This window comes from Stenomitos rutilans (genome assembly GCF_059505485.1).
On the sequence record NZ_JCACKR010000012.1, the window covers coordinates 57672 to 115342 of the forward strand.

Genomic DNA, 57671 nt, shown 5'->3' on the forward strand with positions numbered 1-57671 from the left:
CGAAACCTGCTAAGTTCGATAGGCTATTCTCTCTCTGGTCATATATCGCAGGTGGCAGTTCGCAAGTGACAGCTCTGGGGTCATCTTATTCTCAGCTCATGGCTCCGATCAACTCTGACGCAACCAATTCCAACTTAGAAGATATTGAGGTGCAGTTGCTTTTAGAGGGCGTATACCGTTATTACGGCTTCGACTTCCGAGATTACGCACCATCCTCATTAAGGCGGCGTATTCGCAAGATCTTGTCAGCAGAAGCACTACCTACTATCTCAACGCTACAAGACCGCCTTTTGCACGATTCAGCTTGTTTGGAGCGGTTTCTTCTGGGGCTGACGGTCAACGTCACGTCAATGTTTCGTGATCCGAGCTTTTTTGTAGCTTTTAGAGAAAAAGTCGTGCCGCTGTTGCGTACCTACCCATTTATTCGCATCTGGCATGCGGGTTGCTCAACTGGGCAAGAGGTCTATTCAATGGCGATCTTGTTGCAAGAAGAAGGGTTGTATCATCGGTGTCGCCTCTATGCGACCGACACGAATGAGCTGGTGCTGCAAAAGGCAAAGCAAGGCATTTACCCGATCGAGCTAATGCAGGAATATACCCAACTTTATTTGAAGGCGGGTGGGCTACGATCGTTTTCTGAATACTATACGGCGGGCTATGGGAACGCGATTTTTCGCTCCTCTCTGAAGGAGAATATCGTTTTTTCGCAGCACAATCTTGCGACGGATAGCTCCTTCAATGAGTTCAACGTGATCCTTTGCCGTAATGTGTTGATCTACTTCAACCGCACGTTACAGCAACGGGTGCATCAACTGTTTTACGATAGTCTCTGCTCGTTTGGCGTCTTAGGATTGGGGCGGCGAGAATCGCTCAAGCTGTCGCCGTATGAGCCGCACTACGAAGAAATCGTGAAGGGCGAGCGGCTTTACCGGAGGCTAAACTGATGCCGTTTGAACTGGTCGTCATTGGTACGTCTTTGGGTGGCTTTTCGGCACTAAAAGCATTACTGGGAGCACTGAAGTCGCCGTTTCCACTGGCGATCGCCATTGTGCAACATCGGCATAAAGAGTCTGGCACCCTCATGAGTGGCTATATGCAGCAGTACACAACGCTACCCATCCATGAAGCGGAAGATAAAGACGAATTGCTGCCAGGGCATGTGTATCTTGCCCCAGCGGACTACCATTTGCTCGTAGAACGCGGGCACCTCACGCTGTCAGTGGATGACCCTGTGTGTTTTGCTCGGCCCTCGATCGACGTACTGTTTGAGTCAGCCGCAGATACCTACGGTAAACGGGTGATCGGCATTATTTTAACAGGGGCCAATCGGGATGGTACGAACGGACTGGCACGTATTAAAGCGAAGGGTGGCGTGGCGATCGTGCAAGATCCGGTAACGGCTGAAATCGGGATGATGCCTCAGCTTGCGATCGCCAAAACAGCGGTCGATGCCATTTTACCGCTGCCAGAGATTGCACCGTATCTTGTTCATTTGTTGTCCTGTGTCCGGAGTTAATGCTATGACGCTGCCGTCTAAAGTCAACATCCTAATGGTGGATGACCACGCAGAAAACCTGTTGGCACTGGAAGCCACTCTCGGTCACTTAGGTGAAAACCTGGTGAGGGCAAACTCTGGTCAAGAAGCGCTGCGCTGCCTACTCAATCAGGATTTTGCGGTCATCTTGCTGGATGTGCAGATGCCAGACATGGATGGCTTTGAAACGGCAACGCTGATCCGCAACCGAGAGCGATCGCGCCAGACTCCTATCATTTTTCTCACAGCGTTTAGTACCAGTGAGCAGTTGATGTTCAAAGGCTATTCGCTTGGGGCGGTTGATTATTTGCTGAAGCCGATCGATACCAGCATTTTGACCTCTAAAGTCACGGTCTTTGTTGATTTATTTAAGAAAACCGAAGCAGTGAAGGCCCAGGCCACCCAGCTTGCTGCCATCAATGCAGAACTGGGCGAGAGTGAAGAGCGGTTTCGTTCGCTCAGCGCCTATGCGCCTGTGGGCATTTTTATGAACGATACAACGGGTGCCTGCACCTATACCAATCCCTGCTTTCAGACGATCGGAGACTTTAGCCTGACAGAAGGACTCGGCAGTGGTTGGATACAGCGCATTCACCCGGATGATCGCGATCGCGTCTTGCACGAGTGGCAGGCTTATACCAGCGGGCAAGCGTCTACCTTTGCCACCGAATACCGCTTTCAACATCGAGACGGTACCGTTCGCTGGGTGTATGCCCGTTCCTCACCCTTATTTTCTGACCTGTGCGAATTGACTGGCTACGTGGGCACCATTGAAGACCTCACAGAGCGCAGGCAAGCAGAGGAAGTGCGTGCTCAGGTTTTTCGAGAACAGGCAGCCCGACGCGAAGCCGAAGCGGCTAACCAGATGAAAGATGAGTTTTTGGCGGTGCTATCCCATGAGTTGCGAACCCCTTTGAACTCGATGCTGGGCTGGTCTCGGCTGCTACGCACGCGCCAACTCGACGAAGAGACGATCGCCCGTGCCCTCGAAACGATCGAACGCAACGCCTTGGCACAGGCTCAACTCATTGATGACATTCTGGATGTGTCTCAAATTGTGCGCGGTAAACTGCGGCTAAAATGCTACGCCTTGAATCTGTCCTCGGTGGTTGAAGCGGCGATCGAGTCTGTGCGTCCCATGCTAGAGGTCAAAGGTATTCAGCTAGAGTCGGAGCTTGATCCAATGGTGGGGCAGGTTTGGGGCGATTCCATCCGATTACAGCAGGTGGTGTGGAATCTGCTCTCCAATGCCATCAAATTTACGCCTGAGGCTGGCACGGTGACTGTGCAGCTATCAGCGACGCAGCTAGAAGCCCCAACCCCCGAAAACGGACAACCCCCTCAGAACCGCTACGCCCAAATTCAAATTAGCGATACGGGCAGCGGCATTAGTCCAGAGTTTTTGCCTCATGTATTCGATCGCTTTCGGCAGGCAGACAGCACGACTAGCCGCCCCCAGAATGGCTTAGGACTGGGGCTGGCGATCGTCCGCCATTTGGTCGAACAGCATAAAGGTACTGTCCATGCAGAAAGTGCAGGCGTTGATCAGGGTGCCACGTTTACAGTGAACCTGCCGCTTCTAGAGGCACAGACTGAATCAAATGGCGCAACACATCACATGCAAACGAACGAGCCTGACAATCTCTTTCATAGGGGTCGGCCGAATGCACAGCCAGAGCCTGACACCGATTCAGTGCAGCCTGCTTCCACCCAAACGGCTCGCGTCATCTTTTGACAGACTCATTTTCTGATAAACAACACTTCTAACAGACTCATTTTCTGACAGATAGAAGTTCTAACAGACAAAACATTCGCTAGGCGGCTAAAGCATTACTCTACGGCTTCACGCGTTAAATCCATAAACACGATAGCCACTGTCGGCAAGCAGGGCGTAATCTACGGTGGTTGGAGCATAGACGCGATACAGCCAGCCATAGGACATAATCGACTGCACCCGATCGGCAGGATGCGAGTAGTCATAGGTACCTGTGACCGGGTTAGCTCCATCCTGAGATTGCAGTGCGACGTAGTTTCCACCATTGGCAGCTTTGGCATACTCACCCTTAAACACCGCTGTCTGAGGGGTGGCGCGATCGACCAGGTTATAGCCAATCCAGTTCAGCCCCACCAAACCGAGAACATGCCCAATTTCATGGGTTACGACCTGATATAGCAGCCAACCGTTGGGGTCGTTGCTGTCAGAAAAACTGTCCGCATTGAGGGCAACTTGTCCAACGCGTGGCATTAATTCTGGAGACGAAATCCAGCCCCCAAACTGGTAGTCAGGGCCGCCGTTGCCTGCTTCTAGGCCAGCGTTACCTTGATACGGGTTGAGGAAAATGAGGAGGTCATCTACGTAGCGTTTGCTCGTGAAGCTGTAGGGACGGGTGGAGTTTGCGTCTAACTTGCCGAGCGTGTTGTCGAGTTGAAAACCTGTCCATTCATTGGCAATCTGTGTTGCCCAATCATCAGCGGCTTTTTGCGCGATCGCCCGATGTTGGGTTGTCCAAAAGCCAAGCGGATCATTACGGAAATCGAGATCGATATTGAACCGAGTCGGGTCTGGTGCGTAGGTGTTGGTCACTTTACCCAGGTCGTAAACGCCGCTACCCGTCAAGCCACCGCTCAGCGTGTAGCGAACGGTATCGCCCAGCAAGCGATCGGTACTTACATTATCCTTCTCCGCAATAAACGAAACTGTACGCGCCGTTTGCCAGTTTTGAGGGGTAAACGTGAGCGTGTTTTGTGTGCCGTTGGCGACCGTGCCATCGGCATCGACGACCACAACATTGCTGGTCGAGAAGGTGAGGGTTACGTTGGCGGTCGGTGCTTGCGTGAGCCGCACAGTTAACGTTCCAGAATCGCCTTCCAGCCCACTAAAAGAGAAGTTACTGAGCTTAATCGCACTCGCTGTCGTGTACGTGTCCTGTAGCTCAATGCGCCAGTTAGCATCACTGACGCCTGGCAACTCCAGCCGTTTACCTGTGTCTTTCAATCCATCCATCAACCAGACAGCGTTCTGCCCAGTGACCAGGTTGCGCCAAATTAAGTCGGGTTTGCCATCACGGTTGCTGTCCACTGCACCCTGAATTTGCCAGTTGGCATCAGTCGCGGCAGGTAAAAAGGTTGTACTGGCGATCGTGGTGCCGCTGAGTGACCAGATAAAGGTTTCGCCTGAAAGGTCGTTTTGCCAAAGAATGTCCGGCTTGCCGTCCTGGTCAAAGTCTGTTGCGGCTCTAATTTTCAGGTTGCTGCCAGCGACAGTGGGTAGGGAGAAGTAGGTGCTGAGGGTTGTGCCATTCAACGCCCAAACGAGATTTTCCCCAGTGGCGTAGTTGCGCCAAAGCAGGTCAGGTTTGTCGTCGCCTGTAAAATCCACCGTGCCTTGAATCTGCCAATTAAAGTCGTTAACTGTTTGCAAAGAGAGGCTCGATCGCAGCACGGTGCCGTCCATGACCCAGAGTGCATTCTGTCCGGTTGCATAGTTGCGCCATACGATATCTGTCTTACCATCCCCTGTGAAGTCGTTGAGGCCCTCAACCCGCCAATTGAGATCGCTAACGGTCATCAGGGCAATGCTCGACAGGCGTGTCGCCCCATCCATCAGCCAGATGGTGTTTTGCCCAGTGGCATAATTGCGCCAGATCAAATCCGCCCGACCATCTTGATTAAAATCTGCGCTGGTCTTCAGGGGTCGCGCAGGTGCCGTTGACGGCACAGAAAGCGTTATAACAGCCGTAGATGATTGCGATTCAGAGGTGGCCGCTATACTCTCACTAGCCACATTCTCACTGGCTAGACTAGAACGAGCCGTACTTGAGCTTGTCAGTGCGCTTGCCAGTGAGCTTCCCAGAGCGTTACCAGTCGCCGAAAGCAACGATCGACTCGTGCCTAATTTCGTGAGGGCTAGGTGTATGCGGTCTGAGGACTGACCAGTGTAAGAGGTAATGTCAGAGGCGTACAAGTCGCGATCGGTGAACATTGGACGGCCCAGAAAACTTAGTTGTCTTAGTTTATACCGTTTTTATTTGTTAGCCTGCAAGAACCCTGAAGTTAAGCATTCATTTCCTGCTTAAGTTAAAGGTTTGGTAAAGGTGCCCAATCTTGTGGAAAAAGACTGCTATGCCTAACGATGGGTAACACCCGGATCTGCTCTCCTCATCAAAACATCTGTATGAATGTACTTAAACTCGCTTTCGGAGGATGTGTTGATTAAGACAGTGTAATGAGCCGAGTGAGAATGCTCATCACCTCGCCAGGGTTGGGGCCAGGTAAAAGGGGACTCCACTCGCCTACTTCGGCAAACCGCAGGCGATGTAGGGTTTGAATGGTACCAACCACGCCATGACGTGAACCAATCAGCAACAGGCGTAGAGACTCCCGCTCAGGTGTTCCTTCCCTGGCTGTTGCACCCCTGGCAACGTCAGATGCTTCGCTAGCAGAAAGCAAGAAATTCTTAGGCATAGAGACCTCAAAGATGACATAAAGACAAAGACCCTGGCTCGGTAGCAACGGCTGTAGGGAGAGCGATCGAATTGACCACGATCAGTTGGCACCTGATTGTCAAGGCTCGATCGTTAAGTCTGGTTATTGGATGTACGCCAATGCCATCTCAATTGCCGATTACTGCTAGATCTGTGTCTATGTAAGCAATTTACACGGCCGCAGGTAAAAAGTCAATCCATTGGTCAACGATCGAGGCTTTGCTCGAAGGCGACTGCTTGGAAGGTAAATTCGCACGTCCCAAAAGCGACGACACATTTAAAATTGCGCCACCACCCTGCTGTTTCAAACTGGATGCAAAGGCTCGGCACGTCGATAACACGCCAAAGTAATTCACTTCCACCTCTGAACGGGCCTTTTCCAGATCAGCCGGTGCAATTAAGCCTTGACTCAGCAATGAAACCCAAGTCCGCCTTTGGCACCCGTAACTAACGTGACTGAATCGCTAATTTGCTCTACCACCCTACGGTCTTAGCAACAGGTCGTTCCGCAATGAGCGCATTAGGATGTTGACAACGCACTTGCATATCGAGCTGTATGAACTTACTCGATCGATGGCAGAGGGCGAGTTGATCGCCCCTGGCCTTTCATTCTGGCTAATCTCCTAAATAAATATTCAATCCACGCGCTGTCTTCACCAGCGTACCTTCAGGGTTCACAGCGGCATAGTGCAAAATCGCTTCACGGATGGAGACACTCCTGACGTGCCGATTCTGCCAGGTCACCACGCGATCGTACTTCCCTTCAGCAATGAGATCGACGGCAGCCACACCAAACGTTGCACCAATGAGGCGATCGAGTGGTGATGGGGTGCCGCCACGCTGAATATGCCCTAGAACGGTTACGCGTGTTTCGGCATCAATGCGGCTACAAATTTGCTTCGAGAGATATTGACCAATCCCGCCAAGCCGACACTGCTCCACATCAGAATCCAGTGTCACCGACTCACCCGCTTCCGTGCGAACGGCTTCTGCCACAATCACCAGGCAGTAGTTTTTGCCCGCTTCCTGTCGTTTTTTAATCGCCTGACAAATGCCATCAATAGTGTAGGGAATTTCGGGAATCAAGATGATATCGGCTCCACCCGCAATGCCTGCACTGATGGCAATATGCCCCGCATCCCGCCCCATCACCTCTAAAATCATGACGCGACTGTGGCTGGCAGCGGTAAAGTGCAGACGATCGAGCGCTTCTGTGGCAATGCTAACGGCGGTATCAAAGCCGATGGAAAGCTCGGTAACGCCCACATCGTTGTCAATGGTTTTGGGAATACCTACCAAATTCAGGTTGCCCTGCTGTGCCAGCCGCTGTAAGATCGCCAGACTGCCATCACCGCCAATGCCAATGAGAGCATCTAAGCCGAGTAGATGATAGCCTTCAATGATTTCATGAGAACGATCGAGCAAGCTACCATCTGGCATGGGAAACGCAAACGGGTTGCCCTTGTTGGTGGTGCCCAGCATCGTGCCGCCCGCCGTCAGAAACGGGTCTACCTTATCAGGGCTGAGACTACTTGCCAGGGGTGGACGCACCATTAATCCCTGCGTTGCCTGACGAATGCCAAACACGTCCCAACCGTAGGTATTGACCGCGTGATGCACAACCGCACGAATAACGGCATTGAGACCCGCACAGTCGCCGCCACTCGTTAAAATGCCAATTCTTTTTGGAGTTCCCATAGGGTTTTAGCCAGATTTAGAAGCCATCTGAAACATGCGTGAATGGTTCACACTCCCTTCATCGCAGAAAGACAACACCGCTCAAAAGCAATGAGCAAGCAGCAAAGGAATAGAACGATCGCACGCCAAGATTCACACATATTTACCGCTGCTTGAGCGTTGGCATCGAGCCACTATGTTGGTGCACCGTAGAGTAATGCGCTCATGGTGCCAACAACCTCTCAAGCAACGTCCATCTGCAAACGTTGGAATGATTAAAGAAGTCGTCTTTGACTCTACCTCTTTGTGGGAACGAAAAAACTTAAGAAGGTTTAAGGTCTCACTACTACCGGAGAGTGAAATCGTATATCACTAACGTTAGGGCGATCGCATCACAGAAGGGGATCGATCGCGCTACTGGAAATCACGCTTGTTAGGATGACCACAGAGCCATTCGGTTATTGAGCTTATGACAGCTAGAGAGCAACTTACTTCAGGAGGTTGAGCAGGGTTCAGATTTACCTCTAGAGGAAGTGCTAGACTTCTTGCTTTTCGTAAAGAAGAGGCAGGAACAGAAAAAGCTCATTGATTCTGGTACGGAAACTCAGCTACCGAAGCCTAGCGTTCTCGATCGCATGGGAGGAATGCCAAGACATTTGCTTTCTGTCGGTAACTTATCCGCTCGAGACATTCGTAGAAACGTGATTACGTCAAGACTACGGCAAAGTCAACAAAAAACATGACCTACCATCACACAGTTCTAGTAGATAAGCGTTTGAACGAGTTTTTTACCATTAAGTAACAGGGTAGCGATCGCACAGCAGAAGAAAAGTGTCGCGCTAGAGCATTAGTATGGGTTTCGCAGACTTCACTATCCTACGAAGAGAGGCTATAGCACTAACGGCTCAAATCAGCGGCGGTAGATAACCTCAAACTCAACACCAATGACTTTCGTCCGTTGCATTCGAATTGTTAGCCTGCTGTTAAGAGAGATCCGTGAATGTGGTTTACCCTACTGATGCAGAATCGGCTAGATCTTTTCGCTCCAGCACCGCACGAACCTCAGGTTCATGGGCACGACTCCAAGTGACTAACGAGTTAATGACTGGAGCAAGCGTCTGACCGAACTCCGAGAGCCGATATTCCACTTTGGGTGGCATGACTGCATACATGGTACGAATGATCAAACCATCTCGTTCTAACTCGCGTAACTGTTGGGCAAGCATTTTATGGGTGATGCTGGGCATTTCTCGCTGAAATTCACTGTAACGCAAAACCTGATAGAGGTGCAGTTTCCAAAGAATACGCGGCTTCCACTTTCCTGACATTAGCGCGATCGCAGCATCAACCGGACACATCGTATATCGTTCCTTTGAGGTCATTCCATACTTTCCTTTTTGAGAGTATCTACCGAAAAAGTGCATTATTGACGTAATGATAGCAGATGCCTACAGTAAGAATGTGAGTCCGGACTTCACATCGAGCCACGAACTAAATTTGGAGTAACGGAATGAGCAAGTTTTTTGTCTATACCGAAGTGCAGCTTTCTGTGCCTTTTGATCAAGCTCCTTGGCGCAGGCTCAACCCCATCTTGAAAAGCCAAAAAGGTCTTCAGAACAAAACTTGGTTAAGCGGGGTGCAAAACGACTCGGTTGGTGGCTTCTATGTGTTCGATTCACTTGAGAACGCTCAAGCCTTTGCCTACGACTACTTCCCAACGGAAGCCAAGGAAATTGGGGCAGCATTCACTACCCGAATTTTCGACGGTAACGTGACTGAAGAAGCCAGTCGTTTCTTGAACTCGCCACACTACAAATAACGATCGTGACTCCCAGATTTCTGAACTGGTGAGTCTTCAAAACCAAATAGATTCATCGCCTTCTCTTGCTAAAGACGATGAATCTATAGTTACAAAGTTGAACGCTTCTTACAGATAAGCTTTTATCTATGCACTTACACGTAGATTTGCAGACTAACGGTTAAGTGCAGCGGCGGGTAACTTGAGCATCTCCATTGACCAATCTTTATTCCGCCGCTGCAACGATTTGTTAGCCCGCATCGTTGGGATTGGAATAGGTCACAGTGGCTCGCGATGGCATTGCGCCACCACCACGCAGCGCGAGCGTTGCGGAGGGTATGGGTGCGGAATAGGATGCGCTGATCTGTGCGGTATACAACAAACCCTGTGACCGGTTACATACACGCTACTCCACGATCCACGCATCGCTGGTTTGCAGCGGGCACCACGCCTTGGGAACGCGATCGCCTCATGCGTATTATTGAGGTTTTATCAAGGTCGTTTGAAGGACTTCAAATGACCTCGGACCGATGCTGATACTGCTGCGGAGCGGGTAGTCTAGGGCGACGATTAGAAAGAGGAATAGACCGATCGATAGAGCTACAATGCCTGTCACCGCAAAGTGGGTTCCCCGGCTCTCCAGTGAAAGAAACCAACTTGCCCCAATGAGAAGGGCCGCACCGAAAAGCAGGACGTAGTAGAGGATATCAAGCAACCCGTTATTGATCTCGTACAGCCGATCCCGGCGAAGCTTGATGTACTCATCCAGATTTTGCATGGAAAAGTACAGGCTATTGGTTTGGGCAGCCCCGTCGGGCTTGAAGGTTACAAGCTTATCCTGAACGGCGTTAACTTTAGCCGTGACCTCTCGGTACGGGACATCTCCTGTCCGCTGCTGGATCGGCCAGACTTCGTTAATCAGGTACAAGTTGTAGTCGCTCAACTGCGCGTGCAGGTCGCTACGCAGCGGGTCGGGCAAGCCAGCGATGTCACGGTAGAGCACACCAAGGGCGGTGGCTTCGTTGGAAACTTTTTCCTGGACATCGGAATAGTGCTGGAATGCCGCTACCACCACGAGGCCAACCAGCAAGCCGTAGAACAAGCCTATAACATTCACGATAAAGGTCACGTGCTCGTTGTGGTCTGCGTTCTGGCCCAATCTCCGCCGCACGACGGGTCGGACGAAGAACACGCCTGCCCAGCCAAAGGCAACGAAGCCAACGATGAACAAGACGGCCATCAGCCAAGTAGGCAAGCTGTACATCCACAAAAACATATTAGTCCTCCATAACTGCGTTTTGCGAGCCGGAGAGCCAAGATGACCCCGTCTCTGATGTAATCTATGTAACTTCTCAAAAATGTAGTCTATGCAACTTCGTCTTCCCTAATACCCGGTAATTTTTGCTGGTAGCGTATCACACAGGTATCAACCATACTCTCTATCTAAAGTGGTAGCTCAACCTCCGCCTGAAGATGCAGTCAATGACATGGATTAGCTTTATTAGAAGGTGGAAAAGTAAAAATAGTGGCGGCACAAAAACAAAAATAAGAGATGTTAATTGAATAAACAAATCCTATCCTGATTACCTCATTAGTGATTTCAATCAATCGTTTTTAACCTTTTTTAATCTCTTGTAACGCTTGATAGAGGGCGTTTAGCCGATTGAGAAATGAACCAGTTATTAAATTAGGCTTGTTTTAAGCTCACTCTAAAGATATTTGAAACGCGTGATCTTTTAGAGATTTACTCTACCTAAAGGAGTACTTGCAGTCTGATGGTAATGACTATGCAACTAAGTCTACGAATTGACAACCTGTGAAAAGTTTTTTATGTTGACGAGTGAACGATGGCTAAAATCATCTGGGAGAAATCAAATGAGACTGACGTGGTGACCTGGTGTGATTTCTTCTAAGTGTACTGAAACAAAATGCGGTTTTCTAAGTGTACTGAAGCTAAATTTTACTGAGTGTGCTGAGGCTGAAGCGTAAGCTGTACAGGAATTTAGTTTTGACAGTTTTTCAGAGATCAAATTAGATTCCTACAATTGCAATCGTTTCTACATAATTGTGAAGGCAAACTTTGAAGAACTGTCGAACCGTCTAGAGAAATCCAGAGAAATATTGATCAAATTGCTCAAGAGATTGCAAAGTTGTATATTTCAACCAAATTATCAGGAGTCAGATTTATGGACAGACGCAACCTGTTAAAGCTATTAACGATTGGTGGTGTGGGCACAGCAGTAGGGGTTGGGGGTCGTTCCTTGACTGCCGCGATCGCCAGCGAGAATCATGCAGAGTGGGGCTATGTGGGTGCAGAAGATCCCACCCACTGGGGAGATCTCTCAGCAGACTATCAGGCTTGCAAAGCTGGGCAGCAGCAATCTCCGGTTAATTTGCAGAAGATGGTTAAGGCTGAACTATCACCCATCCAGGTTGCCTATCACGATATCCCTTTGCGGGTTCTCAACAATGGACATACGATTCAAATCAATGCGGGACCTGGAAACCAGATCACGTTAAATGGCACTGTGTATGAGCTGATCCAGTTTCATTTCCATCATCCCAGTGAACACAGCTTGATGAGCAAGGCTTACCCAATGGAATTGCACCTGGTTCACAAGGACTCAAAAGGTGAACTGGCTGTGCTGGGTGTTTTCTTGCAAGCCGGAAAAGAAAATGACGTGTTAAAGCCTATTTGGGCGGCAATGCCATCAAAGAAACAACCAGAGAAAGTCGTTTCGGGTGCTAAAGTCCCGATCTCCAGCCTTCTCCCTGCTGGGCGAGAGGCCTATGAGTACTTCGGCTCTCTCACAACCCCGCCCTGTTCTGAAATAGTAAACTGGGTGGTATTCCATGATCCGATCGAAGTCTCACAGGCTCAAATTGATCAGTTCACACGAATTTTTCCTCTCAATGCTCGCCCCGTTCAACCTCTCAATCATCGATTTTTACTGGATGTACAGTCCTCCTAATCTGTCAGTGCCGTTTGTGAACCCATCAAGGCTTGGTGTTAAATTACTTGAGAAAACTGGGGTTTCGGCTCCGGTCTTTTGACAACTTCCTGGACGCTTTCGCCACCCCAGACAACACTCAAACCACTGCCTCCACCGACCATTTTCTGGGCGATCGTGGTGGCACCGACAATCTGCAAAGACCCGATACCGAGCAAGCTAACGGTCGTGTTCAGCGGCGGCTTGTAATCCATGACTCCTAACGATAACTTTTATTCCGCCGCTGCAACGATTTGTTAGCTGGCTACTACAGGCAAGGTGCTAGGGTGAAGAGGTGCTAAGCCGTAGATTGGGAATTTCAAGGAAGTCTTTGATGTTGTGAGTGATTAGCGGTAAATCGTGGCGTAGAGCTGTTGCTGCAATCCAAGCGTCCTGAGGGGAAATCGGTCGCCCCAAATTTTGGCGATCGCTGCGAACCTGTGCCCACTGACGACAAAGGGGCTGATCGACCGAGATAATCAGATAATTCGACAGGTATTGCTCTAGCTGTGCGAGGCGACGATCGCCCCACTGGCGCGAGATTGTCCACTGGAACAACTCAGCGACGGTCATAAATGACAGTGCCAATTCCTGAGCGTTCAAGAGTGGTAGATAAGGGTCGGCATAGTCGCTGCCTTTGAAGATGAAGGAGGCAATGTCCGTATCAATCAGGAGAAGACTCATGAGCGTTTGGCTAGCTCACCGCTTGACGCTGTTGTCGCAAGAAGAACAAGAAATCATCAATCGAGTCTTCTGTGGGCCAAAAGTCAGCGGCGAGATCTTTGAGGCTATGAACGGTCGTGGGGGTTTGGGTAGCGCGTAGCTGCTGGAGTGAGATGCCTTGCCAAAACTGGGCACTGAGGGCACTGAGGTCGGGTTGAGAATTTGAGGCTGAATCGCTGCTTTGGGTGAGAATTTGCAGCAGTTGTTGGCGCTCTGTGGGTGAAAGCGTTTGGATGGCAGCGATCGCGGCTACAAGCTGTGGGGTCATGGTATACCTCCAATCGATCTAATTCTATGCTATTCAAATTCAGAAGCGATCGCTCACCTGGGGAGAGATTGCTTCCCCACTCAAATCTAATCATGATCGCCCCTCAGTTTGTGACCCTGCGATCGTCTCTTTGCTTGTGACAGTGTGATCGCTCCCCAAAACAAGAATGCGATCGCTCCTCATTCGTCATCCTGCAATCACCCTTGCTGATTTCCCAAACTGCGATCTCCTCTTTGCTTTTGGTAATGCATCGCTTCGGTAGGTTGGTGTTGAGTGTAGGGAAACCCAACAAACAGTGGGTGTTAGGTTGAACCCCGAAACTCAACCTACAAGATCAGCGATCGCTACAATCCTGTCCTTAAGTCAGCAGTAGATGTGTTTTACCCCTCCACTACTGGCTCAGGAGGAGGGCCGGGTGTTGGTCTTCCTGAGCGAAGCGTGCGAGATGGGCCATCATCATCATCGTCATCATCATCATGTGATGGGGGACCTGGAGTTGGCCTTCTAGTCGACACTCCACCTCTACGAGTCCTAGTGGCGGGTGGGATGACTCCCGTTTGCCTGAGTTCCGCTACATCATCGGTTATCGAACTGCGTAGGGGGAGACTCAAGTTAATCTCAAAAGGAGCACCAGCTTCCATAAAATTGTCAGATATAGACGCATATTCCGTTTCCCAACTTCCACCTGGTGGAAGGGTTGAAAAACGAGCAAGGGCTATAAGGAATTCTGGGTATTCCGGTGAGTTTTGGTTTTGACTACACCAAGTTGCAAAGTCCTGGAAAGCGGGATTAGCGGGATCAAGATAAGCGCTGCGAGCAGGAACGGAGGAACCTCCGTGCCGCGCTGAATACGTATTTTCATAGTGTGACAAAATAGTCAGTTCAGACAACATCGCGCTTCTTGCAGCAGCAAGGCGACTTGAAGCTATTGCATGAGTGACAGTCATTTCAGTAATGCCTCTGATAGAAAGTAAAAGCAAGTAATTTTTACAAGCAAAGCAGGAAAAATTTAGGGCTACACGGTAATTAGGTCAATTGCTCTTAGAGCGCCCATATTACTTAAAGGAACATCAAAAAAATTAAGTCTCATTGAGAATGGCAACGTAAAATCAGCACTTCCAAGCTTCTTTTATTTACAGTTAAGCAATTAGTCGAGTTTCCCTATTCGTCCTCATCAAAAACGTGAAGGGCAGGCTCGGTCATCTCAATGACAATCTCGTCGGTCTGATCTGATTTGCCAGTCGAAGGATCTACTTTTAGACTGATTACTTTGCTAACTTCCACCTGTCTAGGTGTGTTCGCTCTATTGTAAAAAGTTTTTACCAGTGCATAAACACCACCGCAAAATTTGAAGTCTACGTCAATGATTATTTTCACAAGGCATTCTTCAATACCATCGGGTACTTTCCATGAACCCTGCTCAATGACAGAGAAGTTTGAAATAGCAGCAGGAGGAGGCAATGGTATGTTTGCTTTCTGGAAGTGACCCGCTGTATTTGCATCCTTATATCCTGTCAAGCTCCATTCGTGTATGAGTTTATTATTTGCTGAACGATCATACAGTGTAAAATCCTTATATGAAAAAGAAGTCGTGTTCGTCCACTCTCCACTAGCACTTCCGGTGACCGTTGGTCCACCACTCATCATACCGCCACTAGCCCCCAAGTTAAGACTCGCTGCACTGGTGGAAGTACCATCTCTATTAAGAGTCTTTGGTTCTCCGTACATAAGCTGAAAGAGATTAGCCCCGTCAGATTTGTTCTCTTGAACCCATATGGTTACTTTAACTGCTTGGATCCACCAACCCTTTTTGTCAACAGCAGTGTATGCCATATTCCCAGGGACAATTTGGCTATCCATCTTTTTTTCTTGAAATAATGCTATACCTACATACCTACTAGGGGTGCTAGAGCTAGTACCAGGAGTGCTAGGGCTAGCACTAGGCGCGCTAGTGCTAGCACCATCATCATCTGCTTGCTCCAACCAAGCATAAAGTCCAAGATCAATTGCAGGGTTTTGACCATCAGGTAGAGATTTTAAGCCATTATGTGTTTTTTCTAGATTAATGAGAGTTGCTAACATAAAAAGTATGAACCTTCATATAATACTTACTGGGGAATAAAGAAAAATACTTGAAATGATTTTTGGGGTCTGAAGCCGTTCACCGTCCAGTAATCTACAATCGCGCGACAAAAAATCGCGCGACAAAACAATTAGACACTTTCAACACCTAAAACAGAGTATTCAGCCTATTACTACAGCTATGAAATAGAATGCATTTTGCAATACCAATCAGCAATCGATGAATGTTTGAAATGTCCAAGCTGCTGCTAAAGCCTGTAGGCAAAGGTTTCTTACTTGGAAGTAGATTACATCAAATGCATTTGCACAATCTTGCACAGCCCTGCTGTTCTTTTGCACAAAATTGCTATGGTTGAGAAAATTTTTTGGGGTCATGCCTGTTAAACGTTTGAAGTGCCGATTGAGATGGCTTTGATGGGTAAAACCGCAAGCGATCGCCACCTCCAAAATTCCCATCTTGCCGTCCTTTAACAACAGCTTTGCCCGCTCGACTCGTTGGCGGATCAGGTATTGATGAGGCGTGAAGCCAGTCGATTGTTTGAAAGACCGACAAAAGTGATAGGGGCTGAGTTGGGCGATCGCGGCTAATTCCTCCAAGCCCAGATCCCGATCTATAGCGATCCTATTTGGATTGTGAGAAAGGATTCCACTGGAATCCTTTCTCACAAAGCCTCTCAATCTCACAAATGATTTAGGACTGCTATAGATGCTCATGGATATAGTCAATTACGGATTTCAGTTGTGTAGGAGACAAGCCCCCCGAAAGATGAATCGACTTGTGCTGGTGAGATGAGTAATTCCTCACTAGATGGACTGCCAGGGCATTGGTCAACGTTTCGGCATACAGTCGCCCACCCGGTCTGCGAGACTCCAGATCGGCTTTAAGAGCCAGTCCAATCTGAAGAATCAGTGGATCGTCAAGTAGATTCCCAGGTAGTAGTTCAACTTGATCGACCGCCAACAATTCTGCGGCGCTGTGGGTCAGCAAATCTGGCTTCAAATTTAGCACGATAGCTTCAAAGGGCTGCTGCCAGCGCGACCAGCAGGAATGATGCATGGGAATGAGAGTTATGGCACCGTCGAAATGGGTTAATTTTTGCCACCGCCTATTTGCAATCCCCTCCACTTTCGACTCTACCTTGATGCCTTGCCCGCAATAAATCGCAATGACATAGTGATCGAGACAGAATTCTGGATTTTCCCCTGCTGGCATACAGTAGCACTCTAAAGTGGCACTGCTCCACTCTGCTTCGTAGCTCGTCTGGGTTGGTGACGCGGTTATGGTATCAGAAAACTTTGGAGGCGGATCTGGATGGTCACTCGGTTGGTTCTGTGCAAAGTTTGACTGCGAATTTGTCTGCGAGCATGACATTGCGCACTCCTTAGATTAGCGTTAATCCTTTATTCGGACAATATCACGACTAATTTCTAGAATGCGATCGCCCCTTGAGCGTTCTCAGAACCGCCCCTCGCTCCTCGCTTCTGTTCTCACCGATAACCTTTTGAGCGATCGCGCCACCGCAGGCAGAGCCGCAAGGACTGCCTTAACAGATCGATGTCCGGGCGCGTTCGAACTGACAGACAACCTCGAAAAACAAGTGCAAGGGCTTTCTGCGGAGCCAGCTAACAACTTATTACATAGACTTTTTTCTCGATAATGTCCCGAATCGAGCATTACGCGCATCTACATTCTCGTGATATCTGGGTTAAGAGGGATATCATAAGAATTTTTTCGTATAATATCGCCCTTACAGAGCATGATCGAGAACGATGTCATCCGTGAGTTAAGTGAATCAGGGTGCAATCGTACCGTTACGGTGGACTCCTGGGTGGGAACGCTGGACTATGGATCGCATCCATCTTAGCCCCGATCGGCAACCTTCCGATTCACCCATTCATCAATTCATCAGGAGCATCGTATGCCCTACCAAAACATTAGCGCCACTCTTTCAGACAAAGAGATTGAGCAGGTTAAAGCAGCCTTTGCCACGATTCAGCAAGCGCTACCGTTTCTCGTGAACTTGACCGCAGAAGAACGTCGCCGACTGCTCAAAATGGGGGATAAAAGTCTTGCCTTTGTGAGCAATAGCCTGACGATCGCGCAGGCGAACCCCGATGTGCTGCCAGCCAGCTTTGACCTTGCAGAATTTGGGCGCGATTATCGGTTGATGACTGTCCTTACCGAGTTTTTGTTTAGCTTGCGGCAGTTGACCGAGCAGGTAGATGATACGTTGATGGCGGTGAGCAGTGAAGCGATGACCAGCAGCCTGGGTGTGTATGACTATATCAAGATGGCAGCGAAGACCCGACCGGGGCTAAAAAGCTCGGCAGAGCAGTTGGGTGAGCGGTTTAAAGCGATTAAGGGCAGACCGTCAAAGGTCGCGACGAGTAACCTGGTGGCGGCGCGAGTGGAAGCGGGGTGAGGGGGCGTGGGGTATGGGGTGTATGGTGTGGGGTGTGGGGTGTAATAGGTGGCGGTGAAGGTGTCGATCGTCATTCACGCGCTTCTGAGACTCTTTAATGCGTCTTGGATGGTCAAAAATGAGTCTGAGAATGCTGGTGAATGAGTTCTGGAGGCTCGTTAATGAGGTTGCGGCTACTCATTCATGCATATTGGAGGCTCGTTAATGAGTGTTGGAGGCTGGTGAATGAGTCTTTGCTGGTCTTGAATGAGGTCTGTAAGATTCATTTACGAGGTTCCGAGCCTCATTGATGCAGATCAGATAGGTCATTAATGAGTCTTCGATCGTCTTAAATGAGGCTTTCTTCTCATCCCAACGCTCAAGATGCTGTGGATCACTCGATCGGATACACTTTATCCAACTGTAAGAAGGTGTGCAGCAGGACGTTTGCGCCTTGAGTGCAGTGTTCGGGAGACGTATACTCATCAATCGAGTGACTAATCCCACCCACACTGGGCACAAAGACCATGCCCATATCGGTGAAGCGTCCAATTTCCTGGGCATCGTGTCCGGCACGGCTGGGAAGGCAGGTGTAGGGCAAATCCAGTTGCTCAGAGACGTGTTTGATGACCTCTTTCACATGAAGAGCCGCGAGGGTCGGCAAAATGTGAAGGGTTTCGCGGAGATTGAAGTCGGTGTTGGTGGCAGCGGCGATCGCGGCAAACTCGTCCTTCATGCGGCTGACCAGCAACTCCAGGTGGCTCTGTGAGAGATCGCGCAAGTCAATGCGAAAATCGACGTTGCCAGGAACCGTGTTGGTCGCGTTGGGCGACACGTTGAGATAGCCGACCGTAGCGACCTGATCACCCGGAATCTCGGTGCCGATTTTGTTCACGGCCAGCACCATTTGCGCGGCAGCAACCAAGGCATCTTTTCGCATGTGCATGGGGGTTGTGCCTGCGTGGTTCATGCGCCCCATGACGTTCACCGCAAAGCGATACTGTCCGACGATGCCATCGACTACCCCGATCGGTCGTTCCAGATGTTCCAGTACGCCGCCCTGCTCGACATGGAGTTCGACAAAAGCGGCAACCTGGGAGCGATCGCGCTTCGCCGTGGCAATCTTTGACCAGTCGCCGCCTACTTTTTCTAAACACATTTGAATGGGCGAACCATCGAGACGAGCATAGTACTCTGCGGGTTCTTTTACTTCGCCCGCCATCGCTTTACAGCCCAGCACTGAGCGCTCTTCATCAGTAAACACAATGACTTCAAGTGGATGATCGAGCTGAATGTTGGCTTCGTGGAGCGATCGCACGACCTCAATGCCTGCCAGCACGCCCAAACAGCCATCGTAGCGACCTGCGATAGGCACCGTGTCAATATGCGAACCTGTTGCTAGTGCTGCCGCATCATCAAATCGTCCGGCATACCGACCAATGATGTTACCCGCCGCATCAATGCGAACGGTCATACCAGCAGCAACCATCCAGCCTTTTACCTGCTGACGCGCGAGTAAATCATCGGTCGTAAAGGCAACCCTACTGACCCCACCGTCTGGCAGTTTGCCAATTTCTGCTAATTGAAAGAGCGAGCGGTTGAGGCGATCGCCGTTGACTGTAAGTGTAGAAAGAACAGGCATAAGCATCCCCTCGATCGTGATTTGCGATAGTACTGGCCTCTAACGAAGACCTGGCTTGTAACAAAGACCTGCTAACCCTAAACTTAGAACAATCAAACGGCACGTGGTAGTTCAGGCTGTACAAAACTAGGGGCACAATGACCGAAACAACTGGTGTGAGAGTCTTTATTTGTGGTTCGGCGCTGCGGGGCCAACCTGACCACGGCAATTTGCAATCCGCAACGTTTATTCGGGAAGCGAAAACCCGCCCACAGTATCGTTTACACTCGGCAGCAGATGGCTGGCATCCTGCGATTTATGAAGTAGCAGACGGCGGGATTTCGATTCCAGGTGAAGTATATAAATTGACGATCGCCCAGTATGAACACCTCCTGGCAACTGAACCACCTGATATGTATCCTGCCGATGTGGTGCTGGAAGATGGCGAAGTGCTGACCGCGATTCTCTACCCTCGCGAACTGATCGAGAAATATGGCTGGGAAGACATTTCGCATCTGGGTGGTTGGGCGGCATACAAAGCCAGCCTTGCGAAGTGAGGGAGTAGGGAGTGACTGATGATCTGGGTATCAACGATCGTGCTCTAATGCAACGCTGTCTGGAGGTGGCGCGGCAGGCGTTGGGACGCACGGCACCCAATCCACTCGTGGGTTCGGTGATTGTGCAGGAGGGTACGATCGTGGGTGAAGGCTTTCATCCCGCCGCAGGTCAGCCCCACGCCGAAGTGTTTGCCTTGCGGCAGGCGGGCGATCGTGCCCGTGGTGCCACCCTCTACGTCAACCTGGAACCCTGCAATCACTACGGACGGACGCCACCCTGCTCGGAGGCGATCGTGGCGGCAGGAGTCAGTCGAGTTGTCGTGGGCATGGTCGATCCTGATCCGAGAGTGTCGGGTGGCGGCATTGCAAGGTTGAGAGAGGCAGGCATTGAGGTGATAGTAGGGATTGAAGAAGCCGACTGTCGTACCCTGAACGAAGCCTTCATTCATCGCATTCTGTATCACCGTCCGTTTGGCATTTTGAAATACGCCATGACGCTGGATGGCAAGATTGCCACAACTACAGGACATAGCGCCTGGGTGACGAGTTCGGCTGCGCGTGCTGAGGTTCACAAATTACGAGTCGCTTGTGATGCCATTATCGTTGGCGGAAATACCGTGCGGCGTGATAATCCCTTACTGACCAGTCGCCAGGAAACGACACCGCTACGAGTCGTGATGAGCCGATCGCTCGACCTACCGTCTGATGCCCAAATCTGGGATACAAAAGTTGCTCCCACGATCGTCTTCACTCAAACCAATGCTTCACAAGAGAAGCAAAATGTATTGATGCAGCGAGGCGTTGACGTGATCAGAATCAGCCCTTTGACCCCTTCTGCTGTGATGAAGAACCTGTACGATCGCGGTTGCCTCAGCGTGTTGTGGGAATGTGGTGGCACACTGGCAGCACGGGCGATCGTAGATGGTGCGGTACAAAAAGTGCTGGCTTTCATCGCACCCAAAATCATTGGAGGCACAAATGCGCCTTCTCCGATCGGTGATTTAGGCGCGACAGAAATGACGGAGGCTGTGATTTTAACGCAGAAACAATGGCGACAGATTGGGCCAGATCTGCTGTTGGAGGGCTATCTACCTATTGAGCCATTGCCCATTGAAGACATCCACGCGAGCTGAGGCAAACACGTTTCTGGGTGCGCCTTGGAGACTGAACCAGCAATCAAACAAGCTCACGATTTCGTCTGCTTGATGCGAGTTTGAATCTGGTCAAAGATGGCACCATCCTCAAAGAATTTCTGCTGCACCTGCTCCCAACCACCAAAGTCCTGCACCGTGCTGAGAGTGGGGACAGTCGGATATTTTGTCATCACTTCTTTTTCTTTCGCGATCGCCTCATCAACCGGGCGGAAGCCAACTTTCGCAAATTCTGCCTGAGCATCGGGGGTGTACAAGAATTTGACAAACGCCTCTGCAACGTCGCGGTTGCCGTGCTTGGCAACATTTTTCTCCACGATCGCAACAGGATTCTCGATCGAAATATTCACATCAGGCACAACGTACTCCACCTTCTCACCCCGTTGCTTCGCCAAGATGATTTCATTCTCGTAATTCAGCAGCACATCACCCAACCCGCGCTTGTAAAAGGTTTCTGTTGCCACACGAGCATCTCCTGGCAGTTCTGGCACATTTTTGTACACCTGAGTGACAAAATCCAGTGCTTTTGTTTCGTCCCCTCCCGCTTTCACCACCGAGTTCCACAGCGCCAGAAAGTTCCAGCGCGCCACTCCAGACGTTTTAGGGTTAGCGGTCACCAGCGTCACTCCAGGTTTAGTCAAATCGGCAAAGCTGTTAATGCCTTTAGGATTGCCAGGATGAGTCGCCAACGCCACTACCGATCGCGAGACGATGCCATTGTGCGGTGCTTGCTGCTGCCAATCAGAAGAAACCAGTCCAGCCGTCACCAGTTTGTTGACATCCAACCCTAACGCTAGATGCACCACATCAGCGTCCAACCCGCCCTCTAGCACTTTTTGGGTTTGGGAACCAGAGCCACCGTAAGACGCTTGCTCAAAGGAAACCGTCTGGTTGTGGTCTTTTTGCCATTGCGCTACAAACTTGGGAATGATGGCATCGTGAGCGGCTTTTGTGACGGCAAACGATACCAGTGTCAACTGCACATCGTTGCTCTGCTGAGCCACCGTTTGGCTAGAAGGACTGCTGGTCGTCGTCGTGCTATTGCTAGAGCAAGCCGCGATCGCACTGACTAAACTTACTCCGACCAAAAACGACCCTAGCCAACGGCGTTTTGCACGCGTACTGCCGAACCAACGCTCGAAACCTCGTTGCCACCGCTGTAATCGTTGCCAAATAGCCATGCTCAGACCTCAAACACTGTTTTCCGATTGACTTACAGTATTAAAGAATAGTCGGAATTGATCAAACTTGCAGAAATGGCAAAAAAACGTTGCTTTTGCCTGGATGGGCGAATGTTTAGAACAGATTCGCCTTTCCATCGCCTGTAAAGGGAAAGCTGCTGTGAACGTTCCAGCGCTGCCCGTCGTGCTGCAACAGCGTGAGCTGAGTCGCCAGCCACTCTCGCTCTAGCGGACGAAGTTGAAACTCTGCCCAAGCGAGCTTGAAATTTTCTTTAGTCAAATCCCGAAAGCCAACGGTCATGTGTGGTGTGAACGATCGTGATTTTCCGACCTCATCCACAATGCCTGAAGACGCTTCTAAATGGCTCACTAACGCAGCTTGTAGCATCAGCAACGGCGGCGACTTGATCACATTGATATAAATGACGCGTGGCGCAAACGCCCCGAAGCCCGACAGCGCAATGGGCATCGGGGCTACCTGCACGCCAAACTCACGCAACGTTGCACTGAGGTGTGGTATCGCCTCAATGCTCCACTCAAAGGGTGGCTGTAAGGTGATGTGTGGTGGCGATTTCAGCGCCGCACGACTGTTGTAGCGATCGACAAACACCTGCTTGAGCGCACTCACCTCGTCCTGAATCGCCTGCGACGGTAACAAAGCAATAAAAAACCGAGCAGTTGTTGCACTCAAAAGGCTACCCTGTATACCCTACGACTGTTTGATTGAGCGATCTTTGCCGGAGTACTAAACGATGAACAATTGATTGATTTGTAGTCAATGCAACCACTTCCAACCATTGACTACTCGCCGTCTGGCGTCCAGCACTTCAGCCCGATCGTACCTTTGTAAGTGCAAAGCCGCCTGTTCAAAACTAGGATTCAAACCCATCGTCTCTTCAAAGGAACATCCTCCATGCCCTGGTTCGCCAAAATTGAAGAAGGAGTCGTCGATAAAGCCATCTTCGACCGCTACGTTCCTGCCCACAAAGCATTCGTCCGTCATCTCATCGAAAAGGGTCATCAGGCGAAATCTGGTTACTGGGGCTGCTACGGTGGCGGTATGCTCCTCTTTCAAGCCGCCTCTATGGACGAAGCCAAAGCGATCGTGGCACAAGATCCCCTCGTCCAAAACGGCTGCGTGCATTACAAGCTCTATGAATGGTGCGTGGCGGTGGAGTGAGGGAGAGGTAAAAGGCAGAAGGTAGAAGGAAAAGGCAGAAGGCTAAAGGATGTACCTTGCTTCCCAAAGGGTAGGATGCAGGCTAAAAGTTTTAAGTTTTGAATTGCTCCCCTGTTTCCCTTGCTCCCCTTACTTCCCTTGCCCCCTCTGCTTCCCCACTCCCTACTCCCCACTCCTGCCCTCTACTCACTGTCATCGGATGGTGCTATCCTATTAAGTGATCCGGACTCATGCGATCGCAACGCCTCAATCTTGTCAGGACCGGAAGGTAGCAGCAATACGGGATGCTTGTGATAGGCGTGAACTCCGGGTCGCTTTTGTTTGAGCGCTCATCCCTTCATCGTTTCGCTCATTCACCCATTTTTTATTCTGGTGTACGGTTTTCCACCTGCAAGATTGATGACACGTTCTTGTCATTGTTCTTATGCTGGAAGCGTTGGGAACAGAGACAGCACTGACTCGCGATTCCCACCGTGAAAAGTTGAGATATTCAGGAGCGTGTAGCGCTATGGGTTTGGGAGATATAGTTCAGAAAGCGGTTTACCTCGGTATTGGGGTTGCGTCTTACGCAGGGGAAAAGGCAACGGAAAAGCTAGGCGAGTTGCGATCGCAGGTGCAACAGCTTGCAGACGAAATGGTTGAGCGCGGCGAGATGACTAGCGAAGAAGCGCGTCGCTTTGTGGATGACATGGTGAACAAAGCGCAACAACCATCTGTGCAGTCTCCAAACTCAACCCAACCAACTGAGCCTCGTCGCATTGAAATCATCACCGATGACGAGGAGCCTGTTCAGCAAGTACCGACGGATGTTGATCAGATGCGGCAACAGGTCATGAATTTGCAGGAAGAACTGAAGCGCTTGAAGCGAGACAACCCTTAGTGAGACAAACCTTCGCGATCGAAACCCTTGCAAATGATGTGAGCTATACTGAGGCAACTCTCACAGAGATTGCGGCGCTTTGGTGCTGCCTTCAAGGAGGCTTCCATCGGTAGCCTGCTGCATCTGTGACTCTGAAACCTCTAAGCGCAGGGTTAACTGAAAGCCTATGGAAAGCTGGTCGAAGGATTTTTCCGAGCTACTAGACATCATGGCTGATGAAGTAGAGCAGTTCTTTGCTGATATTGCCAAAGACGTTGGCGAAATGGTTGAGTCATTTTTTGAAGCGTCAGAAGAAATTGCAGAACAGATGCAAACCGTTTTTGCAGTTGAGCTAGAACAGCGTCTTGGCGAACTGATTGACCCCATCCTTGAAGCCTATCTGGGCATTGAGATCGCGGTTGAAGAAACAGCTCAGCCCATGATTCATACCGTCGAACCCTTTTTAAACGATCGTCCTGCCTGTGTCGGCTGCCGTCACTACCACGGTCAAACTTACGGCGGCGTGATGCTGGTCTGCGGGATGCATCCCTACGGCTGGGAAAGCGACAAATGCCCAGATTGGCAATCAACCTGGCAGGAGTAGTCGTGAAGTTTTTAGTTGTTAGTTTTCACGGTCTACTGACCACGGACTATTAACCAGTAAGGGGAAAAAGTGCCCCACGGGGCCTTGTCCCTGCCCGATCGCCAGCGAATGACTCAAGGCTTGAGTGACGTAAGCTTTGGCGCGACGAGTTGCGGCCAGAGAATCATGGCCGAGCGCGAGATTAGCGGCGATCGCGGCTGCCAGCGTGCAGCCTGTGCCATGAGTGTTTGTGGTGTGGACCGTAGCAGTCATCAGTGTTTCAAGCTGCTGTCCATCAAACCAGACATCAACACCGCGAAGATCGCCTTGCATCCCGCCACCTTTCACTAACACCGCTTTTGCGCCTAATTCATGAATGCGCTGTGCTGCGATCTGCATTGTTTCAAGTGTTTGAATCTCTAGATTGCTGAGCATCTGTGCCTCGTAGCGGTTGGGCGTTAGTACCGTTGCAAGAGGGATTAAGGCTGTTTTGAGGGTTGCGATCGCTGCATCGTCAATCAACTGTACCCCTGTCCGGGACACCATGACCGGATCGACCACCAGCGTTTGAAGCTGTAGTGCTTCAATTTGCGCTGTTACAGCCTGAATAATTTCCTGGTTCAGCAACATGCCTGTTTTCGCGGCTTGCACCCCAATGTCTTTAACCACGGCCTCCATCTGAGCAACCACGGCTTCAGGAGACAAAGCATCGACGCGATCGACTCCCAGCGTATTCTGTGCCGTAATGCAGGTGATCGCACATGTCCCATGCACCCGATGAAACGCAAACGTTCGCAGATCTGCCTGGATGCCTGCGCCACCACCACTATCAGATCCCGCGATCGTCAGGGCTACTGGAATGCTTGAATCGCTCATGCGGTCGATCGTTCCTTGCAGATAGGTTAGGTAGAGTTCAATTAAATCAGCTTTCAGCGGTCAGCGGTCAGCTATCAGCTTTTTCCAACGCCTTTCATTCTTTCAACTCAAAACTCTCCTCCCACCCCACCCTGTACCCTTGTAAAATAAAGATTCTTAAAGAATATTACAAATCATGAGATTGACGCGGATCGACCTGAATAGTTGGCTTTTTCACCTGAGCGGGTACACCATTTTGGTTGATCCCTGGCTAGTTGATCCGCTGGTCTTTTATGGTCAGCCCTGGCTATACACGGCGTATCACAACACGCCGATCGCTTACACTCCCGAAACCTTACCACTCATTGATTTGATCTTGCTCTCGCAAGGGGTTGATGACCACTGCCACAAGCCAACGTTAGAACGGCTCGACCGCAGCATTCCTGTTGTTGCGTCCCCCACCGCAGCGAAGGTTGTGCAACAACTTGGCTATCAGCAAATCACCGCGATCGCTCGTTGGGAGGACTTCACGTTGGGCGATACCCTCAAAATTACGGCGATCCCAGGTGCAGAACTGCAACCGGGGCAGATTGAAAACGGCTATTTGCTGCGTGACATTACCGCAAACGAAACCCTTTACTACGAGCCGCACCTGTTCCCAACGAAAGTTCCTGTGGAGCGTTTTGGGTCAGTGGATGTGGCGATCGCGCCCGTGATTGGTCAGGTTATGCCTCTTTTGGGGCAGGTCATCATGGGGCCGCTTCAAGCAATGCATCTAGTAGAAACCCTAAAGCCCCGCTTCTTCTTACCGACCGCTCTAGGAGATGTGCGGGCTGAAGGCATTCTGCCGAAAATCATTCAGACGGTCGGCAGCGTTGAAGAATTTCGCGATCGCCTGCTTGCCTCCGGCGTACCCACCCAACTGCGCGTTCCCGCTCCAGGAGAAACGGTGGAGTTGACGGCGATCGTGCTGTGAAGAGAAGGTTCCGACTTTGGCAAGCGGTCAGCTTTACAGACTGTCTTCTGCCTCCTACCTTCTGCCTCTTTAGCTGCTCCCCGCTCCCTACTCCCCACTCCCCATCGATCGATAATGCGGACAGCGATCGCATGGCCCACTTGGATTTACAGCACACCGTAGCAATTCAGAGCGGGCATTATACCGACAGGTGAGATCGCCAATTACCCAGCACCCCTCTAGTAAGCTACCTTCTGTGAGGGCATCACACTTCTGTACATAGAGCGCAATTTTGTGTAGCTGATAGTGACCCGATCGCAATTGATACTGATGTCTACGCTCTAGAACCCTATACGTTTGACCATCAACTTCTAAATAGGCTCCTGGTTGTGGGTTCCAGGGTAGTGAGAGATAACCAATGGTCGATCGAGGATGATTTAGAATGATTTCTGCAGGCAGCGAATACAACTCCATAGCAAAGACAGTAGCGATCAGTTTAGAGAAAAACAAACTTCCTGATTGGTAGTATGCCGACCAGGAAGCTTAAGGGAATTTCGTGAGTTATGTGAGTTTCTCATTTAGGACTTGCGCAAATCTCGGAGGTTTCAAGCAGGAGGCAGTCATTAACCAACTGTAGCCGTTTGAACCTCCGAGGTTTTGCGATCCATTGTGAGAGCCTTATCCTCTCTAATGGCTAACAACCAACAACTACGATGCCGCCGCCTGGCGTTCTTTGGCTTCCTTGATCACCTCTTCCGCAATGTTATTTGGGCAAGGGGCGTAGTGAGAGAACGACATCGAGAACTGACCGCGACCAGAGGTCATGGTACGCAAGTCACCGATGTAGCCAAACATTTCGCTTAGCGGCACATCCGCCTTAATGCGAGCGCCAGTAGGGCCTGTTTCTTGAGACTTCATCATGCCCCGACGACGGTTGAGGTCACCAATGACATCGCCCATGTAGTTCTCTGGCGTGAACACATCGACATTCATGATTGGCTCCAATAGCTGGGGCGACGCTTTGGGAACCGACTGACGATAGGCCGCTTTCGCCGCAATTTCAAACGCCATTGCCGATGAGTCAACGGGGTGGAAGCCACCTTCCATCAGCGTGAATTTCAAGTCCAGGCAAGGGAAGCCAGCCAGGACACCTTTGTCGGTCATGCTGCCAAACCCTTTTTCGACGGCGGGCCAGTATTCTCTGGGAACGCTGCCACCTGTAACCTTGGACTCAAACTGGAAGCCAGTGCCCGATTCGCCTGGCTCAAGCACATAGTTGATCTTGGCGTATTGACCCGAACCACCCGACTGCTTCTTGTGAATGTAGCCGTCTTCGATGCGCTTGGTAATCGATTCGCGGTAGGCAACCTGAGGTTTACCTACCTCAACCTCGACTCCGTGCGTGCGCTTGAGAATATCCACTTTGATGTCTAAGTGCAGTTCGCCCATCCCTTTGAGAATGGTTTCGCCGCTTTCTTCATCCGTCACCATGTGGAAGGAGGGGTCTTCCTGCACCATTTTGCTGAGGGCAGCGACCATTTTTTCTTCACCGCCTTTCGCCTTAGGCTTGACCGCGATCGAAATCACAGGCTCTGGGAAGACCATTGGTTCCAGCGTTGCCGGATTCTTGGGATCGCAGAGGGTGTGTCCAGTTTGGACGTTTTTCATGCCCACGATCGCGATGATGTCGCCTGCTTGTGCAGAGTCGATTTCTTCACGCGAATTGGCGTGCATTTCCACCAGACGGCTCACCCGCTCGGTTTTGCCCGTGAAGGTGTTGAGAATCGTATCGCCCTTAGACAGTTTGCCGGAGTAGAGACGGGTAAAGGTCAGCGCACCAAAACGATCGTCCATGATTTTGAACGCCAGGGCACGCAGCGGTTTTTCAGGATCGACCACAGCAAAACTACCCGTTTCGTTGCCTTCCAGATCAACTTCGGGCTGAGGCTTGACTTCCATTGGGTTAGGCAGATAGTCCACCACCGCATCCAGCACCAGCTGCACGCCCTTATTTTTAAAGGACGAGCCGCAGTAGGTCGGGAAAAAGGCGAGGTCGCGAGTGCCTTTGCGGATACAGCGCTTCAGGGTCTCGATGTCAGGCTCTTCTCCTTCCAGGTACTTTTCCATCACATCGTCGTCTTGCTCGATCGCCAGTTCAATCAACTGCTCACGATACATTTCGACCTGATCAACCATATCCGTCGGAACGTCCTTGATCTTGTAACTCATGGGATCGCCGGAGTCATCCCAGATCCAGGCTTTGCGGGTCAGCAGATCCACCACGCCCGTAAACTGTTCTTCCACGCCGATCGGTAGCACCATCACCAGCGGCTTTGCGCCCAAGATCGTGTCTACCTGCTTGACCACACGAAAGAAATCTGCGCCCGTGCGATCGAGCTTGTTGACGTAGATAATACGCGCCACTTCAGAGTCGTTGGCATAGCGCCAGTTGGTTTCGGATTGGGGTTCCACACCGCCCGAACCGCAGAACACACCGATCCCGCCGTCGAGTACCTTGAGCGAACGATACACTTCGATGGTGAAGTCAACGTGCCCAGGGGTGTCAATGATGTTTAACTGGTGGTCATTCCAGAAGCAGCTTGTCGCAGCAGACTGAATCGTGATGCCACGCTCTTGCTCCTGCTCCATGAAGTCCGTCGTTGCCGCGCCTTCATGCACCTCACCAATTTTGTGGATCTTTCCTGTCAATTTCAGGATGCGTTCGGTAGTGGTTGTTTTACCAGCATCCACGTGAGCGAAGATGCCGATGTTTCGATAACGAGTGAGGTCTTTCATAGTTGCTCTCTAGATTAAATGCGACAAACCGTTGGTGACCACCTGTAAGCGGTATATAGAGGGAATCGGTGTTGTCTTGATAGCCAGGGCGGGCTAAAGTCCAGCCAGTTGAAGTGTTCAACCACTGGGAAGATTAAGGAATCCTTTTACACGCTCGTAGCTATATTTACAATTGTAAATTGCCGCGCCATAAATTGTAGACCGGGATTGGTATGGATTCCTCTCCACGATCGCACTTTAGATGCACCGCTTAGGGAAGCAGAACGCGACGCAGCGTTTAGCCATCCTAAGGTGTCGCTCCTTTATGCGTTCTTCCGGCAAGCCTGCGATGAGTCATGAAAGAAGAACTGTTGCCGTTGCTGGCTGATCGGTGCGATCGTAGCAAATCTGTTAGCCTTGTCGCCCCAACGGGCACTTTACGCTTAATGGACGTTGCGGTGTCCTCACAGAGAAGATTCAGCTTCGGTTCATTCTCGCGATCGTGGTGGGTGGTAGTCTTGCTAGAACCTGGCGGACTAGCCGACGACACGCGAGTTTAACCCCGCTTTACGGCACGATCACGCGGCTGTTCAACTGAGCGTGAGCAAACAAAATGCGGATTAACCTTCTGTGAGCTTGATGGAACCAGCGCCAGCGTATCTCAAAATGCGACCCAAGCAACCCGGTTTTTATACGCTGGGACGGCTGGTGTATCGCTATCGCAAGCTGACGATCGTGTTGTGGGCAATCCTGATGGCGCTCAGCCTTGCAGCAACGCCGCATTTAGAAGGAGTGCTCAAAGAAACGGGGGCTGTGTATGAAGCTGGCAGCGCCTATCAGTCAGAGCAACGCCTACAGCAAGACTTCCATGTGACAGCCGATGCGCTGACGCTCGTCTTTCAACGCCTTCCAGATGACGTCGCTGAGCAGAATCAGTTGCCGAAAAAGTCGCAAACGGATCAAGCGCAAATCGAGGCACGGCTTCAGCTAATCCGGCAGTTACCAGGCGTCAGTGCTGTGATCAGCGCCACAGACCAGCCGACCGCTCGCAGCGCTGATGGGCAGGTGCAGTACAGCATGATTCACCTCACGGTGACTGAGGTGAGCGACATTCTGCCGATGATTGATCGCATTGAGCAACTCCTTGCCAAACAACCGATGCCTGGTTGGAAAAGCTTTTTGACAGGTATTCCCGTTGTGAACCGTGATGTGCAGCAGATTAGTCAAACGGATCTTGGTCGGATTGAATTTTTGGTGCTGCCGCTGACGTTGATGGCGCTGTTGGTTGTCTTTGGCTCGATCGTCGCTGCAATTTTGCCCGTAGTAATGGCAGTCGTTGCCGTCTCAGTAACGTTTGGGCTGTTGTACCTGATTGCGTTGCAGTTAAGTGTATCTGTGTTTGCGCTCAACCTCGCTAGCATGTTGGGGTTGGGGCTGGGCATTGACTACGCCTTGCTGATCGTCAGTCGATTTCGTGAAGAGCTAGGGACAGGGACGGTGGAGACCGCGATCGCTCGTACCGTTGAAACGGCTGGGCGTGCTGTCTTTTTCTCAGGTATGACTGTTTGCATCGGCCTAATGGGGCTGCTGCTGTTTCCCATTACCCTGCTGCAATCGTTAGGGATGGCGGGTTCGTTGGTCGTTTTGCTGTCCGTTGTCGTGGCGCTAACGCTGCTACCTGCCTTATTGGGACTACTGGGACAACGGGTACAGCGACGATCGTTTGTGGTTAAGTTTGCGCTGCAACGGCAAGGTTGCTGGGCTGCGATCGCTCGTAACGTCATTCGTCATAGTATTCCAGCCAGCTTTGCTGTGTTGATCATTGTCTCTGGACTGAGTGCGCCGTTTCTGCAAGCTCACTTTGGCATCACAGGCGCAGACATTTTGCCCAAAGAGGTTGCTGCTCGGGCGGGAACAGAGCTTTTAACGCAAGCCTTTGGTGCAGGCGAAAGCAGTCCCATTCTGGTACTCATTCGCACGCCATCCTCTAAAGACACTATTCTCTCAACACCACATATTGCCACTCTGTATGAAACGGTCAAGCAACTCACTGCCGATCCGCGAGTAGAGCGTGTGTCTAGCCTGTTTAGCCCCAATCCTTCTTTGCCATTGACCGCCTACCAACAGCTTTATGCTGCCTCCCAAAACGGATCACCATCTGAGCTAACGGCTGTTGTAAAAGCACCTGATCGGGATTCGTTGTTTGTGTTTAAGAGCCAGCCAACAGACAGTGAGGTAGACGCACAAAAAACAACACGTGGTTTGCGATCGTTACAGTCTGACGTGCCCTTGAAAGGAATACAAACCTGGGTCACTGGGCGTACTTTTACCCTAGTTGTGGTGAACAGTCGTACTGCCAGAAATAGCCATGACACGCAAGCGTTGGTGAGGGATATCCAAGACTGGAAGCTAGACGGGCTGCAAGTATGGGTGGCAGGTCAAACGGCGCGCGAACTAGACACCATGCAAGCCATGTATGAGAGGTTTCCTACCGTGCTTGGCATCATGATGGGAGTGACGTTTGTGATTCTGTATCTTTTGCTCGATTCAGTGGTTTTGCCGCTCAAAGCGATCGCCATGAATGTGCTGTCGATCGGCGCATCGTTTGGGGCGTTAGTCTTCATTTTTCAAGACGGTCATTTGCAGCACTGGCTCCATTTTGCGCCTGTAGGCTATATCGATCTGCTGCTGCCGATCGTCTTATTCTGCGTTCTATTCGGGCTGAGCATGGATTATGAAGTCTTCATGCTCACTCGCATCAAAGAAACCTACGACGAAGGCAAAAGCAACACCGAAAGCGTCATCAGCGGTCTGGAGAATACGGGCAGCATTATCACCAGTGCCGCACTCCTCATGATTATCGTTACCAGTGCGTTTGTCTTCAGCCGCATTATCTTCGTCAAAGCGCTGGGACTGGGATGCGCGATCGCGGTTTTACTGGATGTCACACTCATTCGAGCCGTGCTCGTGCCAGCGACGATGAACCTTTTGGGCGAATGGAACTGGTGGTCGCCGCGATGGTGGGGAGTGGCAGGGAGGCAAGGGGGGCTGGAGGAGCAGAGGGGACTTGGGGGGCTGAGGAAGTTGGAGAGGCAGAGGAAGCTTGGGGAGCAAGGGAAGGAGGGAAAGATTTGAGTAGTGTTTTGCACCGCTTTACTAAAGAGTTCTGAGTCGCTCCCTCCGCTCTCCTTGCTCCCTCCTCTTCCCCTGCCCTCGCTCCTCCTCACTCCTCTTCCATCGCTTCCTGTACAAAGAGCCGCGCGAGGCGATCGTACATGCCTGCACCGATGTACTGCGGGTACTTGTGCAGCCGACTGTAGACCCACACCAGATCGTCAAAGAGAAAAATACGAATGTCTTCTGTCAGGCTTTTGCATTCGGGGATGAGGTCTTTGGCAGCGTTGAGGGCATCTGTCCAGCGATCGAAGGTTTGTGAGAATCTGGGTGTGACAACTTTGAACATGGAGAAGGAGTGGGGAATGGGGGATAGGGGTTGGGAGATAGGAGATGGGGGATGGGGAGAAGTCAGGAGTCAGGAGGTAGAAGTGAAGGAGGATGAATGATGGCTTTTAGACCACAATTAAGCTCTGTTGGTGGATGTGAATTTGCATTTGCCGCAGCGTTTCCGGCTAGCGTGTAGGCGACTGTGGCAGACTACAATTTTAGAGAGTGAACGCGCATAAAGGGACAGAAGATGCCAACGATCGCAGTGGTGGACTACGACATGGGCAACCTGCACTCTGCCTGTAAAGGACTGGAGAAAGCAGGTGCAGCTCCCAAGATTACCGATTCGTCGCTTGAGTTGGAACAGGCGGATGCGATCGTGCTGCCCGGTGTTGGTGCCTTTGATCCGGCTGTACAACATTTGCGATCGCGCCATTTGGAAGCACCGCTTAAACGAGCGATCGCCAGCGGCAAACCTTTTTTGGGCATTTGCCTGGGGTTGCAAATTCTGTTTGAGTCCAGTGAGGAAGGTAAGGAACCGGGCTTAGGCATTATCGCAGGCACCGTCAAGCGCTTTCGTCATGAACCCGGCATCACCATTCCGCACATGGGCTGGAATCAGTTAGAACTCACTCAACCCCATTCTCCCTTGTGGCAGCAATTACCTGCCGCTCCGTGGCTGTACTTTGTGCATTCGTATTACGTTGATCCCACTGATGCTAATGTGCGTGCTGCAACGATTACGCATGGAAGCCAGACAGTGACGGCTGCGATCGCAAAAGAGAACCTCATGGCAGTTCAATTTCATCCTGAAAAATCGTCTACATCAGGGCTGCAAATCCTGGCAAATTTTGTGCAGTTAGTGAATAGTCGTCCTTTATCTATGATCGGCTGATGTATGTTTCACCAGCTTTTCGTGAAGACGATTTGAAAAAGCTCGTTGATTTTATGCAGGCATTTAGCTTTGCCACCTTGGTGACTGTTGTAGACAACATTCCGACGGCATCTCACGTGCCATTAGTTACAACAGTCCATGATGGGGTTGTCAAACTTACAGGACATCTTGCTAAGGCAAATCCTCAGTGGCAAGCCTTTGGTCAAGCTGAGTCATTAGCAATTTTCAACGATCCACACGCTTACATATCGCCCTCACTGTACGAAAAGCGCGAGAATGTACCCACATGGAACTACATCGCAGTCCACGCGTTTGGCAAGCCGCAGATGATTACGCTGGCAGAGTCTCCAGAAAGTATAGACGCGATGATTAAAGCGATGGTTTCTTTTTATGAACCCGCTTATAAACCACAATGGGATGCACTGTCAGCGGGCTATCGCGAGGGCATGATGGCGGCGATCGTTGGCTTTGAAATGCAAGTAACCAAGTTAGAAGGCAAGTATAAACTCAGCCAAAATCGAAGCCACTTTGATCAAAGTAATGTCGCTGACTCGTTGCTGCAACATCAAGACATGACAGTTGCGCAAGTAGGCGAAGCGATGCAGAAAAACTTATCTGACCAGACGCAATGAGCTTACGGATTTACGGTAATCGGCAGCTCAAAACCCTGCCAGGACAGGAAACACGACCCACGCTGGCGATCGTGCGATCGGCCTTATTCAACATTTGGCAGGGCACAATTGTAGACTGTCGTTGGTTGGATCTCTGTGCAGGTAGTGGCGCGATGGGTGCGGAAGCGCTTTGCCGAGGGGCAAGCCTTGTTGTTGGCATTGAACAGTCTACTCGTGCCTGTGCCATTATTCGGCAAAACTGGCAGCAAGTGGCGAAAGAAACTCAAACGTTTCAAGTGTTACGAGGTGATGTGCGACAGCGCATAAAAGCACTGGAAGGGCAGAAATTCGATCACATTTACTTTGATCCACCCTATGACAGTAATTTGTATGAACCCGTGATCGAGGCGATCGCGTGCCTTCAACTTTTAGTGCCCGATGGAGAATTCGCGGTGGAGCATAGCCCCGATCGCAAAAATATGCCAACACCAGTAACTCTGAAACTTTGTCGCCAAAAGGTTTATGGCAAGACGGCACTCACCTTTTATCGAGCGTAAAGAGCGTCGCTGGTAGCCTATCCGATGGCGACCCGATTGCGAGCGATCGCGTTGTACTGTTCATGAGAAAGCACTTTAAGCGGCAGAAGACCGTCTTTTTGCTCACGGCACAGCAAGCGGTAGCTGTAAGTGACTGGAATCGAGATGAGTGTGCGGTCAAACCGAAAGCGCTTGCCTTGAAACTGGTAGTAGCCTTTTCCAGCACTGAGTTCCTGCAAAATTTTTCGCGCTTTAAGGACAATGTGTGTCGGTAAACCTGTGAGATCAACAGAATCATGTGCAAAGGCTTGCTGCCATTGCTGTCGGTGCTGCCGTTTTTGCTCGTCATCGCGTTGCTGAGTTTGGCTATCCATCGCTTTACTGGCATAGGGGTGACACGTTTTACCCAAATCTTGATGCCCACAGGAGAACCATTTTTTGTGCTTCCTGCACCGTCTTCCCATAACGTAGTTGATGTAAGGAGAATGATTGGTATAAATTCAAACGCTCCTTCAAGATTTCGCTCATTACATCAGAGGAAAACCGTCCATCACCAGGCCGATTCTTACAACTGGTACGTTACGGTGCGATCGCGTCCCTCTTTTTTAGCGCGATACAGGGCTGTGTCAGCCGCAGCAACCAAGTTATTGAGTGTTCCATCAACCTGTGGAATCGTACTGGCAATGCCCAGGCTAATGGTAATGTAGTCGCTCACTTTAGAGTGGGCATGGGATAATTTGAGTCGTCGAATTTCTGCCTGAAGCGCGGCGGCTACAGTATTAGCACCCTCACTGTCGGTATTTGGCAGCACGACAACAAACTCTTCACCACCATACCGTGCTAGCAAATCACTGGGGCGCTTGATGGCACTACTCATAGCCTGAGCAATTTGACGTAAACATTCATCGCCTGCCTGATGCCCATAGCGATCGTTGTAGGGCTTGAAGAAATCGACATCACAAAGGATCAACGATAGCGGCGTTTGTTCTCGTACTGCTCGTCGCCACTCTTGCGTAAAATAGGTATCAAAGCGGTGCCGATTGGCAATCTGGGTTAAGCCATCCAGCGTTGCAAGGCGCTTTAGCTCTAAGTTCACTTGCTTGAGAGCATCTTCGGCTTTTTGGCGTTCAGCGATTTCCTGTTCTAATGCCAGTGTGCGTTCCTGAACCTGCTGCTCTAACAGACGGTTGTAATTTGCCAGGAAGAGTTCTGCCTGTTTGCGATCGGTCACGTTGATCGAGAACCCATCATAAATGACATCACCATTAGGTTGTCGCTCTGGGCAGGAGAAATGTTGTACCCAAATGAGACGACCAGACGGCAGCAGCACGCGATGTTCCATCGACCAGGGCTGAAGTTGTTGCGTGCAAAGATCAATGGATGTTCGCATGGCTGCCAGGTCTTCTGGAGGAACCATACGCCACAAGCAGTTAGGATCATCCATTGCCAATGCCTGGTCGGTTTCATACAGTTCACGAAACCGTGGACTGAGGTACGTAAACCCTCTGGTGCCATTGGCGTAATAGACATAGCGGTAGATCACACCTGGCACATTCTCAGTCAGCCGACGAAAGCGTGCTTCACTGGCACGCAGCGTTGCTTCAGCATGCTTACGTTCACTCACGTCTTGGAAGGCTACGATCGCATAAGTAACCTTGCCCAGACCGTCCACAATCGGTGTTGCCAGCACTTCCAGAAAGTGGATGTCGCCGTCTCGGTGCAGTTCAAGATCATCTGTGACAACGTTTTCACCTCTTAAAGCCCGTACAGCAGGTAGGTCTTCAACTGGGTAAAGTTGCTGCGTACCAACCCGATAAATCTGGTAGGCAGCAGCCTGTCGCTCGATAGTGCGGTCTGGAATCGTCTCAATGCCTAATAAGCGCTTAGCGGTCTGGTTAAAGTAAAAAACAGTGCCATCAGGATTATGGACAGCAACCCCAATTGGGAGCGCTTCTAAAAACTGCGCCAAGCGACTTTCACCGTCCGAGAGCTTTTGATTTAACTGCTGCATTTCAGCGAGAGAGGCTTGGAGTTGACTCGCCATTTGATTAAAGGAATGGGTAAGTTCGCCCAGTTCATCCGCTCGATCAAGTGTGATTGGAGGCTGCCATTGTCCGGCTGCGATCGCCTTCGCAGTTGCGTTGAGGCGCAAGATTGGGCGGGTGATTCTACGGGCTGTCACCGCACCAATCGCGATCGACACAATCAAAGCAGCAAGACACAGCCAAACTGTTGTACGAGTATTGGCATCAATGCGCGCCATAAAATCAGATTCGGGCATTACGGCTACAATCAGCCAATTCAAGCCAAACTCATCCCGCCAGGGAGATACCTGCACATAGGCACGCTGCCCACGGTTCTCAAACTGGAGCCGCTGTGGTTTTTGAATACTTCCAAAATTGCCGATCGCATGCTGCAAATGCTCTACAGTGGCTCGAATCAGTGGATCACTACTGGCAGAAGCTGTAAGCCGTTGAAGCCTGCCACCTGCTTTGGTGTAAGAGCGCTGATGATCAGAACTAGCAACCAGGTTTCCATCTGGTTCCATAACAAAGACTCGTCCAGAGTGGCTGACATGCAAGCGGTTCAAGAAGACGCTGATATCATTCAGGTATAGATCAACGGCAGCGACCCCAGCCAACCGCCCCGATGCCTGATAAAACGGCTTGACGGCTGTAATGGTTAGTCCTTCATTTGCCTCACCAATAAAGGCATAAATCTCGCTCCAGGTTGCTTTACCTTTAGCGGCGGCTTTGTACCAGGGACGACGACGTGGATCATAGTTTTTGGAAATACCCACTTGCTTGATTCGATCGCCTCTGGCATCAACGGCATAGGAAAGATAGTTTCCCTTCGTCGTACCATCGGCGACTTCAACAATATGGTCGAGTTGACCAAACCTTTGCGTGGGTCCCGCACCAATAAACTTGCCCTGTTCATTGCCTACGTAGATAAAACTAACCCCATCAAACGTTTGAATGCGCTTTAAGAAATAGGCATCTAAACTCCGCAGGTTAGGTGCCTTGAGGCTGATCGTACCGAGCTCCAGATCATCTGTAACCAGTCGCGTAATTTGTTGGGGCAGTTTTGTATAAGATTTGAGATGCTGTTGCGTGCGATCGCTCACATCACTCATTAGTTGATTCACCAAATCATTCACCGCCTGTTGCCCGTTCTTAAACGAGAGGTAGCTAACTAACCCAACTGTGCCCACAATTTGTAAAACAAAGGGCACAATCAGCACACAGCGCAAAGGCGTATTTCCTATCCTTCTAGCGGTAATCTGCTTGAACAAGTGAAACAACATTCGTTATCTGGATTAGATTGAGTGATCTAGCCTTGCTTGAGCCAGGAAGCACAGCTTGTGAAGGCAGAGTTAGGATAGAGGGCTGAGCGTATTGCATCAGAGAAACACTGCCAGTCACCCAACATCAAGCTTAAAGTGCCCATATTTCAACCATAGAGTGTCTTAGAAGTTGACTCGCCCACGTATGTATACAGTGTAGAGAAGCAAGCTAACAAGGCTTTAACCGCGAATTAACACGTCTCAGCAAGTACCGCCAACTCAGTTGAAATCGTTTCACTTTACAAAAATATTTTTGCTGTAGCAAACTTTGCTCATTCAAGCCTGCTATTTTGCTTCTAGTTTGATAGAAAGTGCTGGCGTACTAAAGTGCAAATGTATTAAAGTGCAAGCGTACTGCTAATCTGAAGATTAGGTCTGCAACGCTGGTACGGCATGATTCCCCTAAAGCTAGTACTCAAGAACTTTCTTAGCTATCGTGAAGCAACTCTAGATTTTCGAGGGTTACACACGGCCTGTATTTGTGGTGCCAATGGAGCCGGAAAATCATCCTTGTTGGAAGCGATCGCGTGGGCAGTTTGGGGGCAAAGCCGTGCTGCTGCCGAAGACGATGTCATCCACATTGGCGCACAAGAAACACAAGTGGATTTTATTTTTATCAACAATCAGCAAACTTACCGCATCGTCCGCAGTCGCTACCGAGGGCAGTCTTCGTCACTAGAGTTTCAGGTGGCGCAGGGGAAGGAGAGGAGAGAGGAGAGGGGGGAGAGGAGAAAAGCAGGGGAAGCAGGGGAAGCAGGGGAAGCAGGGGAAGCAGGGGAAGCAGGGGAAGCAACTCAACCTGTTCTTACGTCCCAGACCCCACACCCCACTCTCACCTTCCGTACTCTGACTGCCAAGGGTGTTCGTGCCACGCAGCAATTGATTCTAGAACACCTGAAGCTTGATTATGAGACGTTTGTAAATTCGGCGTATTTACGACAGGGAAGGGCCGATGAGTTTATGCTGAAGCGTCCTACGGAACGGAAGCAGATTTTGGCAGATCTCTTGAAGCTTGACCAGTACGATCGCATGGCAGAGCAGGCAAAAGATCAGTCGCGTCAGTTTAAGGGGCAGCTTGAGTTGCTAGAACGCAATCTCGAAGTTGTGCAGAAACAGCTACAGCAGCGCGATCGCATCGTTCAAGAACAGCTTGGGCTAGAGGGCGTTTTGGCAGGGATGCAGCAGCAACAGGCGACAGACAGCGAACAACTTCAAGCTCTGCAAACCATCCAGCAACAGCACCAAACCTGGCAGCAGCAGTTGACGTGGCAGCAACAACAGCAGCGTCACCAAGCACAAGACTGTCAGCGGTTACAGCGAGAATTAGCCGCTGCCCAACAGCAACAGCAAGAACTAGAGACCCTGCTGCAACAAGAGGCTGCGATCGTGGCAGGCTATCACCACTTTCAAACCTTGCAGGTGCATGAAGAAGCCCTTGCTGCTCGCTTTAAAGCCCATCAGATTGCCCAGCACCAGCTACAGCACTATCAACAGCAGCAAACCGAACATTTAGCCACGCAACAGCGCCAACTGCAACAGCTTCAGGCACAGCTAGAAGCACTCCTGCAACAGGAGGCAGAACTACAGCAAACGCTCAGCAAAACCGCGAACATCACCGCCGCTCTCCAGCAATTGCAACAGGCACGAACCCATCTGATTCACCTCGATCAGCTTCAGGTTCAAGCTTCACCTCTTTTGCAGCGTCGCCAGCAGCTTCAAAACCAGATCGAGCGCGAACAAACCCGCCTCACCGCTCGGCTAGAAGAACTTCAGGCATCAGCGCATCAACTACAAGCACAGCAGCAATGCCAACCACAATTAAAACAAGCGGTGCAAGATGTGAGCGATCGCATCGCCGCGCTAGAAGCACGCCGCACCTACCAAGAACGAGTGCGTGAGCGAGGGTTAGAACGCCGTAGCTTTATGGAACAGCTTCAAGAACAGCAACGGCACTGCGAAGCACAGTTAGCAGAGTTAGAACAGAAAATGCAACTATTGAAGCAGGAGCCAGGAGCCAGAAGTCAGGAGTCAGAGGTAGCGGGGCAGGGGAGCGGAGTCAAGGGGAACAGGGGAAGCAGGAGAAGGCACGCAGACATGGAGACACAGGGACACGGAGACACTAAACTTAGAACTCAAAACTTAGAATTCATCACTCATAACTCTCCTCCCCCCTTTCCCTCCTACCCCCCCTGCCCCCTCTGCAATCGCCCCCTCGACGAACAGCATTGGAGCCTTGTGCTAGAGAAGCATCAGGCGGAGCAGCAAGCCATCACAGAGCAAATCTGGGTCATCCGGGAGCAGCTATCCGCTTCGGAACGTGAAATTCAAATTTTGCGACAAGAATATCGTGACCTAGAGCGAGAGCTGAAGCCTTATCACGCTGTGCTGGAGCGCCGGGGGCAATTGCAAGAGCAGCTTCAAACGACGATCGCCACTCAAACAACCTTGCAGCAGATCGTGGCTGAAGCGGCGGAGTTAGAACAATCACTTCAGCTTGGCAACTACGCAACGGAACTGCAAGAAGAACTACGGTTGCTTGATCACAGCCTCAACCAATTGAACTATGACGAAAAAAATCATGCGCTAGCACGGGGCGAAGTCGATCGCTGGCGATGGGCAGAAATCCGTCATGCCGAAATGAAGCAGGCACAGCGGCGACACACCCAACTGGCACAACGGCAACCAGATCTAGAAGCACAGGTTGCCGCAGAGCAAGCCAGCCTTGACCAGTTAAATGCTGAAACGGCTGCCCAGCTTGCTGCATTGAAACACCACATGGCTGAAACTGGCTACGACCTGGAACAGCACAACAACATTCGTCAAGCGTTGCGGCAGTCGCAAACCTGGCAGCTTCAGCATCAAGAACTAGAGCGTGCCCGCCAACAGCACCCACAAAGCCAGCAGCGAGTGCTTGCCCTCACGCAAACATTGCACGATCGCCAGCACGATCGCCAACTGGCTGCAACACAGATCCAGCAGCTAGTGCAACAGCTAGAGCAAACGCCAGCGTGTCAGGCGCAAATTCAACAATTAGAACAGTCTATGCAGCAGCGGCGATCGCAACTCGATGAAAATCTTGCCGCTCTTGGCCGCCTACAGCAACAACAGCAGCAGCTAGAAATACTCAAAACTCAAAACTCAAAACTCAAAACCGACCTACAAACTGCCCGTCACCAGCAGCGCATTTATCAGGAGTTAGCGCAAGCGTTCGGCAAAAATGGCATTCAAGCCTTGATGATTGAAAATGCCTTGCCCCAACTCGAAGCCGAAACCAACCAGATTCTCAGTCGCCTCAGCGCCAATCAACTCCATATTCAATTTGTCACCCAGCGCTCCAATCGTCGTGAGCAAGCCCGCCAAGCAAAGCTGGCAACCAAAGCACCACACAACGAGACCCCATCATCTAAACTCATTGAAACGCTGGATATTCTCATTGCTGACGCTCACGGTACTCGTCCCTATGAAACCTATTCAGGTGGAGAAGCGTTTCGGGTAAACTTTGCCATTCGGTTAGCCTTAGCGCGCCTACTGACACATCGATCGGGTACCGCGCTGCAAATGCTGATTGTGGATGAAGGCTTTGGCACCCAGGATGCGGAAGGGTGCGATCGCCTGATTGCGGCTATCAACGCGATCGCGGCTGACTTCGCTTGCATTCTTACCGTTACCCATGTCCCCCACTTCAAAGAAGCCTTTCAATCGCGTATTGAAGTATCCAAAACAGAGCAGGGGTCACAGGTTAGCTTGGTGATCTAAAGGCCGCTGGTTGTGACACGCGATTGATCATACGATAGGTGCAAAATTGGCCTATATGTTGTCCAACGATCAAGACAGTGCGCCCCTCCAACTCAGAGCGTTGTTAGCACCCCCTTCATCATGCCTACACCGCTGTTTGGGGCGCTTATCCACGGCAGTTAGAACCGACTCTGCATCCAATTGGGAAACAGCAGACTCAAACGCTTAAGCGTAAGCATCTGATTGCTTTTCTAAAGCAGTACGGATGCACAATATAGTCCATTGGTCTCTTTACGAACCGCTATGAGTTTGGCCTAGCATTTAACTGTATCCACACGTCTAGTCCACTACCCTGCCATAGCATTTTAGTTAGATGGCGCTGAAGGATCTTTTAAGGGTACTTCCGGGAATTGGCAAAAAATTGTCGTCAATAATCATCCTTCTATAGTACCATTGTACTAATACTGAGTAGAGGTCTCTCATTTGGGTTCGCTGAGGGACTTTTTGCTGACCGAGCTGACTATCCCCCATTATGGACGAACTTCAAGCACGTTTCAGAGCAAGACGATCGCTGCAAACAGAGATGCATCTCGCCAAGCAGCCCTATCCAGAATTTGAGGACTCAGAATTTGAGGGTTCAAATGAGGGGGCGCAACAGGGTGACGCAAATGTCGTAGAAATGCCCCACCGCCAGAAGACTGAAGCACCATCTGAAGCACCTGCACAAGGCTCTACCACTAAACGCAAGCCTGTCGCCAAGCGTAAGTCTGCCACACCACTCCCAAAGGCGTTTTCCTTTCGGCAAATGCGTGACGGGCATCAACAGCCGTATATCGATGAGCTAAAGCGGTTAGAAGCTCAGGCAGAACGAATCAATCAACTGCTGGCAGAGCGCAAGCGTAAGAAGGCTCAGGCCGAGCAAGATGCCTTGACTGGCGATGCTGCGCCTGGGTCAGCCGCTGCTTCTCCGTCTAAAAAGAAGGCTACGAGAAGTAGTAAGCACTCCCCCCGATCGCCCCAACGAGAGGTTCCACCCATGCCAGCTCAGGATGATGATACGGAAGCCTTAGAAGCTCAGGCAGAGCGGATCAAGCAATTGTTGCAGGAGCTAGAAACGGCACTGATTGAGGGAGAACCAACAGCACAAGACGCGATCGCTCCTGGCAACACCCGCGATCGCACCCAGTCTGGCTCCGCGACTTCTGTCGTTCAACCTCCGCCTGCTTCGGGTGTAGAAGCTTTTGGGACTAGCATTTATCGCTATGGGGCCAACGGCAAACCCGTTCCTGCAAACCAGCCCCCGCTATCACTCCACAGTGACCAAAAAGCGCAGCAGGAGGCAACAGAAACGGCTCAGGCATTACGCTCTCTAGCCAGCCGTGATGGTGGGCGCGCACTGGTAGAACCCTCGATGATCAGTGGCTATCCTGAAGTGCGCCGTGGGCGATCGCGGACATCTCAGTCACCGTTGGGGTTTTTCTCCGTTCGGCGCTACGGCTTACAGTTGCGGCAGTTGCTTCAATTACCGCAAAAGTCAATAGATAAAATTGGTGATGCGGTGCTTTGGATTGTGCTTGCTGCTGCTATTCGCGTGGGCTCAAGGCTACTGTTGGCAATGGTGCCAGCGCTCACGCCCGTTTTTCTGGTGTTGATGTTTGCGCCAGCGGCGCTTGCCGTTTACCTGGCGCTGTTTGTGCCCAGAGCTGGCTTTGTTTCTATCTACCGCTTGTTTCTCATTATGCTGGGATTGCTCCTGGGAGGCAGGCTCTAGTCTAATTGCGCGTTGTGTTCGCCGAGTTCCTTGGAGTCTCGTGTTTGCGAACCTGCTAGCCCTCTCAGTATGCAACCTTAGTCCATTTGTGCCCGTGGGGAAGCTAGAAGCTGGAATCCTCTCATCTATAAGCCTCCTAGCTGCTGACTCCCAAATGCTTAGACCAACCAATCGATTAGGAGGATGGATGGGATACTCAAAGTCTGAACCTGTAATTTCAAAGCAGCTGCTGGCTGGAGGCGCTGTGCTTTTGGCGTTTGGGCTTTTGTTAGATTTACATAGCCTGCCTTCGCTATTGAGCAAAAATTTCAGTAAAAAAGCCTCTGGTGAACCGTGTCAGGAGGTTGTGCAGTCGCAGGCGAAGTTGTCGAGACAGCAGTTAGCGCGGTTGCTTACGGTGCCTGAAGGCGATAAAAAGCAAAAAGTGCAAGAAATTGTGAAAGAGCCCTACTGCAGGCTGGTTGACCTTCAAGTCCGGGCAGGCGCAACGGCTCAGCGGGAAGCGTATCCTCTAGAGTTTGAACCGCAAACCTGGTTAGTCATTCTGTACGAAGGCGATCAGTACGCTGGATATCGCTTCAATGTTCGATAGAGTTGCTTTCATGAAGGTCAGAGATACTTTGCTCAATGTTGGTCTGCTGGCTATGACGCTGCTGCCGATCGGGTGTACGAAAGCTCCCAGCCCTGAATCACCGCTTAGCATCAAGCTTTACCAAAGTTGGGAGCTGCAACCGGGTGACATGATCGCCGATCGCAAAGTTCTCGGTGGGCTTGGCGATATTTCGATTGCGCTGGATGGCAATCAGGTCTACGCGCCTTTTGATGGCCGTACTCAGCTTGACAATCGCCGTTGTCTAATCTTTTCTAGCCCAGATGTCCCTGCTTACCTTTTTCGCCTCTGTGGTTTGAAGGAGCCGCATTTGGGCGAAGTCAGTCAAGGAGAGGCGATCGGCAATGGTGATTTGCTACTTTTCGCCGCTTTGCGCAAGCAACCAAACGGTACCTGGGCGATCGTGGAACCTGCAAAAACAATCCTGGAGCGTATGCTCAAAAAGACAGCGTGAGCTTCTGCTCAATTGTCGGGATTTTATAGGGAAAAGGATGTATAGATTTAATGGGAGAGTAACTCGTCTCGCGAGTCCTGGTGCATCGACTGCTTGATCTAGACAATTGACCGCTTGCATGAATTAGCTTCTGCCCCCCTTTGCCCTCCAACGCTGAAGAACTAGACATTTACTTGCCTCAGCATTGAGAGAGCGAGAGGGGTTTTAGTATTCGCGCAAGCAGTCTAATGAACCGTTAGAGTTTCAGTTGCTTAGGGCTTACTCGTATAAAGTCCACGCTTTCTGGTACACACGGCAACGTCCTGACGCTAACGTCTACCCTCGGTTATCCAACGCTGAGAGCATCTGTGACTGCTAAATTTTTTCAACACTGCCGGAATGGCTGGATGCAACTCGCCGCGCTACCCGCGATCGCGTTGGTGCCACTTGCGATCGTGGCGACAAGTAGCGTTGTGACTGCTTGCTTGCTCGGCGTGCATCATCTTGGTGGCTTACAGCCGCTTGAACTTGCCAGCTATGACCTGATGGTGCGTCTGCGCCCTAGTCGGACTACTGATCTGCGCTTGCTGATTGTGACGGTTACCGAGGCCGATATTAAAGCTCAGAAGCGATGGCCGCTTTCCGACCGCACGATCGCAACGGCGCTGCAAACGCTGCAACAGTTCAACCCCAAGACGATCGGCTTAGATATTTATCGGGATTTACCACAGGCTCCTGGCACGGCTGCCCTAGCGAAACAATTGCAGCAGCCCAATGTGATTGCCATTACGAAAGTCCAAGACGCAGATGATTTGGGGGTGAATCCGCCTCCGGGAGTCCCAGAAGACCGCATCGGCTTCAATGACATCGCCAGTGACCCCGATGGAGTTATTCGTCGCGGGTTGCTGTTTATGGATACAGAGACGGAAACGCTGTATGCTTTTTCGCTCCGCTTGGCACTCGCATACCTGCGGCCACAGGGTATTCTACCAAAAGCAGGTTTACGCAATCCCAGCAATTTGCAACTCGGCGAAACGGAATTTACTCCCTGGGAAACTACATCCGGACAATATCAAACTGTGGATGCGAAGGGGTATCAGATCTTGCTGAACTACCGTGCGCGTAGCCATCTGGCACGGCAGGTAACGTTAACTCAGTTATTAAATGGCGCGATCGAGCCAGCATGGGTCAACGGCAAGATTGTGCTGATTGGCACGACCGCCGAGAGTGCGAAAGATCGCTTTCTCACCCCCTACAGCATGGCTGAAAAACAGGCTGTCTCAATGCCCGGTGTTGTCATTCATGCTCAAATGGTCAGCCAAATTCTGGACGCAGCGCTTAACCAGCAGCCGCTCGTTTGGTTTTGGCCTGATTGGGTTGAATGCAGTTGGATTGGAGCTTGGGTTGTCTTGGGTAGCAGCCTCGCCTGGTTCATTCGCCACCCGCTGGGGCTTTGTCTGGTGGTCATACTTGCCATTATGGTTCTGCTAGGAATCTGCTACGCTCTTTTTTTGGCTCAAGGGTGGGTGCCTACAGCCACCCCTGTGATAGGTATCATCGTGGTTGCAACGCTTGTCGTATCGTATCGAGCACAGCAGGCACAGCGTCAACAAATCATGATGATGAAACTACTGGGGCAAAACACGTCGCCTGAAATTGCTACAACCCTGTGGAAAAGCCGCGATCGCTTGCTGAAATCTGGCAAACTGCCAGGGCAACGCCTGATCGCCACAATGCTATTTACTGATATTCGAAATTTCAGCACGCTGTCAGAACAGATGTCTCCCGAAGCATTGCTGGAATGGCTAAACGAATATCTAAGCGCCATCACTGAGGAAGTGAAAGCTAATCATGGCATTATCAACAAGTTTACAGGCGATGGTTTGTTAGCTGTGTTCGGAGTGCCCATTCACCGGGTCACGTCGATCGAAGTCTCCCAAGATGCCCGCTTAGCTGTTGAGTGCGCTTTGGCAATGAGTGATCGCCTGCAAGCGCTGAATCAAGACTGGCAGAAGCGTAACCTGCCAACGGCGCAAATGCGAGTGGGCATTTTTACCGGGCCGATCGTGGCAGGCAGTTTAGGTGGCAAAGATCGGCTGGAATATGGCGTGATTGGTGACAGTGTTAACATTGCATCTCGCTTAGAAAGCTACGCAAAAGACCAGCAAACAGAACTCTGCCGCATTCTCATTGCCAAAGATACTCTCGTGCATCTGCAAGACCGCTTTGCCGTTGAACCTTGGGGACCGTTAGTTCTAAAGGGCAAGCAGCAACTAATCGATGTGTATCGGGTCTTAGGGCATGCAAGTGATCAGCAGCCTTAGTGCTAGGCAAACACCTGCTCGATTGTGTCATGTAACGGCGTGCCATCAGGCAGTTCGAGAAATGTTTTCAGCCATAATGGCTGTCATTGTCAGTGACCAGCAGGGTGCCCGCTAGTTTGTCGCTCGGCTGTCACGTCTACCTGAGCAGCTTACCCGATTGAAGGTGGTTTGGGTGAATGGTACCTGTGAAGGAGTAGACTTCATGCCATGGGCACTTACGTTGGCAGCTCGAAACCATCAAGCTTCTGATAACAGCAAAGGCTTTGTCTTATTGCCGAAACGGTGGGTGATCGAGCGCACTTGGGGTTGGCTTAATTGGCCGCGTCGTTTGTTTAAAGACTATGCGGCCCTGCCAGAAACCTCAGCGACCTTCATGTATGTAGTAATGACTCGCTATGATGCTCAGATGACTAGCATAGTCTCTCATTCTCAGACATCCTCCAAAGCCCAAGAGAACCTTAGGTTTGTCAGCCATCAGACTATGTCGTCTCACGGTACTTTTGCTATAAGTTTATGACCTAAACGATAATTCTTCTCTCTCGGAAGCAGCCTCTTAAGAAAGCGCCATAATATCGCTTTTCGCCACGCTTGAGAAAACTCTTGATGAGTTTTTCTTTCGTTGAATTCGTAATACTGATAAGCAATCCCTTTTAGGCGATTATCTTCGCTTGCTCGATCGCAACGCAGTTTTATTCTTTCAAGTGCTAAGTTTAGCGAAAGGTACTTATAGTGGAACAATTCATAAGCTGCTGAACTCCACTGAATATTTCCAGTAGGGCTGCAGTGATGCGCTCCTGGCGTGTAGTTAATATTTTCAATTTCTGTTCGTTTAAAGCATACAATTTTGCTATACCAATCATTTGGATATTTATCTGTAATCTCCTCAAGATTTCCATTTTTCCCAACCATGTCAAAGCCTTGAGTTCGTAAAATTGTAACTCCAGAATCATTTAGCTTTTCTAACTCAGTTTGATTAATCTGCAAAAATTCATCGATGTCACAGACTACTACCCAATCGGCTTGACTACTCTTCCACTGCTCATTCTTAGTGTCTGAAAGGATCTGATCCACGTAACCACCCGACACAACAGAGATGACTTTACACCCAAAACTTTGACTAATACTTGCAGTTTCATCAGTAGATTCATTGTCAAATATTGTAATTTCGCAATCAGGAAAATGGTTGCGATAGTGGCTAATAAAATAAGGAAGCAGGTGAGCCTCATTATGAGCCATAGAAAGAACATGAATTTTCATAACAATTATTTTTGTATGTCAAATTTTTGTGCGAACCAAACCTAACTTGTATTTTTCTATCAACTTAATGTAAGTCCATTTTATGGCTTTACGGAGTAGCTTAAGCAAAGATTGGCTTTCTCATTTTCAGGCCTCGCCTATCGGCTCAATCTAACCCATAAAACTCCATGCTCTAATCAAGTGACTCATTTTATGAACATTATGATCCTACATCAAGACTGCTTTTCTGCAGTAAAAAGCTTCTGCATATTGACTTGGTGAGTTTGATTCGATTCCACGTAATCTAAGAATTGCTGAAAACGTTTCTTCCGTAAACCAATGCTTATTAGATTGAGTTGCAAAAAACTTCATAAGATGAGCAATTTTTTGCTTTCGGATCGAATCACTGATATGAACAAAAAAATTAGGGTTTCCTAAGTCGCCATCATATTTGGGAATTTCATACTCTAAAATCATATGATTACGAAATGTATTCCAGGTTAAATCAGAAACCAACCGATGATCTTGGTGCAAATCCTGGCGATAGTGGGTCAATATGAGATCAGGCGAAACTTCTTTCCCTAACCATTCAAAGAATTTTTTGATCTCTATGCCCATATAGGGGAAAAATGTATCTTTAAAGTTTTCAATTAAAATCGTTTTTTGGTTGACAGGTTGCAAAAAAGCATTCGCACTCTCTAAGGCTTCCTCTCGACGATTACCTGCACTACTCAATACAACCCAAAAAACATTTAAATCAGGAAATGCTTCAACTAGAGCTAGAATAGCTCCTCCACAGCCAATCTCAATATCATCACTATGAGCACCCAAGCACAACACTTGGCGTATTTGTTGCTTCTCAGTCTGGAAAGGTATTAGCTTAAGCATAATAACTACAAAATTTGTGCATCAGAGTAAATAGGATTTTAGTGGTTTCCTCACTAATGAAAATGCTTTATTCCTACTTCAAAAGAAGCTTTATCTTCTTTTGAAAAAAAGAGTTATAGAGTAGACCGATTTTTCTCTTCAAAATCTCAAGAAAATTTATAACTAACAAATAATTTACATGAGGATTTATCTCCTTCAACAAGCAATAAATCCTTAAGTTTATACTAATTGGAATTTTCTCTGAAAATACTAGCCGTACCCAATATCCTATGATTGGCTTATAGACTGTCTCCCAAAAGTGCTCTGGTGGCTTTACGTTTGATAGCAAGTAACGAATTACTACTAACCGCCCTTCAAGTACCAATATCTTCTTCACTGCCTTGCCGAACGAATTCATGTGCATCCTACCAAAAATCAACGGTTCAGCGACATAAGCAATGTCTGAAATTGTTAATATTTTTGACCAAAGCAGCCAATCTGCCTCATAGGACAATCGTGTGTCAAATCCACCAGCTTTAACAAAAGCAGATCGCCGTGCGAGTCCTGAGAAGCGAATTATATTAAGAAACAGCATGTAATGGCACATCTCTTGCCCATTGGCAACAAAATCTGTAGCCCAAAGATCTGGATTTAAGCTATCTGTTAAATCCTTAGATAAATACAATCGCTTACCCTGATCATCTATTTCCCATGATTGAGCATAAGCAAAACCAACAGAAGGATGGTTATCCAATTTTTCAACTAGCTTTTCCAATAATCTAGGATCACAACTATCATCTGAAGCTGCGATCATTACATACTCACCTTGCGTAGAATCTACACCATCATTCCAGCGCTTAAAAGGTGGTTCGTTCTCAGAATAATATCTTACAGAAACTCTTGGATCTTTTCTATACTTCTCTATGATTTCTACACTCTTATCTGTCGAGCCGTTATCTATAATAAGCAATTCAAAATCCAGATAAGTTTGATTTAAGAAACTTTGAATGCGTTCATCTAAGTATTTAGAGTAGTTATAATTAACAACTACAATGCTAACTTTTGGCATAATTTAAGTTCTTCCTGAAAAATGAATAAAGACGTATTTATATGAAACACAGCTCTTAAAAATCAGCTTCTAGCAAGAAGTACCGCTTTGTAAACGAACGTATGTATTTTAAAGCCCCATTATGAGATTCAAAAATTATTTGTTTGAGTTTGCTAAACATACTTTTTGTGTGCTAGACAATTGAATTTTGAACATTTTGTCATTCGCTAGAGCTTGCGAAGTTTCCCAAACAGTCCAAGGAGTATTTCCTTTGGTATACATTTCATCAAAGGTCATTTTTTCCTTCAACGTATCCATGCAAGCCCAAAAGCCAAGATTTCTGTAGGCGACTAGTTCCTTCTTTTGAATTAAACGCTGAAATGGCTCAAGAACGAGTTCCTCTCCATCCTGAATGTAATCAAAAATCTCTTGCTTGAGAGCAAAAAACCCGCCGTTAATCCACAGCTCCGAGCAGCTAACAGGCTGGATTCTTTCTACTAATGACTCTTCATTTAAAGAGACAACATGAAAGGATTGTGAGGGTTGTACAGCTAAGAAACTTGCAATTCTACCTTGCTTTTGGAAGTGATCAAGGTACAAGTCAAGGTTAAGGTTACTGAGACCATCAGCATAGTTAGCTAGAAAAGCATCTTCTCCTGCTAAATAGGGCTTTGCAGCTAGCAATCTCTGTCCAATATTAGAGTTTATTCCAGTGTCAATGAAGGTGATATTCCAATCTTGAATATCACTAGTATGCAGGTGGATACTTTTGCCTCCATCCGACAAAGTGAAATTATTCGATAGACATTCGTTGTAGTTGAGAAAGTAATTCTTGATATAGTCTCCTTTATAACCAAGACATAAAATAAAGTCTTTATGCCCAAAGTGGGCATAGTACCTCATTAGGTGCCAGATTATGGGGCGGTAACCGATTTCAACCATCGGCTTTGGAACAGTTTCAGAATGTTCTCGTAACCGTGTGCCCAAACCACCACAAAATAAGACAACTTTCATACTAATGCTCCTTTCGATCGTTGGTAAACGGATCTAAAATATCAAACAATTCAATCTACAGTTCTTTTTACTTTATCCCTATCATATATCTGATTATTTTTGTAATAAACCGACTTGCAACAGTGCGGTCGTGGCTCTCGTGACCATCTCAAAACTTATTCCCGCTCGGTTTGCAATGTCTAATAGAGTATGTGTACCATCGGATAAATTAAGCACCCATAGCATCGCCATTTCGATATCTTTTTTATCTTGTTCACCGCCTAGCATTCCGTAAAGACCTCGTTTGCCTAGCTGTGGTTCACACATTGGATTCTTGCTGTTATAGATTCTGCTATTTTCGAGAACATCAATCACTGCTAAGTAAACTATCCATGAGTTTTCCAAATGCTTAGAACTAACAAACTCTAGGTTGTCTGCTGATGTGTGGTACTCTTCATACTTACCAAAAGGTGTCCTGGTCAAGCGACCAACTGGCAAATTGAAACCGGGTGAGCAATACTGGCGTTCGTCATAGCCGTAGGGAGAGAACTCTTCGATTCTATATTTTTCACCTAGATGTTTCAGAATATGAGTTACTGCCTGATCGATTTCTGCATTTCCATGACGGCTCCGCTTGTATGTTATTTCTCCTTTGTCACCGACTCCAGAGATAACCAGACCATGCCTGATATTATGAGTAATGTTTTTGTTTAAACAGAGCCAAGTAATTGAGCCAATCGTACCAGGTATAAACAAAAAACGGTAAGAGTATCGTCTTGGTTGTAAAGTGAGCCTCTTTGCTAGGAATGTTGCTAAAGCCATTCCTGAAAGATTGTCATTGCAGAGGGATGGATGACAAATATGACAAGAAAATAGCACTTCATCCTCCGTTTCTCCCGGCAGGTAATACTCTCCATAGGTGAGGTGACCATCCTGCAATGAAGAGTCTATGTAAACCTCGTATTCCCCTTCTTCTAAATTTTCTAAAGCATTGTGGCTCAGACAAAAGCCCCAGTTTTCCTTATAGTATGAAGTCCGGTAAGGAATCCAATCAGGGGCCTCTGGAAGCGTGTATAGATGCTCTTTTAACTCCGCTAGGGGCAGCTTTTTATGAATTGGAATACTGTAATTTAGCAGATGTAAGTTGGATAATTGAAAATCAATAACCTTTTCTCCACGACTATTTTTAACATAGGCATCTCGAATGTTCCATTCTTTCGGTACTGTCCAGTCAAAAACTTTCATTCCTGTAGGCACTTCATGAATTTCTAAAGGAATGAACTTCTGTAGAATATGTAGTGATTTTCGTACCCCATTACCAGTAATACTACGACAAATAGGATACAGCTCTGAGATAAGGTGGTACATCTCTAAGCCAACTTGCCCTGTATCAGACGCGCTCAAATCAATAAACATATTACATACTCAAATCATCTAAATGTTTCCAACAGCAAAACTAAATTATTTTGGATCTAGATTGGTTAGCTTTAGTAATGGTAGAAGTTTGCTTGAGATGCAGCTTGTACAGTCTTGCTCTTTCGTAGAAGTGGAATTTGTTCTACTTGGTCTAGTAGGAGTAAAATCTACAAACGCTTTAGGTATACACTTTTACTTCAGGAATTGGCACTACAAATTGTCCGCCCCATTCGCGGATAAAGCTCATTTGAGTTATAATTTCGTCCTTGAAGTTCCAGGGAAGGATGAGTACGTAATTAGGCTTTGTTTCCCGTATTTTGTCGGGATGGTAGATTGGAATATGAGTTCCAGGTAAGAACTTTCCTTGTTTGTAGGGGTTACGATCGACTGTGTAATCTAGAAAATCAGTGCGAATACCGCAATAGTTCAATAGAGTATTACCTTTACCAGGAGCGCCATATCCCACAACCGTTTTGCTTTCTCGCTTAACTTTAATCAAAAAATCGAGCAATTTACGTTTAGTCTCTCGTACCTGCTCTTCAAAGTTTGTATAACGCTCAATTGAAGTAAACCCTTCTGCTTTTTCACGGTTTTTTAGTTCAATGGTGTGATCACTAATAGGCTTTGTTGAATCGTCCTCGTGGCAGGCATAAATTCGTAGTGACCCCCCATGCGTTGAGAGTTCTTCGACATCAAAGAGAGCTAATCTGTGGGCAGCAAAGATTTTCTCAAGAGTAGTAAAGGTGTGATAGCAAAAATGCTCGTGATAAATAGTGTCAAATTGGTTAGATTCCATTAGCCGCATCAGATGCGGAATCTCGCCAGTTGCCACACCTTGAGGTTTCAGCAAAATCTTAATTCCAGCAACAAAGTCATTGAGGTCGGGAACATGCGCTAAGACATTGTTGGCTGCGATGAGATCTGCCTGTTTACCTTGTTGAATTAACCTGTGCGCACATTCCTGTCCAAAAAACTCATTAACAGTTGGGATTCCCTTGGCGATTGCTACTTTGGCAATGTTTGTTGCAGGTTCAATTCCTAAAGCAGGAATGTTTTTTTCAACGAAATACTGCAACAAATAGCCATCGTTACTGGCAAGTTCTATAACCTGGCTTTGCTCATTCAAATTGAAACGCTCAACGACCTGATCGGTGTAGGCTTTGCAGTGTTTTAACCAAGTATCTGCATAAGATGAAAAATATGCATATTCACTAAAGATATGCTCCGGCTTCACATAAGCTTCCAACTGAGCCAGTAGACAGTTATCGCATACCCGCACATGTAGAGGATAGAATGCTTCCACGTGGTTTAGCTGCTCTAAACTCACATAGCTTTCACATAGTGGGGACATACCCAGATCAACCAGCGTATGATGCAAAGCGGTTTTACAAAACTGACAATGTGGAGAATGATCTGCCAACGTATCTACCTTCTTTATGTTCTCGACCTGCTGGTTCATCATTACCTCAAAGCGAAACGTATGATTTCAGAAATGTATTAGCTATCGGCCTAAATTTGTGAAGTGACACTTGGGTCTCTTCAGTAAAGCTTGCAAGTGCACCGTGTAAACTTAATTCGCTGATCAGAGTGTATCGCACGCGCTTGCATTTGTCTTAAATCGTTTATATACATAAGAAAGTGTTAAAGTCCTTTATCCGTATAAGAAAGGCTCTTTACCATTCAAGCGTGATGAGTAGAGAGCTAAAATTAAACGATGTTTTGAAGATTCTGTGAGATAGTTTCTTATAATCCATTGTTACAGTATTTACTTGACCTAACTTAGTTGTATTACTCTTTTTAACCATACCTGCTTGACTAACGATCTTTTGGTGTCGGTTGGGTTGAACTGCGTGAAGCCCAATGCCAAACTTGATTCGTTAGGTTACGCTAACGCTTTTCTGGTATGACGGCACGGCTTTACTCAACCTACGAAGTTTCAGAGGTTTCAGGACTTTTGTCAGTCCAGCAGGTACCCACACATAAATTTAACTATTACTGAAGAATTAATTTATAGTAGGAGCAATTTTCAGAACTGACTTCAATTTTGTACTCTTTTTACTCGCTCTTTATATAAAAAGTCCATTGCTTGAAGAAACGATTGACTTTCTTGAGCGTATTTGGTTGTACTCCCACTGTATGTATGAGCTTGTCGCTAGGAGCGCATGTGGCAAAGGCGTCTACGTTCCTTCTCAGCGCTCAGCATCCATTCTTCAGCCCTGCTTGACTAAACTAAAGGGGCGCTAAAATTACGCCAATGTCTACAAGCTGTTCTCATAGCAGAGCGATCTCATAACAGGTCTGTCTAAAGCCTTGATTATGAGAAGAGAGGTCTGAGGGTTTTTCTTGCCCATCAGACGGGTAAAGCAGTTAACTGCGTTTTGATGCGAGTTGCATCTAACGCGCGACCAATGAAAACAAGTCGAGTTTGTTGTGGTTCTTTAGCGTGCCAGGGGCGATCATAAAATTGGTCAAAGCGCTTGCCAACGCCCTGCATGACTAAGCGCATCGGTTTTTGAGGTACAACAACGAAGCCTTTAATTCGGTAGATTTCTTGTTCTTGCACCAAGGTTTCTAGTTGCTGCCTCAGTATGGTAGGGTCGAAAGCGCGATCGAGCACTACATGAGTCGAGGTAATCTTGTCATCATGCTCATGCTCTCCTTCCGCATCATGATGGCTGGGGCGAGAGTCTAAGTGATCTTCTACAGCTGCTTGAAAGCCAAGCAAAAGATTCGGGTCAAGTTGTCCGTGCTGGCTAGAGACAAGCTTGACAGCTCTAGGTAGCTCTTGCTGGACGAGTTGTTCAACGTGTGCTTGAGTTTGGGGATCAACTAAATCTGCTTTGTTGAGAATGACTAAATCGGCACAGGCAAGTTGATCTTCAAACAACTCTTGTATGGGAGTTTCATGATCTAAATTAGGATCTGCTTTGCGCTGGGCTTCTAATGCTTGTAGGTCGGTGGCGATCGTTCCAGTCGAAACAGCTTCACAATCGACGATCGTGATCACGCCGTCTACCGTAACGGCATGGCTCAGCTCGTGCCAGCGAAAAGCTTTGACTAAAGGCTTGGGAAGTGCCAGCCCAGACGTCTCAATGAGAATACAGTCTAAGCTGTCTCTGCGTTTGAGTAGCTCTAGCATGACGGATAAAAATTCTTCCTGCACTGTGCAGCAGAGGCAGCCATTGGTTAACTCAACAATCTCAGGCAAGCGTTCCGGCAAAGACCGTGTGGCATCAGCAGAAGTTCCCTCAGCAGACGTCTCTTCATCACAGACTTGGCACGAACGCAGTAGGTCGCCATCGATGCCCAATTCGCCAAACTCGTTAACCAAAACCGCAATTCGTCTGCCTTGATTGTTTTGCAGCAGATGGCGGATGAGCGTTGTTTTGCCGCTGCCAAGGAAACCTGTGATGATGGTGACGGGGATTTTTGCTGCCATGTGGGAGGTGAGGGGTAAGGGGTAGGGAGTGAGGGGAGAGGGGAAGCAGAGGGAGTTTGGAGATGCAGCCATTTTCACTTGCATTCACCACACCCGACACTTTAGACCCTACTCATCCTCAAGGGACTGTAACTTAACCAATCAATAACCGCTGTAGCTTTGCTCCTGCCTTCTGACTTCTAATTTCTAGCTTTGTTCTAACAAATAACAACCGAAAATCAACAACTTCAAACTATGAATCCTGAAGACTTGATAGTGCTTTAACCACCAAGCCCTCAGGATTCGAGGGAAGACGTTAGAGATGGGAGACAACGTAACCAGATAGCATTAGTCAGCAGTGGCTAATTCGGTGCTGCCACGAGTACGACGGCGGGTTAAGGTGTTGAACAGCATGGAGCCGATCGCCTTAATCAAATTACCTTCTAGCTCCTGGAACAGTTTCATGTTCATGCCAAACGCGGCATTGGCTTCATCTACGATGCGATCAGCGGTGGCATCATCAAGGGGTAGCTCGTTCATGGCCTGACGATAGGTTGCTTTAAACTGCTTCTCGTCAGGAATGTTGTTGAACTCATAGAAGGCTGTACCGTTGCCATCGGTGAGATTCATACCACGTTGGGCAATGCCTTTCAGAATCTGACCACCCGATAGGTCGCCAAGGTAACGAGTATAGGAGTGAGCAACTAGCAGCTCAGGAGCGGTTTTAGAGATATCGCGAATGCGTTGCACATAGGCTTCAGCGGCTGGAGAGGGTGCGACTTGCTCTCGCCAATTACTGCCGTAGTAGTAGTACAAATCCTTCTCTAAGGCGGCTTTGCGATTTAACTCTGAGAAATAGATTTTGGAAAGAATGGGATGGTGTTGGTGTTGATCCATCTCCTCTTCCATCGCTGAGTAGACGAAGTAAAGATTGGAGACAAGCTTGCGGTAGGAGTTTTTCTCGACCACTCCCTTTAAGAAACATTTTACAAACCCGACGTTCTCAGCCATTGAGTGAGACTTTTTAGTGCCCTCACGTAGCTTTGTTGCTAAATTACTGCTCATGCTAAATCTTCTAAATCTAACGTTGACTGGGTGGTGCGTTGACCAGGCGATGAGTGGCGTACGATCGACTGATGCAATGTAACCTCATCAAAAGCCACCATTTGTTACGGTAGACTGATTTGATGAGAGTTTTCGTTAAAAAATCTAAAGCAAAGTGCTTGCCGTTAACCCTCCGTAAATAAATATGAGGAGCGTAAGCAATTGCGGCTACATGCTCTGCAATCCTAACTTACTCACCTAGCTGCTGT

52 protein-coding genes and 1 other RNA gene are annotated in these 57671 nt (G+C 49.1%); 24 read left to right on the plus strand and 29 right to left on the minus strand.

The annotated features are described in order from the left end of the window. Positions 1-98: 98 nt before the first annotated feature. Genes AC5JLP_RS00750 through AC5JLP_RS00760 form a run of 3 tightly spaced genes read left to right on the plus strand, consistent with a single transcriptional unit; the run spans position 99 to position 3269 of the window. Positions 99-944 carry a CheR family methyltransferase gene (locus AC5JLP_RS00750; protein ID WP_496065975.1) on the plus strand — a complete coding sequence of 282 codons (846 nt, stop codon included), beginning with the start codon at positions 99-101 and terminating at the stop codon, positions 942-944. Continuing rightward, complete coding sequence (locus tag AC5JLP_RS00755; RefSeq protein WP_496065976.1) at positions 944-1516, plus strand: chemotaxis protein CheB; 573 nt, start codon at positions 944-946, stop codon at positions 1514-1516. The genes AC5JLP_RS00750 and AC5JLP_RS00755 overlap by 1 nt, the downstream gene beginning before the upstream one ends. A gap of 4 nt (positions 1517-1520) precedes the next feature. Continuing rightward, positions 1521-3269: a sensor histidine kinase gene (locus AC5JLP_RS00760; protein WP_496065977.1), complete on the plus strand. Its 1749-nt coding sequence runs from the start codon at positions 1521-1523 to the stop codon at positions 3267-3269. Positions 3270-3377: 108 nt separating this feature from the next. On the opposite strand, the gene AC5JLP_RS00765 is transcribed toward AC5JLP_RS00760, so the two are convergent. The 5 genes from AC5JLP_RS00765 to AC5JLP_RS00785 all read right to left on the minus strand — a co-directional run bounded on the left by AC5JLP_RS00765 (position 3378) and on the right by AC5JLP_RS00785 (position 9077). Beyond that, complete coding sequence (locus AC5JLP_RS00765) at positions 3378-5516, minus strand: FG-GAP repeat domain-containing protein (protein WP_496065978.1); 2139 nt, start codon at positions 5514-5516, stop codon at positions 3378-3380. 230 nt (positions 5517-5746) lie between these two features. Beyond that, a complete protein-coding gene (locus tag AC5JLP_RS00770; protein ID WP_496065979.1) occupies positions 5747-5998 on the minus strand; it encodes a hypothetical protein in 252 nt (83 codons plus the stop codon). A gap of 190 nt (positions 5999-6188) precedes the next feature. Continuing rightward, positions 6189-6434: an SDR family NAD(P)-dependent oxidoreductase gene (locus AC5JLP_RS00775; RefSeq protein ID WP_496065980.1), complete on the minus strand. Its 246-nt coding sequence runs from the start codon at positions 6432-6434 to the stop codon at positions 6189-6191. A gap of 199 nt (positions 6435-6633) precedes the next feature. After that, positions 6634-7716, minus strand: a complete 1083-nt coding sequence (locus AC5JLP_RS00780) for an ATP-dependent 6-phosphofructokinase (protein ID WP_496065981.1) — start codon at positions 7714-7716, stop codon at positions 6634-6636. A gap of 986 nt (positions 7717-8702) precedes the next feature. Continuing rightward, positions 8703-9077, minus strand: a complete 375-nt coding sequence (locus AC5JLP_RS00785; RefSeq protein ID WP_496065982.1) for a winged helix-turn-helix transcriptional regulator — start codon at positions 9075-9077, stop codon at positions 8703-8705. Positions 9078-9205: 128 nt separating this feature from the next. Here AC5JLP_RS00785 and AC5JLP_RS00790 point away from each other — a divergent pair, with 128 nt between their 5' ends. Further along, positions 9206-9514, plus strand: a complete 309-nt coding sequence (locus AC5JLP_RS00790; protein ID WP_496065983.1) for a hypothetical protein — start codon at positions 9206-9208, stop codon at positions 9512-9514. Between the two features lie 457 nt (positions 9515-9971). Here the strand turns inward: AC5JLP_RS00790 and AC5JLP_RS00795 are convergent, their stop codons facing one another. Further along, positions 9972-10769, minus strand: coding sequence for a bestrophin-like domain (locus tag AC5JLP_RS00795; protein ID WP_496065984.1), 798 nt, complete (start codon positions 10767-10769; stop codon positions 9972-9974). A 910-nt stretch (positions 10770-11679) separates the two neighbouring features. On the opposite strand from AC5JLP_RS00795, the gene AC5JLP_RS00800 reads away from it, so the two are divergent. Then, complete coding sequence (locus tag AC5JLP_RS00800; RefSeq protein WP_496065985.1) at positions 11680-12465, plus strand: carbonic anhydrase; 786 nt, start codon at positions 11680-11682, stop codon at positions 12463-12465. Positions 12466-12503: 38 nt separating this feature from the next. On the opposite strand, the gene AC5JLP_RS00805 is transcribed toward AC5JLP_RS00800, so the two are convergent. From AC5JLP_RS00805 to AC5JLP_RS00830, 6 genes are all read right to left on the minus strand, one after another. Then, entirely contained in the window at positions 12504-12698 is a 195-nt protein-coding gene (locus AC5JLP_RS00805; RefSeq protein ID WP_496065986.1) for a hypothetical protein, read from the minus strand. A 67-nt stretch (positions 12699-12765) separates the two neighbouring features. Next, positions 12766-13167 carry a type II toxin-antitoxin system VapC family toxin gene (locus AC5JLP_RS00810; RefSeq protein WP_496065987.1) on the minus strand — a complete coding sequence of 134 codons (402 nt, stop codon included), beginning with the start codon at positions 13165-13167 and terminating at the stop codon, positions 12766-12768. A gap of 10 nt (positions 13168-13177) precedes the next feature. Continuing rightward, on the minus strand, positions 13178-13474 hold the full coding sequence (locus AC5JLP_RS00815; RefSeq protein ID WP_496065988.1) for a hypothetical protein: 297 nt from the start codon (positions 13472-13474) through the stop codon (positions 13178-13180). Positions 13475-14635: 1161 nt separating this feature from the next. Further along, positions 14636-15556, minus strand: a complete 921-nt coding sequence (locus AC5JLP_RS00820; RefSeq protein ID WP_496065989.1) for a hypothetical protein — start codon at positions 15554-15556, stop codon at positions 14636-14638. Positions 15557-15766: 210 nt separating this feature from the next. Next, entirely contained in the window at positions 15767-16222 is a 456-nt protein-coding gene (locus AC5JLP_RS00825) for a helix-turn-helix transcriptional regulator (RefSeq protein WP_496065990.1), read from the minus strand. A 34-nt stretch (positions 16223-16256) separates the two neighbouring features. Then, positions 16257-16928, minus strand: a complete 672-nt coding sequence (locus AC5JLP_RS00830) for a hypothetical protein (RefSeq protein WP_496065991.1) — start codon at positions 16926-16928, stop codon at positions 16257-16259. Positions 16929-17475: 547 nt separating this feature from the next. Here AC5JLP_RS00830 and AC5JLP_RS00835 point away from each other — a divergent pair. Continuing rightward, positions 17476-17979 carry a hypothetical protein gene (locus tag AC5JLP_RS00835; protein ID WP_496065992.1) on the plus strand — a complete coding sequence of 168 codons (504 nt, stop codon included), beginning with the start codon at positions 17476-17478 and terminating at the stop codon, positions 17977-17979. 373 nt (positions 17980-18352) lie between these two features. Here the strand turns inward: AC5JLP_RS00835 and AC5JLP_RS00840 are convergent, their stop codons facing one another. Continuing rightward, positions 18353-19600 (minus strand): Zn-dependent hydrolase, encoded by a 1248-nt coding sequence (locus AC5JLP_RS00840; RefSeq protein ID WP_496065993.1) that lies wholly within the window; start codon positions 19598-19600, stop codon positions 18353-18355. Between the two features lie 137 nt (positions 19601-19737). On the opposite strand from AC5JLP_RS00840, the gene AC5JLP_RS00845 reads away from it, so the two are divergent. Further along, positions 19738-20136 carry an allophanate hydrolase-related protein gene (locus AC5JLP_RS00845; protein ID WP_496065994.1) on the plus strand — a complete coding sequence of 133 codons (399 nt, stop codon included), beginning with the start codon at positions 19738-19740 and terminating at the stop codon, positions 20134-20136. Between the two features lie 11 nt (positions 20137-20147). Then, positions 20148-21269 (plus strand): bifunctional diaminohydroxyphosphoribosylaminopyrimidine deaminase/5-amino-6-(5-phosphoribosylamino)uracil reductase RibD, encoded by a 1122-nt coding sequence (gene ribD / locus AC5JLP_RS00850; protein ID WP_496065995.1) that lies wholly within the window; start codon positions 20148-20150, stop codon positions 21267-21269. Positions 21270-21322: 53 nt separating this feature from the next. On the opposite strand, the gene AC5JLP_RS00855 is transcribed toward ribD, so the two are convergent. Together AC5JLP_RS00855 and AC5JLP_RS00860 are read right to left on the minus strand one after the other, a co-directional pair. After that, positions 21323-22468, minus strand: coding sequence for a sulfate ABC transporter substrate-binding protein (locus AC5JLP_RS00855; protein WP_496065996.1), 1146 nt, complete (start codon positions 22466-22468; stop codon positions 21323-21325). A gap of 115 nt (positions 22469-22583) precedes the next feature. Continuing rightward, positions 22584-23159 (minus strand): 2'-5' RNA ligase family protein, encoded by a 576-nt coding sequence (locus AC5JLP_RS00860; protein ID WP_496065997.1) that lies wholly within the window; start codon positions 23157-23159, stop codon positions 22584-22586. 159 nt (positions 23160-23318) lie between these two features. Here AC5JLP_RS00860 and AC5JLP_RS00865 point away from each other — a divergent pair, with 159 nt between their 5' ends. The 4 genes from AC5JLP_RS00865 (at position 23319) to AC5JLP_RS00880 (ending at position 25111) form a co-directional block, all read left to right on the plus strand. Then, entirely contained in the window at positions 23319-23648 is a 330-nt protein-coding gene (locus AC5JLP_RS00865; protein WP_496065998.1) for a YciI family protein, read from the plus strand. A gap of 219 nt (positions 23649-23867) precedes the next feature. Continuing rightward, positions 23868-23964, plus strand: an RNA gene (ffs, locus tag AC5JLP_RS00870) — signal recognition particle sRNA small type. Positions 23965-24156: 192 nt separating this feature from the next. Continuing rightward, the gene (locus tag AC5JLP_RS00875; RefSeq protein ID WP_496065999.1) at positions 24157-24528 is read left to right on the plus strand and encodes a phasin family protein; all 372 of its coding nucleotides are present in this window, start codon (positions 24157-24159) and stop codon (positions 24526-24528) included. A 166-nt stretch (positions 24529-24694) separates the two neighbouring features. Continuing rightward, positions 24695-25111: a hypothetical protein gene (locus AC5JLP_RS00880; RefSeq protein WP_496066000.1), complete on the plus strand. Its 417-nt coding sequence runs from the start codon at positions 24695-24697 to the stop codon at positions 25109-25111. Between the two features lie 18 nt (positions 25112-25129). On the opposite strand, the gene thiD is transcribed toward AC5JLP_RS00880, so the two are convergent. Continuing rightward, entirely contained in the window at positions 25130-25966 is an 837-nt protein-coding gene (gene thiD, locus AC5JLP_RS00885) for a bifunctional hydroxymethylpyrimidine kinase/phosphomethylpyrimidine kinase (protein ID WP_496066001.1), read from the minus strand. 175 nt (positions 25967-26141) lie between these two features. On the opposite strand from thiD, the gene AC5JLP_RS00890 reads away from it, so the two are divergent. Continuing rightward, positions 26142-26921, plus strand: a complete 780-nt coding sequence (locus tag AC5JLP_RS00890; RefSeq protein ID WP_496066002.1) for an MBL fold metallo-hydrolase — start codon at positions 26142-26144, stop codon at positions 26919-26921. A gap of 87 nt (positions 26922-27008) precedes the next feature. Here AC5JLP_RS00890 and AC5JLP_RS00895 read toward each other — a convergent pair whose 3' ends face one another. Further along, positions 27009-27374, minus strand: a complete 366-nt coding sequence (locus AC5JLP_RS00895) for a DUF6464 family protein (RefSeq protein WP_496066003.1) — start codon at positions 27372-27374, stop codon at positions 27009-27011. Between the two features lie 234 nt (positions 27375-27608). Further along, positions 27609-29696: an elongation factor G gene (fusA, locus tag AC5JLP_RS00900; RefSeq protein ID WP_496066004.1), complete on the minus strand. Its 2088-nt coding sequence runs from the start codon at positions 29694-29696 to the stop codon at positions 27609-27611. A gap of 335 nt (positions 29697-30031) precedes the next feature. On the opposite strand from fusA, the gene AC5JLP_RS00905 reads away from it, so the two are divergent. After that, positions 30032-30235, plus strand: coding sequence for a hypothetical protein (locus AC5JLP_RS00905; protein WP_496066005.1), 204 nt, complete (start codon positions 30032-30034; stop codon positions 30233-30235). 79 nt (positions 30236-30314) lie between these two features. After that, positions 30315-32810, plus strand: a complete 2496-nt coding sequence (locus AC5JLP_RS00910) for an MMPL family transporter (protein WP_496066006.1) — start codon at positions 30315-30317, stop codon at positions 32808-32810. An 88-nt stretch (positions 32811-32898) separates the two neighbouring features. Here AC5JLP_RS00910 and AC5JLP_RS00915 read toward each other — a convergent pair whose 3' ends face one another. Next, complete coding sequence (locus AC5JLP_RS00915) at positions 32899-33138, minus strand: hypothetical protein (RefSeq protein WP_496066007.1); 240 nt, start codon at positions 33136-33138, stop codon at positions 32899-32901. A 231-nt stretch (positions 33139-33369) separates the two neighbouring features. Here AC5JLP_RS00915 and hisH point away from each other — a divergent pair, with 231 nt between their 5' ends. The 3 genes from hisH to rsmD are packed head-to-tail and all read left to right on the plus strand — an operon-like array spanning position 33370 to position 35182. Continuing rightward, positions 33370-34014, plus strand: a complete 645-nt coding sequence (hisH, locus tag AC5JLP_RS00920) for an imidazole glycerol phosphate synthase subunit HisH (RefSeq protein WP_496066008.1) — start codon at positions 33370-33372, stop codon at positions 34012-34014. After that, positions 34014-34646 (plus strand): FMN-binding negative transcriptional regulator, encoded by a 633-nt coding sequence (locus AC5JLP_RS00925; protein ID WP_496066009.1) that lies wholly within the window; start codon positions 34014-34016, stop codon positions 34644-34646. The genes hisH and AC5JLP_RS00925 overlap by 1 nt, the downstream gene beginning before the upstream one ends. Further along, a complete protein-coding gene (gene rsmD, locus AC5JLP_RS00930; protein WP_496066010.1) occupies positions 34643-35182 on the plus strand; it encodes a 16S rRNA (guanine(966)-N(2))-methyltransferase RsmD in 540 nt (179 codons plus the stop codon). The genes AC5JLP_RS00925 and rsmD overlap by 4 nt, the downstream gene beginning before the upstream one ends. Positions 35183-35199: 17 nt before the next feature. Here the strand turns inward: rsmD and AC5JLP_RS00935 are convergent, their stop codons facing one another. After that, complete coding sequence (locus AC5JLP_RS00935) at positions 35200-35535, minus strand: ParE family toxin-like protein (protein WP_496066011.1); 336 nt, start codon at positions 35533-35535, stop codon at positions 35200-35202. 191 nt (positions 35536-35726) lie between these two features. After that, positions 35727-38468, minus strand: a complete 2742-nt coding sequence (locus tag AC5JLP_RS00940; RefSeq protein WP_496066012.1) for a diguanylate cyclase domain-containing protein — start codon at positions 38466-38468, stop codon at positions 35727-35729. Positions 38469-38900: 432 nt separating this feature from the next. Between AC5JLP_RS00940 and AC5JLP_RS00945 the strand changes: the two genes are divergently transcribed. From AC5JLP_RS00945 to AC5JLP_RS00970, 6 genes are all read left to right on the plus strand, one after another. Beyond that, positions 38901-42263, plus strand: a complete 3363-nt coding sequence (locus AC5JLP_RS00945) for an AAA family ATPase (protein ID WP_496066013.1) — start codon at positions 38901-38903, stop codon at positions 42261-42263. A 511-nt stretch (positions 42264-42774) separates the two neighbouring features. Beyond that, positions 42775-44013 (plus strand): hypothetical protein, encoded by a 1239-nt coding sequence (locus AC5JLP_RS00950; RefSeq protein WP_496066014.1) that lies wholly within the window; start codon positions 42775-42777, stop codon positions 44011-44013. 187 nt (positions 44014-44200) lie between these two features. After that, positions 44201-44605, plus strand: a complete 405-nt coding sequence (locus AC5JLP_RS00955; protein WP_496066015.1) for a hypothetical protein — start codon at positions 44201-44203, stop codon at positions 44603-44605. A gap of 10 nt (positions 44606-44615) precedes the next feature. Beyond that, positions 44616-45077 carry a hypothetical protein gene (locus tag AC5JLP_RS00960; protein WP_496066016.1) on the plus strand — a complete coding sequence of 154 codons (462 nt, stop codon included), beginning with the start codon at positions 44616-44618 and terminating at the stop codon, positions 45075-45077. 347 nt (positions 45078-45424) lie between these two features. Further along, entirely contained in the window at positions 45425-47380 is a 1956-nt protein-coding gene (locus tag AC5JLP_RS00965) for a CHASE2 domain-containing protein (RefSeq protein WP_496066017.1), read from the plus strand. A gap of 202 nt (positions 47381-47582) precedes the next feature. Next, positions 47583-47897: a transposase gene (locus AC5JLP_RS00970; RefSeq protein WP_496066018.1), complete on the plus strand. Its 315-nt coding sequence runs from the start codon at positions 47583-47585 to the stop codon at positions 47895-47897. On the opposite strand, the gene AC5JLP_RS00975 is transcribed toward AC5JLP_RS00970, so the two are convergent. The 8 genes from AC5JLP_RS00975 to AC5JLP_RS01010 form a co-directional block, all read right to left on the minus strand. Further along, entirely contained in the window at positions 47870-48637 is a 768-nt protein-coding gene (locus AC5JLP_RS00975; RefSeq protein WP_496066019.1) for a glycosyltransferase family 2 protein, read from the minus strand. The two genes, AC5JLP_RS00970 and AC5JLP_RS00975, sit on opposite strands and share 28 nt — an antisense overlap. A gap of 207 nt (positions 48638-48844) precedes the next feature. Further along, positions 48845-49504 carry a PIG-L deacetylase family protein gene (locus AC5JLP_RS00980; RefSeq protein ID WP_496066020.1) on the minus strand — a complete coding sequence of 220 codons (660 nt, stop codon included), beginning with the start codon at positions 49502-49504 and terminating at the stop codon, positions 48845-48847. Positions 49505-49577: 73 nt separating this feature from the next. Then, positions 49578-50552, minus strand: a complete 975-nt coding sequence (locus AC5JLP_RS00985) for a glycosyltransferase family 2 protein (protein WP_496066021.1) — start codon at positions 50550-50552, stop codon at positions 49578-49580. A gap of 135 nt (positions 50553-50687) precedes the next feature. Continuing rightward, positions 50688-51545, minus strand: coding sequence for a glucose-1-phosphate cytidylyltransferase (locus tag AC5JLP_RS00990; protein WP_496066022.1), 858 nt, complete (start codon positions 51543-51545; stop codon positions 50688-50690). 93 nt (positions 51546-51638) lie between these two features. After that, positions 51639-52940: a DUF4910 domain-containing protein gene (locus AC5JLP_RS00995; RefSeq protein ID WP_496066023.1), complete on the minus strand. Its 1302-nt coding sequence runs from the start codon at positions 52938-52940 to the stop codon at positions 51639-51641. A gap of 178 nt (positions 52941-53118) precedes the next feature. After that, positions 53119-54402 (minus strand): methyltransferase domain-containing protein, encoded by a 1284-nt coding sequence (locus AC5JLP_RS01000; protein WP_496066024.1) that lies wholly within the window; start codon positions 54400-54402, stop codon positions 53119-53121. An 888-nt stretch (positions 54403-55290) separates the two neighbouring features. Further along, on the minus strand, positions 55291-56451 hold the full coding sequence (cobW, locus tag AC5JLP_RS01005) for a cobalamin biosynthesis protein CobW (RefSeq protein WP_496066025.1): 1161 nt from the start codon (positions 56449-56451) through the stop codon (positions 55291-55293). 255 nt (positions 56452-56706) lie between these two features. Further along, complete coding sequence (locus AC5JLP_RS01010) at positions 56707-57423, minus strand: biliverdin-producing heme oxygenase (protein ID WP_496066026.1); 717 nt, start codon at positions 57421-57423, stop codon at positions 56707-56709. Between the last annotated feature and the right edge of the window lie 248 nt (positions 57424-57671).

Coding starts and splice junctions, on each gene's coding strand:
- cobW (WP_496066025.1), bottom strand. CDS start 56,451: ATGGCTGCATCTCCAAACTCCCTCTGCTTCCCCTCTCCCCTCACTCCC.
- AC5JLP_RS00780 (WP_496065981.1), bottom strand. CDS start 7,716: ATGGGAACTCCAAAAAGAATTGGCATTTTAACGAGTGGCGGCGACTGT.
- AC5JLP_RS00845 (WP_496065994.1), top strand. CDS start 19,738: ATGACCGAAACAACTGGTGTGAGAGTCTTTATTTGTGGTTCGGCGCTG.
- AC5JLP_RS00910 (WP_496066006.1), top strand. CDS start 30,315: ATGGAACCAGCGCCAGCGTATCTCAAAATGCGACCCAAGCAACCCGGT.
- fusA (WP_496066004.1), bottom strand. CDS start 29,696: ATGAAAGACCTCACTCGTTATCGAAACATCGGCATCTTCGCTCACGTG.
- AC5JLP_RS00970 (WP_496066018.1), top strand. CDS start 47,583: ATGCCATGGGCACTTACGTTGGCAGCTCGAAACCATCAAGCTTCTGAT.
- AC5JLP_RS00975 (WP_496066019.1), bottom strand. CDS start 48,637: ATGAAAATTCATGTTCTTTCTATGGCTCATAATGAGGCTCACCTGCTT.
- AC5JLP_RS00810 (WP_496065987.1), bottom strand. CDS start 13,167: ATGAGTCTTCTCCTGATTGATACGGACATTGCCTCCTTCATCTTCAAA.
- AC5JLP_RS00925 (WP_496066009.1), top strand. CDS start 34,014: ATGTATGTTTCACCAGCTTTTCGTGAAGACGATTTGAAAAAGCTCGTT.
- AC5JLP_RS00890 (WP_496066002.1), top strand. CDS start 26,142: ATGAGATTGACGCGGATCGACCTGAATAGTTGGCTTTTTCACCTGAGC.
- AC5JLP_RS00945 (WP_496066013.1), top strand. CDS start 38,901: ATGATTCCCCTAAAGCTAGTACTCAAGAACTTTCTTAGCTATCGTGAA.
- AC5JLP_RS00950 (WP_496066014.1), top strand. CDS start 42,775: ATGGACGAACTTCAAGCACGTTTCAGAGCAAGACGATCGCTGCAAACA.
- AC5JLP_RS00995 (WP_496066023.1), bottom strand. CDS start 52,940: ATGTTTATTGATTTGAGCGCGTCTGATACAGGGCAAGTTGGCTTAGAG.
- AC5JLP_RS00980 (WP_496066020.1), bottom strand. CDS start 49,504: ATGCTTAAGCTAATACCTTTCCAGACTGAGAAGCAACAAATACGCCAA.
- AC5JLP_RS00805 (WP_496065986.1), bottom strand. CDS start 12,698: ATGGATTACAAGCCGCCGCTGAACACGACCGTTAGCTTGCTCGGTATC.
- AC5JLP_RS00990 (WP_496066022.1), bottom strand. CDS start 51,545: ATGAAAGTTGTCTTATTTTGTGGTGGTTTGGGCACACGGTTACGAGAA.
- AC5JLP_RS00915 (WP_496066007.1), bottom strand. CDS start 33,138: ATGTTCAAAGTTGTCACACCCAGATTCTCACAAACCTTCGATCGCTGG.
- AC5JLP_RS00790 (WP_496065983.1), top strand. CDS start 9,206: ATGAGCAAGTTTTTTGTCTATACCGAAGTGCAGCTTTCTGTGCCTTTT.
- AC5JLP_RS00855 (WP_496065996.1), bottom strand. CDS start 22,468: ATGGCTATTTGGCAACGATTACAGCGGTGGCAACGAGGTTTCGAGCGT.
- AC5JLP_RS00795 (WP_496065984.1), bottom strand. CDS start 10,769: ATGTTTTTGTGGATGTACAGCTTGCCTACTTGGCTGATGGCCGTCTTG.
- AC5JLP_RS00880 (WP_496066000.1), top strand. CDS start 24,695: ATGGAAAGCTGGTCGAAGGATTTTTCCGAGCTACTAGACATCATGGCT.
- AC5JLP_RS00835 (WP_496065992.1), top strand. CDS start 17,476: ATGCCCTACCAAAACATTAGCGCCACTCTTTCAGACAAAGAGATTGAG.
- AC5JLP_RS00765 (WP_496065978.1), bottom strand. CDS start 5,516: ATGTTCACCGATCGCGACTTGTACGCCTCTGACATTACCTCTTACACT.
- AC5JLP_RS00815 (WP_496065988.1), bottom strand. CDS start 13,474: ATGACCCCACAGCTTGTAGCCGCGATCGCTGCCATCCAAACGCTTTCA.
- AC5JLP_RS00770 (WP_496065979.1), bottom strand. CDS start 5,998: ATGCCTAAGAATTTCTTGCTTTCTGCTAGCGAAGCATCTGACGTTGCC.
- AC5JLP_RS00750 (WP_496065975.1), top strand. CDS start 99: ATGGCTCCGATCAACTCTGACGCAACCAATTCCAACTTAGAAGATATT.
- thiD (WP_496066001.1), bottom strand. CDS start 25,966: ATGAGCGATTCAAGCATTCCAGTAGCCCTGACGATCGCGGGATCTGAT.
- AC5JLP_RS00960 (WP_496066016.1), top strand. CDS start 44,616: ATGAAGGTCAGAGATACTTTGCTCAATGTTGGTCTGCTGGCTATGACG.
- AC5JLP_RS01010 (WP_496066026.1), bottom strand. CDS start 57,423: ATGAGCAGTAATTTAGCAACAAAGCTACGTGAGGGCACTAAAAAGTCT.
- AC5JLP_RS00800 (WP_496065985.1), top strand. CDS start 11,680: ATGGACAGACGCAACCTGTTAAAGCTATTAACGATTGGTGGTGTGGGC.
- AC5JLP_RS00755 (WP_496065976.1), top strand. CDS start 944: ATGCCGTTTGAACTGGTCGTCATTGGTACGTCTTTGGGTGGCTTTTCG.
- hisH (WP_496066008.1), top strand. CDS start 33,370: ATGCCAACGATCGCAGTGGTGGACTACGACATGGGCAACCTGCACTCT.
- AC5JLP_RS00935 (WP_496066011.1), bottom strand. CDS start 35,535: ATGGATAGCCAAACTCAGCAACGCGATGACGAGCAAAAACGGCAGCAC.
- AC5JLP_RS00940 (WP_496066012.1), bottom strand. CDS start 38,468: ATGTTGTTTCACTTGTTCAAGCAGATTACCGCTAGAAGGATAGGAAAT.
- AC5JLP_RS00895 (WP_496066003.1), bottom strand. CDS start 27,374: ATGGAGTTGTATTCGCTGCCTGCAGAAATCATTCTAAATCATCCTCGA.
- AC5JLP_RS00760 (WP_496065977.1), top strand. CDS start 1,521: ATGACGCTGCCGTCTAAAGTCAACATCCTAATGGTGGATGACCACGCA.
- AC5JLP_RS00905 (WP_496066005.1), top strand. CDS start 30,032: ATGAAAGAAGAACTGTTGCCGTTGCTGGCTGATCGGTGCGATCGTAGC.
- AC5JLP_RS00785 (WP_496065982.1), bottom strand. CDS start 9,077: ATGACCTCAAAGGAACGATATACGATGTGTCCGGTTGATGCTGCGATC.
- AC5JLP_RS00840 (WP_496065993.1), bottom strand. CDS start 19,600: ATGCCTGTTCTTTCTACACTTACAGTCAACGGCGATCGCCTCAACCGC.
- rsmD (WP_496066010.1), top strand. CDS start 34,643: ATGAGCTTACGGATTTACGGTAATCGGCAGCTCAAAACCCTGCCAGGA.
- AC5JLP_RS00830 (WP_496065991.1), bottom strand. CDS start 16,928: ATGTCATGCTCGCAGACAAATTCGCAGTCAAACTTTGCACAGAACCAA.
- AC5JLP_RS00875 (WP_496065999.1), top strand. CDS start 24,157: ATGGGTTTGGGAGATATAGTTCAGAAAGCGGTTTACCTCGGTATTGGG.
- AC5JLP_RS00820 (WP_496065989.1), bottom strand. CDS start 15,556: ATGTTAGCAACTCTCATTAATCTAGAAAAAACACATAATGGCTTAAAA.
- AC5JLP_RS00955 (WP_496066015.1), top strand. CDS start 44,201: ATGGGATACTCAAAGTCTGAACCTGTAATTTCAAAGCAGCTGCTGGCT.
- AC5JLP_RS00985 (WP_496066021.1), bottom strand. CDS start 50,552: ATGCCAAAAGTTAGCATTGTAGTTGTTAATTATAACTACTCTAAATAC.
- AC5JLP_RS01000 (WP_496066024.1), bottom strand. CDS start 54,402: ATGATGAACCAGCAGGTCGAGAACATAAAGAAGGTAGATACGTTGGCA.